The sequence below is a fragment of the Oscillospiraceae bacterium genome (assembly GCA_031265355.1).
In the GTDB taxonomy this organism is placed as follows: Bacteria; Bacillota; Clostridia; order Oscillospirales; family UBA929; genus JAIRTA01.
The window spans coordinates 1-57671 of the sequence record JAISCT010000011.1; the positions used below are offsets into that span (position 1 = coordinate 1).

The 57671-nt window shown below is 58.3% G+C and carries 35 protein-coding genes (1 of these 35 running past the window's edge); 17 read left to right on the top strand and 18 right to left on the bottom strand.

Features of this window, described 5'->3' with window-relative positions; all coding sequences use genetic code 11:
• Positions 1-4781: discoidin domain-containing protein (locus LBK75_01220; GenBank protein ID MDR1156918.1), on the bottom strand; the 4781-nt coding region annotated here is incomplete at its 3' end.
• A gap of 740 nt (positions 4782-5521) precedes the next feature.
• Here LBK75_01220 and LBK75_01225 point away from each other — a divergent pair.
• Together LBK75_01225 and LBK75_01230 are read left to right on the top strand one after the other, a co-directional pair.
• Positions 5522-6187 (top strand): hypothetical protein, encoded by a 666-nt coding sequence (locus LBK75_01225; GenBank protein MDR1156919.1) that lies wholly within the window; start codon positions 5522-5524, stop codon positions 6185-6187.
• A complete protein-coding gene (locus tag LBK75_01230; GenBank protein MDR1156920.1) occupies positions 6177-7613 on the top strand; it encodes a flotillin family protein in 1437 nt (478 codons plus the stop codon). Before LBK75_01225 ends, LBK75_01230 begins: the two co-directional genes overlap by 11 nt.
• A 145-nt stretch (positions 7614-7758) precedes the next feature.
• On the opposite strand, the gene LBK75_01235 is transcribed toward LBK75_01230, so the two are convergent.
• Together LBK75_01235 and LBK75_01240 are read right to left on the bottom strand one after the other, a co-directional pair.
• Positions 7759-12399, bottom strand: coding sequence for an NPCBM/NEW2 domain-containing protein (locus tag LBK75_01235; protein ID MDR1156921.1), 4641 nt, complete (start codon positions 12397-12399; stop codon positions 7759-7761).
• 73 nt (positions 12400-12472) lie between these two features.
• Complete coding sequence (locus LBK75_01240; GenBank protein ID MDR1156922.1) at positions 12473-13333, bottom strand: helix-turn-helix domain-containing protein; 861 nt, start codon at positions 13331-13333, stop codon at positions 12473-12475.
• Between the two features lie 345 nt (positions 13334-13678).
• On the opposite strand from LBK75_01240, the gene LBK75_01245 reads away from it, so the two are divergent.
• The 5 genes from LBK75_01245 to LBK75_01265 all read left to right on the top strand — a co-directional run bounded on the left by LBK75_01245 (position 13679) and on the right by LBK75_01265 (position 20728).
• Entirely contained in the window at positions 13679-15037 is a 1359-nt protein-coding gene (locus LBK75_01245; protein ID MDR1156923.1) for an aminotransferase class III-fold pyridoxal phosphate-dependent enzyme, read from the top strand.
• Between the two features lie 90 nt (positions 15038-15127).
• Complete coding sequence (locus tag LBK75_01250) at positions 15128-15478, top strand: P-II family nitrogen regulator (GenBank protein MDR1156924.1); 351 nt, start codon at positions 15128-15130, stop codon at positions 15476-15478.
• 47 nt (positions 15479-15525) lie between these two features.
• Positions 15526-16983: an APC family permease gene (locus LBK75_01255; protein ID MDR1156925.1), complete on the top strand. Its 1458-nt coding sequence runs from the start codon at positions 15526-15528 to the stop codon at positions 16981-16983.
• A gap of 63 nt (positions 16984-17046) precedes the next feature.
• The gene (locus LBK75_01260; protein ID MDR1156926.1) at positions 17047-18522 is read left to right on the top strand and encodes an aldehyde dehydrogenase family protein; all 1476 of its coding nucleotides are present in this window, start codon (positions 17047-17049) and stop codon (positions 18520-18522) included.
• 424 nt (positions 18523-18946) lie between these two features.
• Complete coding sequence (locus tag LBK75_01265) at positions 18947-20728, top strand: hypothetical protein (protein MDR1156927.1); 1782 nt, start codon at positions 18947-18949, stop codon at positions 20726-20728.
• A gap of 201 nt (positions 20729-20929) precedes the next feature.
• Here the strand turns inward: LBK75_01265 and LBK75_01270 are convergent, their stop codons facing one another.
• Both LBK75_01270 and LBK75_01275 read right to left on the bottom strand, forming a co-directional pair.
• On the bottom strand, positions 20930-22648 hold the full coding sequence (locus LBK75_01270; protein ID MDR1156928.1) for a methyl-accepting chemotaxis protein: 1719 nt from the start codon (positions 22646-22648) through the stop codon (positions 20930-20932).
• 195 nt (positions 22649-22843) lie between these two features.
• A complete protein-coding gene (locus LBK75_01275) occupies positions 22844-23584 on the bottom strand; it encodes an N-acetylmuramoyl-L-alanine amidase (GenBank protein ID MDR1156929.1) in 741 nt (246 codons plus the stop codon).
• A 520-nt stretch (positions 23585-24104) separates the two neighbouring features.
• Between LBK75_01275 and LBK75_01280 the strand changes: the two genes are divergently transcribed.
• On the top strand, positions 24105-30650 hold the full coding sequence (locus LBK75_01280) for an NPCBM/NEW2 domain-containing protein (protein MDR1156930.1): 6546 nt from the start codon (positions 24105-24107) through the stop codon (positions 30648-30650).
• 123 nt (positions 30651-30773) lie between these two features.
• Here LBK75_01280 and LBK75_01285 read toward each other — a convergent pair whose 3' ends face one another.
• From LBK75_01285 to LBK75_01315, 7 genes are all read right to left on the bottom strand, one after another.
• On the bottom strand, positions 30774-32186 hold the full coding sequence (locus tag LBK75_01285) for an ATP-binding protein (GenBank protein MDR1156931.1): 1413 nt from the start codon (positions 32184-32186) through the stop codon (positions 30774-30776).
• Between the two features lie 60 nt (positions 32187-32246).
• Positions 32247-33608, bottom strand: coding sequence for a DNA repair protein RadA (gene radA, locus LBK75_01290; protein ID MDR1156932.1), 1362 nt, complete (start codon positions 33606-33608; stop codon positions 32247-32249).
• A gap of 109 nt (positions 33609-33717) precedes the next feature.
• Complete coding sequence (buk, locus tag LBK75_01295; protein MDR1156933.1) at positions 33718-34806, bottom strand: butyrate kinase; 1089 nt, start codon at positions 34804-34806, stop codon at positions 33718-33720.
• A gap of 402 nt (positions 34807-35208) precedes the next feature.
• On the bottom strand, positions 35209-36342 hold the full coding sequence (locus LBK75_01300; GenBank protein ID MDR1156934.1) for a hypothetical protein: 1134 nt from the start codon (positions 36340-36342) through the stop codon (positions 35209-35211).
• Entirely contained in the window at positions 36339-36902 is a 564-nt protein-coding gene (locus tag LBK75_01305) for a sigma-70 family RNA polymerase sigma factor (GenBank protein MDR1156935.1), read from the bottom strand. Before LBK75_01305 ends, LBK75_01300 begins: the two co-directional genes overlap by 4 nt.
• Positions 36903-37005: 103 nt before the next feature.
• Positions 37006-37662: a TetR/AcrR family transcriptional regulator gene (locus LBK75_01310; protein ID MDR1156936.1), complete on the bottom strand. Its 657-nt coding sequence runs from the start codon at positions 37660-37662 to the stop codon at positions 37006-37008.
• A 94-nt stretch (positions 37663-37756) separates the two neighbouring features.
• Positions 37757-38770, bottom strand: a complete 1014-nt coding sequence (locus LBK75_01315) for a D-2-hydroxyacid dehydrogenase (protein MDR1156937.1) — start codon at positions 38768-38770, stop codon at positions 37757-37759.
• Positions 38771-39155: 385 nt separating this feature from the next.
• Here LBK75_01315 and LBK75_01320 point away from each other — a divergent pair, with 385 nt between their 5' ends.
• The 9 genes from LBK75_01320 to LBK75_01360 all read left to right on the top strand — a co-directional run bounded on the left by LBK75_01320 (position 39156) and on the right by LBK75_01360 (position 50517).
• Entirely contained in the window at positions 39156-40592 is a 1437-nt protein-coding gene (locus LBK75_01320) for an MATE family efflux transporter (GenBank protein MDR1156938.1), read from the top strand.
• Between the two features lie 147 nt (positions 40593-40739).
• Positions 40740-41657: an ABC transporter permease gene (locus tag LBK75_01325; GenBank protein MDR1156939.1), complete on the top strand. Its 918-nt coding sequence runs from the start codon at positions 40740-40742 to the stop codon at positions 41655-41657.
• A gap of 12 nt (positions 41658-41669) precedes the next feature.
• Positions 41670-42581, top strand: coding sequence for an ABC transporter permease (locus LBK75_01330; GenBank protein MDR1156940.1), 912 nt, complete (start codon positions 41670-41672; stop codon positions 42579-42581).
• Positions 42582-42596: 15 nt separating this feature from the next.
• Complete coding sequence (locus LBK75_01335; GenBank protein MDR1156941.1) at positions 42597-43742, top strand: ABC transporter ATP-binding protein; 1146 nt, start codon at positions 42597-42599, stop codon at positions 43740-43742.
• Positions 43696-44745, top strand: coding sequence for an ABC transporter ATP-binding protein (locus tag LBK75_01340; GenBank protein MDR1156942.1), 1050 nt, complete (start codon positions 43696-43698; stop codon positions 44743-44745). The genes LBK75_01335 and LBK75_01340 overlap by 47 nt, the downstream gene beginning before the upstream one ends.
• A gap of 111 nt (positions 44746-44856) precedes the next feature.
• Positions 44857-46488 (top strand): peptide ABC transporter substrate-binding protein, encoded by a 1632-nt coding sequence (locus LBK75_01345; GenBank protein MDR1156943.1) that lies wholly within the window; start codon positions 44857-44859, stop codon positions 46486-46488.
• A gap of 30 nt (positions 46489-46518) precedes the next feature.
• Positions 46519-47628, top strand: coding sequence for an aminotransferase class I/II-fold pyridoxal phosphate-dependent enzyme (locus LBK75_01350; protein MDR1156944.1), 1110 nt, complete (start codon positions 46519-46521; stop codon positions 47626-47628).
• Positions 47629-47673: 45 nt separating this feature from the next.
• A complete protein-coding gene (gene amt / locus LBK75_01355; GenBank protein ID MDR1156945.1) occupies positions 47674-49482 on the top strand; it encodes an ammonium transporter in 1809 nt (602 codons plus the stop codon).
• 135 nt (positions 49483-49617) lie between these two features.
• On the top strand, positions 49618-50517 hold the full coding sequence (locus tag LBK75_01360) for an AraC family transcriptional regulator (protein ID MDR1156946.1): 900 nt from the start codon (positions 49618-49620) through the stop codon (positions 50515-50517).
• A 32-nt stretch (positions 50518-50549) separates the two neighbouring features.
• Here LBK75_01360 and LBK75_01365 read toward each other — a convergent pair whose 3' ends face one another.
• From LBK75_01365 to mglC, 6 genes are all read right to left on the bottom strand, one after another.
• Entirely contained in the window at positions 50550-51083 is a 534-nt protein-coding gene (locus tag LBK75_01365) for a hypothetical protein (GenBank protein MDR1156947.1), read from the bottom strand.
• A gap of 80 nt (positions 51084-51163) precedes the next feature.
• The gene (locus LBK75_01370) at positions 51164-52258 is read right to left on the bottom strand and encodes a galactose ABC transporter substrate-binding protein (GenBank protein MDR1156948.1); all 1095 of its coding nucleotides are present in this window, start codon (positions 52256-52258) and stop codon (positions 51164-51166) included.
• An 85-nt stretch (positions 52259-52343) separates the two neighbouring features.
• Positions 52344-53318 carry a substrate-binding domain-containing protein gene (locus tag LBK75_01375; protein MDR1156949.1) on the bottom strand — a complete coding sequence of 325 codons (975 nt, stop codon included), beginning with the start codon at positions 53316-53318 and terminating at the stop codon, positions 52344-52346.
• 3 nt (positions 53319-53321) lie between these two features.
• Positions 53322-55157: a sensor histidine kinase gene (locus LBK75_01380; GenBank protein MDR1156950.1), complete on the bottom strand. Its 1836-nt coding sequence runs from the start codon at positions 55155-55157 to the stop codon at positions 53322-53324.
• A complete protein-coding gene (locus LBK75_01385) occupies positions 55123-56748 on the bottom strand; it encodes a response regulator (GenBank protein ID MDR1156951.1) in 1626 nt (541 codons plus the stop codon). The genes LBK75_01380 and LBK75_01385 overlap by 35 nt, the downstream gene beginning before the upstream one ends.
• 253 nt (positions 56749-57001) lie before the next feature.
• Positions 57002-57671, bottom strand: partial view of a beta-methylgalactoside transporter permease gene (gene mglC / locus LBK75_01390; protein MDR1156952.1) — the 3' portion only. It continues 608 nt past the right edge of the window; 670 of the gene's 1278 nt are visible here — the last part of the coding sequence; its start codon lies off the right edge, out of view — the gene reads right to left on this strand; its stop codon occupies positions 57002-57004.

Here is a 57671-nt window from a genome sequence, read left to right on the forward strand (position 1 = left end):
GCCAGTTCTCGGTAGGACGGATCCAAATGGGTGAAGTTTGTGATAGCGCTTACGCCGGAAGCTTTCTTTGCATAATCCGTGTAGTCTCTGGTGCTGAGCTGCAGCCAGTCCTTGTCGCCGAGGGCGGTCAGGTCGATACCGCCGCTCGTCGGCACATAATCGCCGCCCATTGCGTAGGGTTCGACCGCCAAATCCACAGGCGGCAATACCACGCTCAGTGTCCTGCTGGCGGCGGCGCCGTTCAGATTGGCGGTGACGACGACGTCCGTGTACAAAGCGCTGTGGGAAAGCGGTCGCGTGACTGCGCCGTCATTTGACAGACCGTATTTGCCGCCGTCGGTGGAACTGGACAGCGTAAAGCGGCTGCCATACAAAATGCCCAGGACAGCTGGGTTTAGGTTCGTGCGTATTTCAATCACACCCTCGCCCCAAATATTTTCACCGAAGATTTGCGGCAAAGTGGCGGCCAAATCCACAGCGGCCCTGTCGGTGTCGGTCATCCCGGCAGGTTCTGGTATCACAGTGACCGCGCTGCTCAGAAGTCCCTCGACTCCGCCTTTGACGCCGGCCATTTGGACCGTATATTTGTTGAGATTTTCGATACCCGGCACGTCAAACGGCAGCGACGGATGCTCGTAACGTACGGGCATCTCGCCGTTCTTACTCACATAAATGGCGTAGCCGTCATTTGTTTCGCCGGGCGCGTCGTCGGCTTTTACGACGATGCTTGCGTCGGAGGCCGTCACATCGGCATTTGTGAGTATGGATGGCAGCCCGTCGATGCTCACAAGGAAAATCCCTTTGAGACTGATGTCCGCATTGGAAGCCGCGTCGTACGGTATGCGATACTCGACATAAACATATTGTCCTTCCGAGGCCGCGCGGAAGGGCACAGTAACGACATAGATCTTCTCTGCCGCGTCCGCTGTGAGCGTTTGTGAAGCACGAACTGCCGAACCGTCAGAGAGCCGCGCCGTCATCTGGGCTGTCGTGTTCTTGACGCCGACAACGATCTTAAGCATCTTATAGGTGTTGTCGGCCTCGGCCATGACCATGAAACCTTCGTCACTGTATTGGATGCTGTTTAGAGGTTTCCTGACCAGTTCATAGGCGTCGGTAAAACCGAGCGCAGCCATTTGCACACTCTCACGCAACGTGTACGTGCGGGTGCCAACAGTGTTCACATTGTAAATTTGATCGCAGCCAGTTTTGTGCGCCTGGTTTTGTGTGCCGTCCGCGATCGCCGCGTTCTTGTCCGCTGTGAATGATACGTAGTCGAGCGTGCCCGCGTCCGCGCCGGCTTTTGTGATCGTGATGTCAGACATGTTGAACAGAGAGACAGTCATATCCAGCGTCGGGGTGTTGGGCAGCGACTTCGGCCCGTTCGCCGTCAGTGTTTGTTCTCCCGCCGGCACATCGAAGGTGGTCTCGACGCCCGCATTGGTCACCGTCAGTGTGAAGGCGCGGTCGCAACGCACCGTGAAGGTGACGTCGTCTGATGCGTTCAACCTGGCTTCAGCGAGGATGTCAACCGTATTGGAAGCGCCGTCTGTCGAATACCAAATGTCTTCCACACCGTTGGCTTCGGTGAGGCGCGGCGTCCAGTAGACTGTGTTCAGTGGGGCGCTGACACGCAGACCCAGCAAGTCTTCCAGCACGATCCCAATGCCGAGACAGCCAGTCCAGCCGACGAAATTCGGACGCGCCATACCACTGTCATTTTTGCTGGTCGCGGGACGCAAATATTCGGGCGAATAGCATTCCCAAACCGTGGAGGCAAACGCACCTTCGCGGCCCTTCTTATATGTGTCGTACAGTGTGTTTACATGACGGATGGCTTCATTAAAAGCGATGTCGCCGTAGTTTGCCGCGGAGAGTCCTTTGATGTATTGATAGGCGGTCGGCGCCCACATAGATCCGTTCCAGTATTTCCCTTTCGCGCTGAACGCCGAACGTCCGCTGCTGTCGCCTGGATAATCATAAGCCAGGGTGGCCAGCCCGTTGGGTCTGAACAATTTCTCGGAATTCAGCGCGTGCGCCTCGACGATCCGCTGTGCGCGCTCCGGCGTCGCCACACGGCCAATTAGCGCCCACAGATTTGTCGGTGTGGATATGTTTGTGTGGGTGTATCCGTCTGTGTCGAGATTGGAATACATCCCAGCATCTTCGTCCCACATCAACTCGTTGATCAGTGCGGAAATCCGCCGGTGTTGGTCTGCAAAGTACTCATAATCTTTCGATTTGCCCAGATCTTTGGCGATGAGAGCCAGATAATATGCCTGCTGGGCCTGCTGAATGCTCAAGTCGTTGTATGTCTGCTCGCCCTTGCCGCCCGTACCCGTCACCCACGGGTAGTCCTGATTCGGTGAGTCGTCAAGACCGTTTGCATCGCCGCTCGTCTTGCCGTACAATCCGTTTTCCACCTTTTTCTCACGTTCAATGAACGCGAAATGCTCGCTCAAACGCTGATAAATTGTCTTTCCGTTAATCACCTTGTTGAAGCGTGCAATGTCGCCGTGAATCTGATATTGCTCCCATTCAGCCCATGCCCACAGCGGGGGATTGAGCCCCAGTACGCTGGTGTAATAATACTCCGAATTGCCGTTTGATTCCGTGCGTTTGCGAGGTATGTACCCGTTGCCGTTGTGTGTTACTTCACCGCTGGCATAACAGTTTTTTACAGTGCAGTTTCCGCCCTGCTCAAGGGCCACGATACCGCCCGCGTAGGCGTCCGCGCCGCACATGAATCCCACGGAGTAACAATTCTCGACGATGCTGTTTGTTTCCAGCAAGCCAACAATGCCGCCGGCTGCCGCATTCTTGACGTGCACATAGGCGTCGCGCGAGAAACAGTTGATGATTTTTGCGCCGTTCTTTGCCTGCCCGGCAATGGCGCCGCAGTTCCCGCCGGGTTCGCTGACGGCGCCGCTCTTGATGCCGGATTCGATCACCGCGCCGATGACGCCGACGTTTTTCACGGTTCCGCCGTCCACATAACCAAACAGGCCCTGTGTGGCTTCGCTTGTGTAGATGTGTATACCTGAGATGGTGTGATAACCGCCGTCGAACGTGCCGGAGAACCGTCGCCCTGCCGCATCCATACCGATGGGCGTGTGATTTTTCTGTCCGGTGAGTGTGATGTCGTCGATGAGCAGATAGAATTTCCCGACAGTGTCCTCCGCGCCGCTGTTGACCCTGACGGCCAGCGTCTCAAGGTCGGCGGCACTCGTGATCTGATAGGGATCTGTTTCGGTGCCGCTGCCCGCGAAGGACGACGGGGCCGTCACGGAGACCGGAGACGCCGCGAACAGAGGGAAACCTTGGTTGACGCCGCCCGTATCCGGCGCCCACGTGCCGGTGCCGCTCGCCGCGTTGAGTGCCGTCACAAAATCCGGAGAACGCAACTGCGTCTGTGTTTTGGCGACCGAAGCGTTTGCGTTGCCGAATACACCGGAGCCGCTCCAAGGCGCCTCGCTGTCGTAAAACAGGTTTGTGTACGTGGCACTCGCGCTGAATCCGCCGGAGATCTCGCCGATGGACTTGCCCGTGTTGTCGGAACCGGAATAGTAGTAGAAATTGTCCAGAGACTGCAGCGTCGGGAACTGATTGACGCCCCACTTGTCAAACATCATCATAAACATGGTGTCCCAGCCGTAAATGGTCGGGCTGAACGCCTCGTCAACAAAGTAAACGTCTTCGGGGTTCATGGCCAACTGCGCCTTTGCGATGTTGCTTTTATGCATCTGCCACACCGCATCATATATTTCTTTCCACTCGGGGTGTTGTGCGAAATAAACCTTGGGGAGTTGCTGCATATCGATCTCATAACCGCCCGCGACGATTTCGGTCGTGGCCGACTTCACGGTGACAGAGCACGCCCGCGTTATGCCGTCCAGCACGGCGGTCACGATAACGCTGCCAGGTTTCAGGCCGGTTATGTGTCCGGTTTGGTCAACGGAGGCGATATTTGGGGCGTTCGAAGACCAAATGACGCCTTGGTCCGGCGCCGAGGTTATTTTCTGTGTATCGCCGACTTTCATATTGACACTTGTTTTGTCGAGTACCAAATCGGCGCGCATGGCGGCTTCCAGCGCGGCATAAGCGGCATTTAACTCCGACAATGTCACGCCGGGGGTGCCTAGCGCGGCCTCGGCGGCGGCGATTGCGTTTTGGAGCGTTTGCCAGGACGAAGGTTTGAACATGTCCGCCGTGAACGTTTGGGCCTGTGCCACCAGGGAAGTCAGATCGCTTCCGTTGATCTCCAACTCCATGAGCTGGACATAGAAAGCGTCCGCCTTGGCGTTTACTTTTGTCGCTGTAAGCCGAACGTATCTTGCGGTGACGTAGTCGAATGTATATACGGCAGTTGGTTCGGCCACCGTTGGGGGCGGGGCGTCGGTTTGACTGACGACGGTAACACTCTGTCCACTTGCCGTCCTTGTTTCTATGGTGAATGTCACCGGGTAACATACGATTGCACCGTCAACGCTGCGTGCGCGTATGGCCACCGTATTGAGGATGACGTCTGCGCCAAGGTCAATCTCAACCCATGCGTTTCCGGTTTGGTTTGCCCCCCAGCTTGCGCTGCTCCAGCCTTTGGTGTAATCTCCATCTGTCAGATTGGCTGCAACCCACCCGGAATTGGCAAAACCGGACGCGGTGACGCTTTTCCCACGCGCCAGATTGTTGTTCTCGGCGGCCAACGTGGCTGGGACCGGACACAGCGGTAGCACCAGAGCTACCGCCAGTACGACGGCCAGCCATTTTCTTCTTCCTCTCATAAAAAACGCTTCCTCTCTTTCTGCCACAAAATTTTTTCGAATGATTTGTTGCGTTTTTGTTTTTTCTACCGAAAAACCGCTCGATGCCGCATCCGGCAGCAGGGGCGGCACTTCGAGGGCAAGGCCGCCTGCACATGCAGCCCCAGCGGCGGCCTTGTCTGCACACAAAGCTGTCGTCTTTTTTTCGGCGGCTACGGCGCCAAACGCCTGAAGTACCAACGGTCCGAAGGCCATGAACCCCGCTGGGATGTTACCTGATAACCTATACCTTTTTAAAGTTCTCTTTTCGGCCATTTGAGAACGTTTGGATTTGTATGAATGCATAAAAACACGAGAGAATGATGTTGACTTCAGGGGCAATATGTGGTAAGATGTGAGCGTGATGCTCTATGATATGCCTTCCCACAAAAAGGTATACTTTTTTGAATCTTCGAAAATTCCGCGTCTTTTTGTATGAAATTTGGCAATTTCGTTTTTACATCAAAGAGAATAACCCGGAATCAACCGCCGCACCCAGGTGACGGTTGATTCCGGGTTTGTTTTGTAAAAAAATCTCTCAATGCCGCAGCCGACAGAAGCTCTCCGGCGTACTTCTTTGCCATGAAAGCCTATATACTAGAAAGTGCTCCTATGGCGGATGAGCGTCGGAGGGCTATTAAGTCGCTTCGCTTGCTTAACAGACTTGAACGTGATATACTGGCTGTGAGATAAGCTGTAAACAAGAGGGGAGGGATTGTTTGATGGTTTGGTTCGTTGATTGGTGGGCTGGGCTTGGTGTGCTTGGGCAGGTGCTTGCCTGCGCCGCGCTGCCGGCTACGGCGGTCATGGTCATCCAGACGGTGCTGCTGCTCGGGGGTGCTTTCTGGGGCGACGGAGACGCGGATGGCGATACGGACGCCGACGCCGATTTTGATATGGCCGATGATGCGGACGGCGATTTTGACGGCGACGCTGCCGAGCATGGCGTCTTGCACGCGGACGACGGGTTGCGCGTGTTCACAGTGCGCGGGATCGTGGCCTTTCTGGCCGTGGGCGGCTGGACGGGCATTGCGCTGTTGAGAACGGGCGAGATGACGGCGCTGCTGGGCGCGATAGCGGCGGGGACGGCGGCGCTGCTGTTCGCGGCGCTTGTCATAAGATGGGTGCTCAAGCTTCAAGGCAACGGAAATATTGTCGTCTCAAATGCGTTGGAGCATATGGCGACGGTGTACATACCCATACCTCCCGCGCGCGTGGCGACCGGCAGGGTGACGATGCTCCTGCAGGGGCGGTTTACCGAGCTCGACGCGGTCACCGACGACGAAACACCGCTGAAGACGGGTGAGAGCGTACGCGTTGTGGGCGTTCTCGGAGAGAACTGCCTGGTAGTAAGTAAAGTTGAGGTGAAACAAGATTATGCCGGTTGAAACTGTTGTATTGCTCGTCGTTGTGACTGTGTTTGTGTTTTCTATGTTTGTCGTCGTGCTCTCGCGTTATCGCAAGTGCCCGTCGGACAAGATCATGGTCATCTACGGCAAGGTCGGCACGAATCCGGACGGGAGTCCGCGGTCGGCCAGATGTATCCACGGAGGGGCCGCCTTCGTCTGGCCGGTGATTCAGGCCTACCAATACCTAGATCTGACGCCGCTGACGATCAGCGTCGACCTGACCAACGCGCTGTCTCACCAAAACATACGCGTGGACGTCCCGTCGCGGTTTACGGTGGGGATCTCGACGGAATACGGCATCATGCAGAACGCGGCGGAGCGTCTGCTGGGGTTGAAGATGCCGGAGGTGCACGAGCTGGCCAAGGACATCATGTTTGGGCAGCTGCGTCTTGTCATCGCTACGATGGATATCGAGGAGATAAACACTGACCGAGACAAGTTTCTGGAGGCCGTGTCTCACAATGTGGAGACGGAACTCAAGAAGATAGGTCTGCGCCTTATAAACGTCAACGTGACCGACATCACCGACGAATCCGGTTACATAGAGGCACTGGGCAAGGAGGCGGCCGCGAAGGCGATAAACGACGCCAAGCAGAGTGTGGCGGAGAAGAACAGAGACGGCGCGACGGGCGTGGCGCGCGCGCACAAGGACGAGCGCATCGCGGTCGCCGAGGCAGATGCGACGGCCGTTGAGGGAGAAAACCGCGCGAAGGTCACGATAGCGCAGTCGGACGCGACAAGGCGCGAGCAGGAGGCCGAGGCGCTGCGCCGTGCGACGGCGGCCGAACAGACGGCGCAGGCGCGCGCCCTCGAAGAGGCGTACGCCGCCCAGCAGCTTGCCGAGCAAGCGAGGGCGGTGCGCGACGAGACGACGGGGCAGGCTGACATCATAGTCAACGCGCGGATCGCCAAGGAGAGGCTGGAGCTCGAAGCCGATGCGGACGCCGAGCAGGCGCGCCGCCGGGCGAGGGGCGATGCGGACGCCATCTTTGCCAGGATGGAGGCGCAGGCGCGCGGCGCTTTGGAGATACTTGGAAAGCAGGCGGAAGGCTTTGGCAAGCTTGTGGCGGCGGCCGGTGGGACGCCGGACGCGGCTGTTCAATTGATGCTCGCCGATAAGATAGAGGAGCTTGTCAAGGTACAGGTCGAGGCTGTCAAGAACCTGCGGATAGACAAGGTCACCGTCTGGGATTCAATGAACGGCGAGGGTGGCTCGCCGACGACGTCAAACTTTCTTGCAGGGCTCATGAAGTCGATTCCGCCGCTGAGCGAGGCCTTTAAAATGGCCGGCATGCGCGTACCGGAATTTTTAGGCACGGAGCGCACGGAACCGCCAGAATATACCGGGACGCGCGAGGAGACACAGCCGCCGGAAACCGAAACCGGTGAGCCAGAGGTCGGATAAAAAGCATTTACCGCGTCGGTCGTCCTACTCGTATGGTAAAATTTGGAATATTTTGTAAATTCAAAAACAATCGTGAAAACCGGCCGGTGCGTACATATCGCACCGGCCGGTTTTCACGATTTTATAGCGGACAAATTCTTCGGTGTCAGCGGGACGCGGGGAGGTCGGCTTTGATAAAGCCGGCGATGCCCCAGTCGGTGTGGGCGTAGTTGATAGTGCCGCCGCTGCCGGTGACGCCGACGTCACCGTGCAGCCGGAGCGTGGCCGCGCCCTCAGGGATGTCGATGTCAAATACGTGGAACGACCCGTACGGCATCCGTTCCGGGCTGACGAACTTCTCGCCCGTGTCGAAGATCACCTCGTAGTTCGTGAAGTAATTGCGGTCGGTGACCTCGGTGTCACAGCCGGCCACGGCGACGAATTTCACGGTGCCTTCCGGGATCGCGACAACGACGTCGGAGACGGCGTGCGCGCCGATGCCCTTTTCGAAGGTGTAGCCACCGATCGAGAGTACATTGTTATCCACCGACCGGTCACGCCGGACCGTACCCCAGCCTGTCGCCGCGCTCACCCACTCGAGGTCTGAGACATAGGCGTCGATCTCGTAGTTCGGAATCACCGGCAACTCCGGCGTGACAAAACCTGCCAGCGCCCAGTCGGCGTGGTCCCAGTTCATGCCGTCTTCCGTCGAATCGACATACAGCCGCATCGCGGCGGCGTCTTCGGGGATTTCGATGTCAAACACGTGGTACTGGTCCATAGTGAGCTGGAGGCTCTGCGCCGCGAGCACGCCGTCGATGTAGACAGAATACTGCGTGTAGGCGGCGCCCGGCCAAGAACTGTCGTTCTTTTCCTCGTCGTCGGGGCCGGCCACAGCAATGAAGCGGGTGGCGCCCTCCGGAATCGCAAACTCGATCTCGGCGGGCGCGTGCGTGCCGATGCCCATCGAGAACGTATGGCCCGCGATGCGGAGCGGATTTCCGTTGATGGAAGTGTTCACCTTTGTCGTGCCCCAGCCGGTGGTATTTCGGGTCCAAGTGAGGACGCCGACCGGGAGATTGGGGGTGACGTCCGGCAGCGGCTGGGCGATGTAAACGTCATAATACGCCTCGTCCTCGGCGTACACGGTGCCATTGTGGAGGGCGTAGACCTTCACTGTGTCGGAGCTCTCCAGCGCGATGCCCTCCGCGGGGTAGGGCAGCGCGTCGCCGATCGTCGAATCCGCGCCGAGGGAATAGAGACGTTCCACGTCATCGTAGAGGCTCACGGAGCTGAAAATGGCCCGGATGGGCAGCGTCGCAAAACGATTGGCCTGTGTGGTTGGCAGCGTCACCGACGGGCGTGCGAACCAGTTGTCGAGTCCGCGCAGGTCGAAAACGTTTCCATACCCCAGGTAGCGCAGCAGCAGCGCGGCCTTCGCGCTCTCGGCCGCCGAAGTGCCATAGACGACAATCTCCCGGCCTTTGTCGTCCGGCAGGTCGCCGGTGTGCATCAGCAGCTCGGCGTAGGGGATACCCACCGCGCCTTCGGCGTGCCGTTCCTCATAGGCCTCCGGAGAGCGGACGTCGAGCAGCAGGGCGCCGCTTTGGACTTTGGCTTTGGCGGTGAGACCGCCGATATAGGCCCGCGGGGCGGAGAGAGGCGTCACATCTGTGTAGGGGAGACCCAGCGCGACGGCGTCGCGAAGCGGCGCCAGGGCGCTGTCCCAGAGGAAGAGGCGCAGTGTACCGGTTTCGGGAACCGGTACGGTATTTTCCACGGTCAGGAGACCGTCTTCCGGCGCGGCCGCGTCGCGTATATCGAGCGCGTGAAGTGTACCGACCGCGCTGTACGAGGCGGCGGTCAGCCGGGCCGCCGGCCCGCTGTACGCGATAAATTCTGTGCGCAGGTGCAGGGCGCCCTCCGCCGGGGTGACGGTCGGGTAGGCGACGACGGCGTCGTCGTCGCTGAGGACCACGGCATCCAGCCGCAGGGCGCTCTCGCCCGGGAATGTGTCGTCCAGCCTGAAACGGAACCGCAGGGGCTCGTCCGACCGGAACCACAGGGAGACGACGGCGCTCTGCCCGCCCGCGAGGTTGTAGAGACCGTAAGTGTAATTCTCATTGCCCACCGATGCGGCGACCGCGGCCACGGCACTCTCCACGCCGAAGTAGACGTCGGCGCGATGCAGGCCCTCGCCGGGGGACAGGACGGAGAACTCAAACCAACTGCCCTCGCCGGAGAGCGCCGCGCCGCCGCCGCCGCTGCCGCCCTGCCAGTGATATGTCACCGGACCGCCGGCGGACGTGAGGACTGCGCCGGCCGGTCTGGCGTAGTTGGTGATGGACTGTACGCCGGCTTTGCGCGCGGCGCCGGCGCCGGCCGAGCCGCCGAAACTCACCCAATCGAGCGCATCCGCGCGGTCCAGCGTCACATCTCCGCCCGCGATTGGCATCCCGGATCCGAAGAGGAAATTCTCGGTGACGGGCAGCGGGTCGACGGCCGTCATCGTGATGGCTTCGCACGAGACGCTGCCGTTGCTATAAGAGACTTCAACGCCCCAGCGGATGCTCAGCGTGGCGGGTTGGTCCGTCGCGTAAGTCACGGTTACGACCCGGTCAACTTTACCAGTTTGGTTCTCAATGGTGTCGCTGAAGATCAGCTGCCCGGCCAGTGTGACGGTGATACGTACCTGTGCCATGTAGCCGCCCACATAGGCTTTGACGGTGCGCGTCCGAGTGTCCGAGGGGGCGTTGAACTGGCCGTAAGACGACCCCGCGCTGCCGCTGCCGCCGCCGTAACCCTGGCCCGAGCGCAGGCCCGAGGCCGACGCCACGGGACTTCCGTCCGTCCAGCTGTAGGCTGCCGCCGCGTTTGTGTAGTTGCCGGTGGCGCTTCCGTTGCTGACAAAGGAAAGCTGTGCGCCGCCGGTCGCTTTTCGGTGGACATTGGCGCCCGAGACGGTGCCGAGCTGCAGCCAGTCCCCCGTGCCCTCTTCGGTAAGGTTGACGGCAGCCGGCTTGTCGGCCAATGAGACGTTCTGGGAAAGAATCTGTATTGGAATCACCAAGCTGGCCGCCTCCAGGCGGAGCGCGGCGTCGTCGCCGAACGTCTCTTCCAATGTGATCCGGACTGTCAGCGAGGCGGCGCCCGGCGCGCTGAAGCGGACCCGATACAGCCCGCTCTCACCCTCGAAAAAGTCTGTGACCTGTTTGACGCCGATCGTCGCGTCGATCCGCAACCGAGCGTTTTCGGCGCCGAGGTAGAGGGAGATAAGCTGTGTGTCCGCCCGAGTGGGCACTGTGAGTTCGACGAAATCCCCCGCCCCCGTGAGGGCCAGACCGGAGGCGCCGCCGCCGGCGGGCGTCTCGCCCGAGGCGTCGCTCCAGGCGTATGACGTGCGGGCGTCGCGGACGCTCGGCACGGCTCCGTCGGAGACAAGGCCGGAGAGAATTCCGCCGCCTTGCTTGCGCACGTTCTCCGCGAAATAGTACCAGTCGAGGCTGCCGGCCGCCGTCAGGTCCACGGTGTCGGGGGCCTCGGAAAAGTCGGCCTGCAGCGTAGCCGACGAACCGGTCGGCTCGCCGGTCACCTTCAGCACCACGATACCGTGAGGCGGAAGGGAGGCGCTGTAGCCCTCATCCACATCGACCTCATCGTGCAGCCACAGGTCACGGGCGGTGACGCGTCCCTCCAGGCCGATGTCCCGCCAGTTGATAGACAGCTCGATCGGCGCGCCGCTCCGGTTGAAGAACGCCACGGCCTTGGTGTTCGAGCCCGCGTAGCCGAGGTCCTTGACCCAGACTTCGCCGTCGCCCGTGCTTTTCGCCACACTGGCCTGAAGGCCGGCGGGGTCTTGATCCAACGCGACCACTTCTTCATTGGTCAGGATGTCGAGAGTGGTTTGCGAGATCTGAGTCAGGTCATTGCCGAGCACCAGCGGCGCGGCCAGCATGCACCACATGCTGAAGTGGGATTTGTTTTGATCCGGCGTCAGGTTGCCGTTTCCGACCTCCAGCATGTCGGGGTCGTTGAAATGACCCGGGCCGGCGTACTTTGTAAGCGGCTTCATGGAGTCGATCTCACTCAAGATAGAACCCCAGCTGGCGTTGATGTCGCCGGAGGTGCGCCAGGAATCGGCCACATCCAACACCCATTCGCCGGGGAACATCCAGCGACAGACATTGAAAACCTTCCAGCTCCCGGTCTCCTCGGAGATCTGCCGGATGATCCGCCCTATCTTGGTGTACTGTTCCTGCTCATTGAGACGCGCGTGGCCCCCGCCGCACCAGTCCACCTTAATGTAATCGTACCCCCACTCCTCGAGATACATCCGAAGGTCCTGCTCCTCATACCGCCACAGACCCACGTCCAGACCATAGGGATTTGTGTTGCCAGAGCCGCAGGTGTTGTCGCCGGCGTCTGAATACATACCTGCCTTCAACCCGAGGCTGTGCGCGTAGTCGGCAATGTATTTCATGCCGTTCGGGAAGAGCGTCTCGTTGTACCGCACCCGGTTTGTCACAGGGTCGCGGCCGTTTTGGTAGCCGTCGTCGATGTTTAAGTAGACATACCCGGCTTTCGCGAGCCCCGTGCTGACGAGGGCATCCGCCTGAGAGAGGATTCTCTCCTCGTTGATACTGAGGCCGAAGCAATTCCACGAGGACCAACCCATCGTGGGCGTGAGCTGCTGCGCCACCGCAGGCGCAGGGATGTTCTCGACGGCCAGCGCGGCCGGGACCGGGCACAGCGACAACACCAGGGCCGCCGTCAGTGCCACAGCCAGCAGAGTTTTCTTGCTTTTCATGAAAAAACATCTTCCTTTCTTCTTCTGTGCATGTATCTGTACGTTCATCGCAAACGGTTCAGGGGCCCAAATCTCAATCGGGAGGCGACGTGATGTTCACGCGCGCCAGATCGATGATTTTGCGGCTGTACACGGGCAAGTTGATGGTCTGTTTGTACTGCTGTGGACTGAGCGAGGTAAAGGCTTTGAAATCCCGCAGCATGTGGGAGTGGTCGTAATAGCCGGCGTCCACCGCGAAATTCACAAGCGTCTGCCCGCCCTGTGTGTTCATGCGATGCAGAAAGGTCTGAAACCGTATGAACTTGCAGTATGCCTTCGGGCTCACGCCCATGTGGCTGTGAAACACTTTGTCGATGTAGCGGGCTGAATAGCCTGTTTCTTCTTCAAGTTCCCGCACTTGGATGTCGCCGCTCCGACTCAGGATGAGCCCGAGCAGCACGCTCAGCAGACGACCGGAGGGGGAATCTGTCCAGTCGCCGACGCCGTTTAGAAAGTGATCGGCAAAGAGGTCGATACGCCGGGTGAACGCGTCTGTCCCCACGATCTGTTCCACAAGCTGCCGGCCGCCGGGCAGGTTCGACAGCAGAAGCCGGTTGTTGACAAGGTCCGCGTCTTTGATGCCGAAACGAAGCGAGAGGACGCCGGGGTGGAAGCGCACGCCGAAATACGTGACGTCCGGTTCGATGGCAACGCGGGTATTCTCCGTGACGGTGCCGCAAACGGCGGCCTCCGGGCGGCGGGGATCGCAGGAAAATAGGATGTCGATACAGCCGTCCGGCACGGCCATGATCTGGCTGTTGCTGTGGCCGGCGGTGAAGGAATAAAAGTGCGCCACGGGGGAGTCGAGCAGTGTCTTTTTGTAATATAGATTCGTGCACTGGACAAAAAAAGGTTGGATAGTATATACCTTGGTGATCACCGACCGGAGATCCATAATTTTCCCCTCCGACGCCCGCGCCGGCGTCGGCGCATCTGCCTGTTGATCTCATTATACAGGAACGTCGGCGGGACTGCCTATGCGCAGATTGTCTATAAATCCCCACTACATCTTGGTTACATTCGCCCCACCCTCCGGCCCCGGCCGCAGAGCCCGTCGGCGGCCCGCGCGGGGGGCAGGGAACAGGCGCAAATTTCGGGCGCCAAGTTCCGGTTTTTCCTAGTTTTGTTCTGAGGAGATGTGCTAAAGTGCAAAGCGTAAGCGTATGAGTCACAAGGGCGTGCCTCTCTGGGTGGGTGCGTCTTTGTGACATTTTATTTTAAGAAACGGGAGGAATACAACATGGCCAGCGTAAAAGAAAAAGTCAAGGGTTTTTACACGGTGGACGACGCGATTACCATGGACTACGAGACAACGCGTGACCTTCAACTGACACACCTGAACCGTGAGCGCACACTCAGCGGCGGCTGCAAGTACTTTGTCAAGGCCGACGGCACCAAATTTACCGACCACGAGGGCCGGGAGCATCTGGACATGATCGGCGCCGTCGGCGTGGCCAGCGTGGGCAACAACAATGACTTCATCTGGAGTGAGCTTGAAAAAGCGTTCCAGAGCAAACAGTACCTGATGGGCGCTATCGCGTACCACAGCATCGCAGCCGCGTTTGCCCACAACATGGCGCTGGTTTCTCCGGGCGGGCGGCTGACCAAGATGGGTACGGCGACCGGCGGCGCGGAGGCCATCGAGAGCGTCATCAAACTGGTGAAACTCGCCACCCGCGGCAAACCTGAGCGGACGCGCATTCTCTCCTGCGAGGGCGCCTTCCACGGCAAGACCACCGGCGCAGTCTCCGTCGGCGGCAAAGAAAAGTGGCGGATGTATCAGCATCCGCTGATGGAGTCGGTGGATTGGGTGCCCTATGGCGACGCCGACGCTCTCGAAGCGGCGCTGGCCCGCGGCGTCTACAGTGCGTTCTTCCTTGAGCCGATTCAGGGCGAGGGCGGCATCATTGTCCCGCCGGAAGGTTATCTGACCAAAGTCCGCGCGCTCTGCACGCAGTACGATACGCTCATGGTGGCGGATGAGATCCAGGCTGGCTGCGCGCGCACCGGAAAGATGTGGGCCGTGGACCACGAGGGCGTCGTGCCCGATTGTCTCGTGTTTGCCAAGGGGTTCTCCGGCGGCCTTATCCCGTTCGGCGGGTTCATCTGCACCGAGGCACTCTACGAGGCGGCCTACGGCAGTGTAGAGACCTGCTGGCACCACACCGCGACATACCAGGAAAACGGCCTCAGCGCCACGGCGGGCATCGCTTCGCTGGAGTTCATCTTCGAAAATGACCTGATCGAAGCCGCGGCCGAGAAGGGTGCGTACTTCATCGGCCGGCTGAAGGCCCTGCAGGAGAAATATCCGACCATCATCAGGGAGGTCCGCGGCAGGGGCCTGATGATCGGGCTGGAGACCTATGAGATCCCCGACGCGTACAAAGAGGGCTATGGGGACTATTTCGCGGACCCCATCAACAACGATCTGGTGGAGGTCTACCGTATTCAGGTGAATCACACGCTGAACAACCCGGCAGTGTTCCGTTTTCTGCCGCCGCTCACCGTCACCGTGGAAGAGATCAACTACACGCTGGAAAGCTTCGAGAAGTGCATCCAGTCCGCCCTGGCCCACACCGGACAGAGTGCCGGCGTGTGACGCGCAGCGCCCCGATTTCAAAAACGCAAACGTAAAAAAGGTGAAATGTAAAGAGCATTTGAAATAGAAATAGAAAAGGGAGGGACCTTTGTGAAACTCTCGCGCATTGAGATCATCACCAGCCTCTCCAAGTTCAATGAACTGAAGGCGGCTCTAAGCAAAGTCGGCGTGATGGGCATGACCGTGATGCAAGTCCTGGGTTGCGGCGTGCAGAAGGGGGCGCCGGAGCACGCACGAGAGGAGTATGAGGAGATGGAGCTGCGCCCAAAGCAGCTCATCACGATCATCACCACGGAGGACTTGACGAAGAAGATCATCGAGATCGTCAAGCAGGAGCTGTACACGGGCCACATTGGCGACGGTAAGATCTTTGTCTCGGAGATCAGCAATGTCATCCGTGTCCGGACCGGCGAGGAGGGCTTGGAAGCCCTGCGGCGCTGACCCCGACAGACGACGGATCAACGACCATATGATAGGGGGTATTGTCCATGCGAAATCAAGCGAAACTGGGGCTCGGCAGCGCCGTATCCACCGGCGTCGGCCTGATTGTGGCCACAAGCTGTCTCATGACGCTGGGGCAGGGGTCCGGAGCGCTGGGCGTGGCGTTCATTATCCCCATGGTCATTGCTTGCGCTTTGAACATGATGACGGCCGCTTCGCTGTGTGAGCTCAGCGCGCTGATGCCCAAGCTGACGGGCGGGCTGGCACAGTACACGCTTGCGGGGCTCGGCCCCTTCCCGACAATCGTCTCTATGGTAGGCGGGTATCTCTTTTGCAACAGCATGCCCGCCAGCGTGGAGGCCGCCATGCTCGGGCTCGCTGTCGTCGAGATCACCGGCCTTCCGATCTCACCCACGCTGGTGGGCATCGCCGTGACCGTCGCGCTCATCATCGCGAGTTTAAACGGCATCGACATGTTCGCCAAGATCCAAAACACCGTCGCCGGGCTCTTGATCGGCTCTATGGCCGTGATGGGACTGATCGGCGCCCTCGGGTTGGGTACGGGCGTCAAGGTGGAGCAGCCGCTCTCCGTCACCGGGGACATGGGGGCGATCCTGCCCCTGACCGCCATGGCGTTCTGGCTCTTCATCGGAGTGGAATTCATCATCCCCATCGCGACCGACATGAAAAATCCTCACAAACATGTCCCCATCAGCATGTTCCTGAGTCTTGCCATCATCTGTGTGCTGCAGATTGTCATGGTGCTGGGCTTTCACAACTACACCCAGTGGGGTGATCTCGCCGCTTCCAACGCGCCGCATATCCTTTACGGCGTGAACATGTTGGGTGGAGTTGGAAGAATATGGATGGGTATTGTCGCGGTGCTGGCGACAGTGAGTACGCTGAATTCGGTGCTGAACAGCTTGGCCAAGATCTGTTACGGCATGGCAAAAATCAATGTTTTACCAGGCTTCTTTCAAAAGACCAACAAAAAAGGAGCGCCCGTGTGGGGTGTGCTGCTCTTTGGCGGTGCGATCTGCGTGATTCAGGCCACGGGGCTGACCACAGCCGACGAGATCATGTTTCTGATCCTCACGGGTTCCATCTTCTGGATGGTCTCCTATGTGTTTATGCACATCAATGTGCTGGTGCTCAGGCGCCGGCTGCCCAAGGCGCCGCGCAGCTTCCGGGTGCCGACCATCTTCACCGTCCTCGGGATCGGCGGCGCGATCTACATGCTGCTCAACATCGCGCCGGACATCGAGACCAGCCGGCGGATCTGGACCCTGGCGGGCGTCGCCTTCGCGGCGCTGAGCGCATACGCGATCGCCTGGATCAAGTTCCGTATGAAAGTCCCGGTGTTCAAGAGCATGAGCCTGGAGAAGGTGATGGCGACGGAGAACGAATTTTACTACATCACGCATGTTAAACGGCCGCGGGAGCGCAGACGGCAGGCCCAGGTAGAGGCGCGGCGCCTGCGCAAAAAAAACCGCACCCAAGACTAAACAGCGCGAAGACTGTTGCCCGTAAAATAGACCCGCGCGGGCGGGGGGAGGAAGAATTGAGATATGAAACCAACATTTAAAGAGCGTTACCAGCTTTTTATCAACGGCCAATGGAAGGACGCCTCAGACGGCGCGACATTCGACGTCTACAGCCCGGCCACCGGCGAGAAGCTGACGGCCTGCGCGCAGGCGACGAGCGCCGATGTGGACGAGGCCGTTAGGGTGGCGTGGGCGGCGTTCCCCGCGTGGAAGAAGACGGCGCCCGCGGAACGCATGGCCATTTTGAACAAGATTGCCGCGATCATTGACGAGAACAGGGATCTGCTCGCGTCGGTGGAGACGGCGGACAACGGCAAGCCGATCCGCGAGACCATGAACATCGACGTGCCGGTTTCGGCGGACCACTTCCGCTATTTCGCGGGGGCGATCCGTGTGGAGGACGGCCGGGCCAAGATGCTGGATGAGAACACGTTGAGCATCGTTTTACAGGAGCCCATCGGGGTCGTCGGTCAGATAGTCCCCTGGAATTTCCCGCTGCTCATCGGTTCCTGGAAGCTGGCGCCGGTGCTGGCCAGCGGCTGTTGCACAGTGTTCAAACCTTCGAGCCACACCTCGCTCAGTCTGCTTGTGCTGGCGGAACTCATCCGCGACGTACTGCCGCCCGGCGTGTTCAACGTGGTCACTGGGTCCGGTTCCCGTTCCGGGAACAGTATGTTGGCGCACGAGGGGTTTTCGAAATTTGCCTTCACGGGCTCCACCGAAGTCGGAGGCACCGTGGCATCCGCGGCGGCGGACAAACTGATCCCGGCCACGCTGGAATTGGGCGGGAAGTCGGCGAACATCTTCTTCGACGACTGCAACATGGACATTGCGCTGGACGGCTTGCAGATGGGCATCTTGTTCAACCAAGGGCAGGTGTGCGCCGCCGGGTCGCGCGTGTTTGTACAGGAGGGCATCTACGACGAGTTCGTAGCCAAGGCGGCCGCGGCGTTCGACAAGATCAACGTGGGCGATCCGTTCGATCCGCGGACGCAGATGGGGTCGCTGATCTACGAGTCCCATATGCATGACGTACTGAACTACATCGAGCTCGGCAAGCAAGAGGGCGCCCGCGTCGCGGCGGGCGGATTCAGAGTCACGGACGGCGAGCTCGGCAAGGGTTTCTTTGTCCGGCCCACGCTGCTTGTGGACGCCACGAATGACATGCGGGTGGCGCAGGAGGAGATCTTTGGCCCGGTGGCCGTGGTTATCAAGTTCAAGGACGAGGACGAAGTCGTCAGGCTGGCCAACGAATCAGTCTATGGCTTGGCCGGCGGCGTCTGGACACAGGACGTCAACCGCGCGATCCGCGTGGCCCGATCGGTGGAAACGGGGCGCATGTGGGTGAACATGTACAATGCGGTTCCGGCCGGCGCGCCGTTTGGCGGCTACAAGAAATCCGGCATCGGGCGCGAGACCGATAAAGTGATCCTAGAACACTACACCCAGATGAAGAACATCATGATCAATCTCAGCCAGAGTCCCTCCGGTTTCTATTGAGTGGCCTGTCCGTCCGCTCCGGACGGACAGGTGCACTGCCGCCGGAACACCCCTCGTCAGGGCATATTCCGGCGGCGGTTTTGTTGCTGGGGGTAACTACGACTCTGTGAGGGATATCCGGCATTGACGCCGGTTCCTGCTCAATTGTACTTCCGTACTCATTCCGATTTCTTCTTCCCGCGATTCTTTCCCTATTTTGGAAGAGAAAATTCACTGCACACTGCGAACCACTACATGTTGTGGATATCCACAACATGTAGTGGTTTTATCATATGGACGTCAAAGGCGAACCAATAAATAGATAAAAAACATATTTTCTTTGCTATAAAATACTTGACAATTATTCTTTTTTTACATATAATCAAAAAATAGTGATAGAATTTTTGGCACGGCAATATACAGTGATGTGAGGAGGGAGACAGTCATGAAGGCAACGAGAATCGGTAAAAAGTTGATCGTCATGTTGGTCGTTCTGGCGATGGTCTTCAGCGCGGTGTTCGCTTCGGCGGTGAGCGAGGTGCTGCAAGAAGAGACAGACGTGACACAGCCGGAGAGGGAGCTCCGCGTCTTGCGGTTCAGAGTCGAAAAAGAGGTGGGAGAGGCCGAACTCGTGATTCGGCGGGACGGTCTCCGGTGGGAATTGCGGTTTCCCGTGCCGGAGGACAGACGGGACGGTTCTTTCATGCGTACGTGGGTAGACGGCGGGCTGGAATGGCATCCGTTCGAAGGGGCTGACAATGACGAATGGACGCTCAGCAGGCCGTTCCCTTTGGAAGCGCTCGATATTCACTTGCAGCCTGGGTGGATATTGGAGGGCGTCCATGCTTCTGAGAGTCCCGGCGAAGTATTCGTCGAAGAACATCCGGGAGAGGGGAGTGGTGATACGGGCCGTATCCGCCTTGGTCTGGAACCCGGTGTCTATGAATTTGACGTGATTTTTTGGGAGGGTTCCGCGGAACCGAAAGAAGTCGCCGTGGTTGTATTGGATGAGACGGGAGAATCCGTGGATGGCGGTTATGTAATCCATTGGTACAGAGATGAAGAGAAAGAGCCTTTTTATACGGGGAATCCGGCCATACTGCCGCCGGATTATGAATACACAGTTTATTATTTTATGATCGAACTGGACGATGCCCTCAAAGAGATTTATATGATACCGGGGCGGCATGGCTTTGACGCGCAACAGACAGATCAAAAGACGGTCACGTTGTTTCAGAAAAGCGTTGCGAGTTATGTGCTGACAGTTCGCGCCAACATTGACATGTACAGCGAACTGAAATTCGGGAATGGTAAAATTTGGTGGCATCACAAAACAGGCGCCGCGCCGGGGCGCCATTACGGCATGGACGAGCCGACGATCATAAACGGGTTTTCCTGGATGCCTTGGCAAGGCATCCCCGGCGAGCTGTATGAGGACATCGAGAGCGCGGCCTTGCTCCTCAAACCCTCCATAGGCCTTGATCTTGACGGCGCCTGGGAACTTGTGGGCATCAATGTGTCCGAGGCACGGGGCAGCGTCACGGTTTCCCAGTACCCCTCCGCGGAGAACGAATACACCGGCGCCGTCACGTTTGACGATATCAGACAATTTTCAGACGCATGGTACGAGGTGCAGCTGCTTTTGCGCTTCAGTGTACCACCTGCGCCATCGCAGTACACGATATCCGTAAGCGCCGGGGCGGGCGGAACGGCGACAGGGGGCGGCACATACGCGGAGGAAACCACTGTGAAGGTGACCGCGGCGCCGGATGAGGGCTATACCTTTGACGGCTGGTATGAGAACGACGCCAAGATCGGCGGCGACGCGGAATATGTCTTTACGGTCGATCAAAACAGATCTCTCGAAGCCCGCTTCACCGAGGCTGCCGTGCCTACAATTGATATTTCGATTGACAGCAGGCTCATCATTGAACCTTATCTGATACCGGACGAAAACAGCGAATCTTTCAATCCCAAGTTTTTGTTATCGGCAAATCAGCCGATAGCAGTCGCTCTTTATGTCGCTTCATATGACACAAAAAGCAGGCTCGTCGTTTTCAGTGCGGTATCTGTGGATTTAACCGTCGATATAGTTTCTGAGTTGCAGGCAGCGATTCCATACACGAGCGGGGCTGTCAATCGATTCTTTATATGGGATTCAAACTATAAAGTCCTCACAGACATAACCTCAATGGCAGATTTGGCTGTCGTATCTTCAGCGGCGTAAAGGTTGTCAGAACGCGAAACAGTTGAATGTTATTTGAGTGACCGTCCGTCCGCTTCGGACGGACAGACGCACCGCTGCCGGAACCGTCCCCGTCAGGGGGAGCGGTTCCGGCAGCGATGTTTTGTGTTGCTGGCACGTTGTCATTTGCCGAACGCAAGACTTTTTGGAGGCGGCAGGGGAGCACTGCTCCCCTGCGGAACTTTAATTGCTGAAATCCTTTAATGTATCCTGTGTAGCGTTGTAAATATCAGATATTTCAGAATGCGCTTGCGCGATAGCCTCGGATATATTTGTTACTTTCGTGTTGATCGCCGCAATGGATTCAGCCGCCGTACTTGAAATTTTGTCCGTTTGAGAAACAGTTTTCTGGGATTTGTTGGCAAGCATCTTCACTTCCTGCGCTACTACCGCGAAAGGCTTTCCGTGTATGCCTGCTCTGGCCGCTTCGATAGACGCATTCAATGAGAGAATATTGACTTGCTGAGAAATAGACGTGATGTCTTTTGACATTTTACCAAATTGACTTATCGCCTCGTTGACGCTTCCGATAGAATTGACAATTTCATCCGACAAACCGCTTATACATGAAATATCATTCAAAATTTTATCTATATTATCGAGGTTTACATTTGACAGATTTATAATCTTCTTGTGATCCGATTCAATCACATCTTTTTCATTTTGGACACAATTGCTTGGTATATCAAAGCCGAGCGCGATTCTCCGCGCCATATCATAACAAGATTCAGATCCGCACGCCCCGCAGTCGAATATTTTTTTCTCGTCTGTTAACTTGCCCAGAGCAACAAACGCTTTTTCTATTTGAGCGTCAGTTACGCTGTTTTGCACGGTATTTTTGGGTGTGTAGCGACGCAAAAAGTCGTTGAGCCGAAACATATTGTCAAACCTTCGATAAAGCGCGTCGTATTGTTCTCTGTCATAGCTGGTCAACACACTTCTGCGGTTTTTATCCATAACGACGCCGACTTCAAATCTGCTAAAATTATGGAAACAGCCTGTCCCGATATTGCACCCTTCGAGGCAGTTTAAAACATCGAATAGAGCGGGAAGATCACTCTCACGCTGTTTTGCGAACAATTTAAGTGCGTCATAGACAATCCTCGGACCTTCCGCCTGGTCTATACGCAGCTGCTTGCCCAAATAAAACTCAATATTTTCCTTCAGTCCACCTGGCATCGAAAAAAGACGCCCCAACGCCGCTTCTTCATGGTCGAAATCCGTCGACTCTGGCGGCAATTGAATGTTGTGACTTGTTATATATTCATATAGTTTCTTCAATGTTACGTTGTAGTTTATATAACCAGTATCTTCAAATTCATGTGATTTTGCTATGCAAGGTGAAAGTGCCGCTATCCCGTCTGTGACGTTACGATATTTTTTCATGTAAACAGCGGTGCAAAGCATGGGACTTTGCACCGGCGACAAGTATTTTATCAGGTCATGCTCATATAACAATATGTAGTTTACAATGGCGGGGCAAGGCTGTGTAATGAGCGACTTTGGATTCTCCTTTTGAATAAACCGTATGTGTGCCCATATGCAAATATCGGCCCCCAGAGACACGTCATGTATTTTTTTAACGCCCATTTTCCGCAGCCATGTAAGTACTCTGCCGCCGTCAAGCCCGCCAACGCGCATGGCCGGCGCGGCAAACATTGAAATGGGCGCCCCGTTTTTAAGATCACGCAAAAAACGCTCGGTGTCGTCCGTATAATCCCGCGCGCGATGTTTGCACGCGCGGATACACGCACCGCAGGCGATACATCTTTCCCCGTTTACCTTGACTTTTATTTGATTGTTGTTCGTGTATGTGACGCTTGCGCCTTCCATTGGACATACGCGCACACATTTGTTGCAACCGACACATGCGGACTCGTCGCTTATAACCAATTTTCGCATAAATTCCTACTTTTCCCGAGATTATATTTTGTTTATACCGTCGAAGTATTTGGTTTTTCGCAGGAAACGCAGTTGCACTCTCTGGAATTCAGAATAAAAATATACCATATTATTACATATAATATACCATGCTGAAATTCTTATGTCAATATATTTTCCAAATTTTGTAGGCGCGTCGACCGAAATCGCATCGACTCAGTCGCCGCCGGCCGTGTCTTCAGCCTCCCAGCGCAGGAAGGAGGATGTGAGGAGGGCCGCCAGTTTGATTTGATAGCTGTCGCTCTGCAGTTTCTCCGCCTCGCCCGGGTGAGAGAGAAAGCCGCACTCCACCAACACGGCCGGGCAGTGCACGTTGGCCATGAGATAGATATCCGCGTTTACGGGTGCCGACTGGCGGGTGTTGGCCGTGTCTAGGCGCTGTGTCGCGGCTTCCTGGATGATTTCGGCCAGCGCGCGGCTGCCGTGCGCTTTTCCGTAAAAGGCCTGCAGGCCAAAATACTGCGATTCGGTGAAGTAATTCTGATGAATCGAAAAGAGCAGCGCGTCCGGCACCGCCTCCGTACGCCCCACCCGGTTGATGAGATCCGACCGTTTGATTTCCCGGATGCTCCCGGTGTCCGACGCATTGTTGAGAGAGATGTCTTTTTGCCGCAGCATAACGGTGGGCACGCCCATGAAACGCATGAGAAGGTTTGTTTTGACGGCGACCTGCAGATTGAGATCCGCCTCGCGCACGCCGCTCTCCATGATGCTCCCGCCGTCCATACCGCCGTGTCCCGCGTCGATGACGGGGCGATAGCGCAACGCAGGCCGAAATGAGGGCGCGGGCCCCGTGGTGGGTACGGCCAACCGCCAAAACAGCACAAGCAGGAGTATTATGGCCGCCGGCAGCACCAACCAGGGCCACCGGACGCGCCGTCTTCTTCGTCTATGCAAACGCTCACCCCCCAATGTGGTTTTGATCCCCGACCCTTTATCATCCTATTCATTCCATAGTCCCCACTATGATTCCGATTGCGCCCGGGCGGCGTCAACCGAGGAAGAACTGCCGGGCCTCACAGTCCGCGGCGCCGTGAATTCGCTGTGTCTTTGTTACATCTGACGAAAAAATCGACCAGGATTGTACACGCAAATGAAATTGTCAAATTTCGTTGTAAAAAGAGGGAAACTTCTGAAGGATTGAAAAAGTATGCCTTTTTATGGAAGGCTATATCGCAGATCATAGCGTTCATATTTTACCACACATTGCCCTTAAAGTCAATCTCGCATTCTTGCGTTTTTATGCACTTATACGAATTCAAATCTCCTCAAATGGCCGAAAAGCGCACTTTGAAAAGGTATAGGTTATCAAGCCGCGGTCTTAAGGGTATCGTTGCCTCTAAACCATTGGTATTTCAGGCGTTTTGGTGTCGTTGGCAAAAAGAAATCAATCATTGAGAAAGAAAGGCGGATCATCATGTTCTGTAAACGCAAAAAGCAAATCAAAAGCTCCATCTCCGCAATTTCCCTGGCAGTTGTCGTGATCTTCAGCGTTGTGTTTCACGGAGCGCCCTTTGGTTTGGCTGCTGACGACGTAATTTTCGCGGGCGACGAGTGGAACGGGAAACCAGTTGCCTTTCAGATCAATCGTCAGAGTGCTCACGCGGCTTTTGTACCGTATGACACCGCGACCAAGGCACTCGACGGCGTGAAGGAAGCTTCGAACTATTACCAGACGCTAAACGGCGATTGGCGTTTCGAGTTGGCGGACAAGCCGGCCAACCGAAACACGCATTTTTTTGAGGAAGGCTATGACGTGAGCGGATGGGACACAATCAAGGTGCCGGGCAACTGGCAAACCCAAGGCTATGATCAGATCATTTACAGCAACACACGTTACCCCTGGACAGGTGTGGAAAGCCCCGGCGCGCCGGGCGCGCCCGTGACGTTTAACCCGGTGGGCTCCTACCGCAGGACGTTTGTCGTCAAACCGGAACTCCTCGCGGACGGCCGACAGATCTTTGTGTCGTTTCAGGGCGTGGAGTCCGCGTTTTATCTGTGGATCAACGGGCGCGCTGTCGGCTACAGCGAGGACAGTTACACCCCGGCGGAGTTCGACATCACGCCGTTTCTAGAGGTGGGTGAAAATTCCATATCTGTTCAGGTCTTCCGCTGGTCGGACGGCAGCTGGCTGGAAGATCAGGACATGATCCGCCTGAGCGGCATCTTTCGCGACGTATATCTGTATTCCAAGTCCGATGTGGAGATTTTCGATTACGTGGTCATGACGGATCTGGATGAGAACTACGATAACGCGGATTTCGGCCTGCGCCTCACCATGCGCGGGCTGAACGCGGATGCGGGATTGGGCTGGGTTGTCAGTGCCCGGCTGCTTGATGATGAAAGAAAGCCGATTTACAGCGAGTCCTTTGACGTGTCTTTCGGCGCGGACAAAGACGGATGGGGTCACGCGCTGTCCAATATGACGTCTGCCGCGGTCATTGCCGCGCCCAAACTTTGGTCTGCTGAACATCCAAACCTATATACGCTGCTGCTGGAGCTGAAGGATCCTCAGGGAAAGAGCGTGGAATTTGCCAGCGTACGGATTGGTTTTCGTGAGGTCGAACTTCGCGACTGGACAGGGCTGTTTGTCAACGGCAAAAATGTGATCCTCAAGGGCGTGAACCGCCACGAGACGGATCCGATCGAGGGCAGGTACATGACCGAAGAGCGGATGATCCAGGATATCGAGCTGATGAAACAGGCCAACATCAACACGGTGCGCACATCGCATTACCCCGACGATGTCAGATGGTATGAACTGTGTGACGAATATGGCATGTATGTGGTGGACGAGGCCAACATAGAATCGCACGGTGTGATGGGTGCCGTGCCGGGCAACAACAAAACGCAGTGGAGCGCCAACTGCGTCGATCGGGTGACGAGTCTTGTGCAGAGAGACAAAAATCATCCCTCTGTCATCATGTGGTCGCTGGGCAACGAAGCTGGCGCGGGCAGCGTGTTTCAAGATCTGTATGACGCCGTCAAGGCGCAGGATCCGACGCGGCCCGTTCACTATTTCAATAGCAGTGGAGACGGTTCGGCGGCGTATTCTGACGACAGGTCCTCCACATATCCGTCGGCCGACGGCAAATTCTCCGGACGTTTGAGTTTGCCCGCGATCGCCGCCGACAACAATCCCAAACCCTATTTTGCGCATGAGTATGCCCATTCTATGGGGAACAGCACCGGTAATATGCAGGAGTATGTCGATATGTTTGAATACAGCGACAAATTGATCGGCGGCTGTATATGGGACTGGGCGGATCAGACGGTCTATACAAAAATACCTGGACAGGACACGGTGGTGCGCTCCCTGGTGGACGACGGACCCGGTAAGCTCAAGACGGAGACGTTCACAGGCAATCTTACACCCAGCAAACCGGGAACAGGCAATGCCGCGCTACGCGGGACAGCGCTGCTGCCGGCCGATGCGAATCTCAACGCCGGGAGGAGTAGCATCACTCTGGAAGCACGGGTGTATCCTGAGCGTACGAGTCAGCAGTATGTCACCATCGCGGCCAAAGGAAACGAGCAGATTACGCTGCAATATTTGAGCTCCGGTAAAATTGAATTCTGCTACAAATCGGGAAGCAGCACCTGGATTTCCGTTGCGCCCAATGCGCCGTCGAACTGGTTTGACAATTGGCACCATGTGGCGGGTGTATTCGACGCCTCAAGCCGGTCTATGACGGTGTACATCGACGGCAATGCGGCGGGCAGCCTGACAAACATAGCGCCTGAATTTTTGGTCCGCAATGTCAACACACAGCAGTATGCCATCGGGACAAACACTGAGCGGTCAGGCCGAAACTTTGTCGGTTTGATAGACGACGTGCATGTCTATGACAGGGCACTCTCTCCCGACGAGCTCAGGGACGCTGACCGAGGACCGGACGGGGCCGATGTGGCATTCTGGGTCGATTTCGACGCCTTTGTGGCAGGTAAAGTGAAGGATCTTGGCTTGAAAGGTTATGAATTTGTATACAATGGGTCTCTTGAGGTGTTCGGCGCAGCGGATGGCAATGGCAGCGCTCTGAACGGTACGGCTGTCTTGGAATCGGATGAGAGATTGAATATCACGGGCAGCCTCACGCTGGAGGCCCTTGTGTTTCCAAAGACAGTCACAGGAAACAATGTGAACGGGGCAATCATCACAAAAGGCAATTCACAGTACGCGATGAAGTACATTGGGACAAACAGTAAAAAAGTCATTGAGTTTTTCATCTATGATGCGAATCAGACGGGAGGATCGAGTTCGAAATGGCTGTCGGTGGAAGCCGACGTGCCGGATGACTGGTTTGAAAACTGGCACACCGTAGCGGCCACCTTCGATGCCGATGTAAAACAAATCAGCATCTACATAGACGGCGCCTTGTCAGTGAGTCAGAGTGTGCTTGGCAGCGCATTCAGCGCCGCCGATTATCCTGTGGCCATCGGCATGGATACCGAACGATCCGGCAGGGTGTTCTCCGGCTATATCGACAATGTGCACATCTACAGACGTGCGCTGACACAGGATGAGTTGAACCGCACCAACCGGACGCCGGACGATCCGGATGTCGCCCTCTGGATGAGGTTTGACGAGATCGCGGAAGAGGTGACGAAGGTGCCCGACGGGGATGCCCTCTACTATTCCGCCTACGGCGGCGACTGGGGAGACAACCCCAACGACGGGAACTTCTCTGGCGACGGCATCGTGGCCGCCGACAGGACGCCGCACCCGGGGTACTACGAGGTAAAGAAGGCCTATCAGGGCTTTCGAATTACAAAGGCGGATTTGCACAGTGGCGTGGTAAAAATCGACAACTTGCTGGAATTTAGCAATCTAAACGAATATGAAGTTTGCTGGGAAACTTTGGAAAATGATAAAGTCATATGCGCAGGCGTCTTGACGGACGATGAGGCGGATGTGCCGCCTGCGTCGTCCAGACTGGTGACGCTGGGCCGGGTCGCGCCCGAGACCGTCGTAGACGGGAAGGATTATATACTGATGGTGTCCATCCGGCTGAAAAAAGCCGAACGCTGGGCAAAGGCCGAGTTTGAGACGGCGTTTGAGCAATTTGAGAATCCCTTTGTGCCAAACGAATCCGGGGTACTGGCCGACATCGGTGCCTTCGACGCGGATGCCGTCGCGCAGTCGGTCAACGTGCTGTCCGTCAGTGGAGCGGGGTTCAGCCTGTCTCTCAACACACAGAGCGGCGCGCTCACCTCGTACAGAGTGAACGGAAAAGAGACGCTGGCGGATCCTCTCATTCCCAATTACTGGAGGCCGCGTATAGACAACAGCGCGATAAACGGCAAATACAACGATCCGGCCGCGACGGTGAGCGCGGTGACCGTAGACAGCACGGACAAAAAAATCACAGTGGACGTCACGCTGACATACGCGTCGCTCAACAATTCCGTCAACAACATCCGTTATGTCATCTATCCAACGGGCGCAGTGGCTGTCACGGCCCATTTCCAGCCAAAGTCCAGCGAGAATCTGGGGCGTATTGGCATGAAATTTCAGATGCCGGCCGGCTTCGACCGTGTGACCTATTACGGCAGAGGCCCGGAGGAGAACCACATCGACCGAAACACCGGATCGAAAATCGGCGTTTACGACACGACGCCGGATGACATGTTTGTGCCGTATCTGCGCCCTCAAAACACGGGCAACCGCACCGGCGTCCGCTGGGCGGCCCTGTCTGACCAGGACGGCGACGGCCTGCTCATCTCGACGGCGGACGGTATGGAATTTAGTACGCTGCACTACGCGGCGTCCGAGCTCAACACCAAAGCGCATCCGTATCAATTGAAAAAATCGCCGCAGACGCACGTCACGCTGGATTTGATCCAAGAGGGCGTCGGCAACGGGAGCTGTGGCCCGACCGTGCTGGAACAGTACATGGTGAAAACCAACCGCGATTACACATTCAACTTCCGGATTCAGCCGGTAAAGCGCGTTGTGGACGACGTGCAGATGCTGATGGACGAGGCGCAGACACTGATCCTCAGCGAGACGATCACCGGCATCAAAGTGGACGGCAGGCTTCAGCCGGATTTCAGTTTGGACAAAAGGGAGTATGTCATCCCGTATCTGTCCGGACGCGGAGACCTGCCTGTTGTGGAGGCCGTGACAGCGCACAAATCGATCGCCGCCGAGGTTGTCCAAGCGCAGAGTTGGGACGGCGTCGCCACAATATGCGTAAACGACATCGACGGCAGCCCGATGGAATTCACTGTCCGCTTCACGCAAAGCGAAGAGATCCCGATTGCGGACGTCGCCTGGGTATCGGCGACAACCGGCTGGGGCAGTATCGCAAAAAACACGAATTTGAACGGCGGCCCCATACGGCTTACGGTGGACGGACAGAAACAATCCTTTGATACAGGTCTCACGGTGCACGCGACCGCTCGCCTCACATACGATCTGACCGGACTGCAATATGAGATCTTCGACGCGTGGTACGGCTTGGAATGGGAAGGCGGGACAGACAGCAGCGGGAACCCGTCGTTGGGCCTCGCGACATTTGAAATCTGGTTGGACGGCGAACGAGTGGCGTATGCCCCCAATGTCACCCAGGAAACAGAGGCCAGCCATGTCCGGCTCAATGTCGCCGGCGCCAAAGAGCTGGTGTTGTATGTGGACCAGGGCGTGTCCAACGGACACGACCACGCCTCGTGGGCGGATGCGAAATTTGTCTCCCGCGCAGAGCAGGATCTTGCAGATATCCGGGTCACCGAGGCGCCGGATATGATCCGACTGGCGAAGGGCAATGTTTACGATGTCGGAGTGAAGACGGAACCCGCCGACGTTTCGGTGTACTGCGCGGTCACGCCGGCCGGCAAAATCGCTGACATACGGGGCAGTCGGATAACCGCAAGGGAGACGGGCGCCGCCGAATGTGTGATCTACCTCACGAAAGAAGGTTACCGGCCCAAGACAATTTCAGTTCCGATCCGTGTGTACGAGGGCGGCTATCCAGAGATCGTGGCCTTGCAAGATGTGTCGGTTGTGACGCTGACCGGGTTGGAACCGGCTTTGCCGGCGCAGGTGAGAGCGGGGTACGCCGACGGGCTGACCGCACTGACGGGTGTGCGGTGGAGCAGCGTGGATCCGTCACAATATGCCGCGCCCGGCCGTTTTGTTCTGACAGGTACGGTCGAGGACACAAACCTACAGCCCCTGTGCACCGTCACTGTGAGCGCAACCAACACCATTTCTCAGATCCGCCCTGTGAAGATCTATGTCGAAGAAGGCGATATCCCAGCCCTGCCGGCATTTGTGACGGCGTTCATGGCAGACGGGACTGCGACGGATGTGAAAGTGATGTGGGGTGTCGCGTCCGGATTTGTACCTGGCGTCTACGAAGTGTGGGGCGACGTCGAGGGGACTGCCGTGAAAGCCGTTTGCGAACTGCATGTGTACAGCGCCGTCAGGATGGTGACGGCGCTGGCGGCCTCCGCTGTGCAGACCAACGCGTGGATTGCGCCGATTCTTCCGCAGACAGCGATTGCCACCTACGCGGACGGCGGTACGGAGGTGTTTTTGATTGACCACTGGGAATCGGTTGCGCCGGAACAATACAATCACGCAGGCGTGTTCGAGGTGAGAGGGTACGTCACGGGGTACGGCGCACCGGCGGTCTGCACCGTGACGGTGGTATCAAACAACATCTCCGTTGACGACCGGGCAGTCATTGAGCCGATCTTCCTCCCGGACAGCGATAGCGCGTTTTACAACCCGGCGTTCACCGTCAGTGCTCACGCCGACGTCACGGTCTATCTGTTGGCCGCAGCCTATGACGGCGTCGGCAGACTGGTCCGCGCGGTTTCTTCCATAGCGGTACTGGCCCTCGGTGAGAGCGCATCGCTGCAGGCCGCACTGGTCCGCCCGTCCGAGGCGATTTCATATCAATTTTTCCTGTGGGACGCCGATATGAAACCTCTCGCCAAAATCACCGCGTTGTCATAACGCGCCGCAGACAACCAGATATCGCCATATGTTGTGATTTTCCACAACATATGGCGATATCTCCCAAAAGGGGAAATCGGAAGTGACAACTGTAATCCCATATGAAGTAGCCAGATGCGCAGTTCACCGCACCATCCAGAGGGAGACCAGCGCAATGTTGTCGCGTATGTCCAGCGTGTCCTTCGTGATCACCGCGCCGGCACCGCCGCCGAAGTTTTTGAGAAATGCCCGGATGCCGGATAGGTCCTCGTCCGATATCTTACCGCGGAACTTGACCTCGACAGGCAGGACGGAGATTTTTTTGTCGAGAACGATGTCAACCTCTTTGTGACCGCCGGAGGCGCTCCAATAGTTTACGGCATAAAGGTTTTCCTGCGCGCAGGCGAGCGCGGCAGTCACGGCACAGCCCTCCGCGATGTGGCCGGTCGCGCCGTCCTCCAGCATGGACGCTCGCAGCAGCGCGTTTCGCAGACCGCAGTCGGTGATATATAGCTTCTTGTTCTTGCGGATGACTTTTCCAATGTTGGTGGAATAATTGTCCAATATGCCGACCATGAACGCGCTTTTCAGATAACTGAGGTAGTTGGACACCGTTTGAAAGTCGACGCCCAGGGTTTGCGCCAGCGTTGTATAGGCATGCGGTTGTCCGCTGTTTGCGGCGACAAAGTACAGAAGTTTTTCAAGAAGTTCCGGGTTTTTGACCGTATAGATGCCAACGATGTCCCTAAATAAGCCGCGAGCGATGATGTCCTCTGTGAGTTGTTTTTGCCAAAGCAAGATGCTGTCTGACGCAAAAAATTCCGGATATCCGCCAACGAGTAGGTATTCATTCAATACGCGACCGGCCGGTATTCTGCATTCCTCAATCTCTGATTGTCGCTCCATGAGAATCCGCGCATATGCAAGGGGATCGTCAAAAAATGAAAACTCGGGAAGCAGCGCCTGCAAACCGAGTACTCCGCCGTCTCCCCTATAGACGTCGCGAAAAGCGGCAAACTGATCAAAGCAGAGCGGTAATATGTTCACGGTGTCCATACGCCCCAACAGAGATTCCCGCGCGCCATGGAACAGATGGGTTGACGAGGAACCGCTGACGATAAATTTGACTCGATATTTCCTGTCATAATACGATTTGAGCCACTGCTGCCAATTGGAGATGAAGTGGATTTCGTCTATAATGACATAGATAGTCTCCGCCAAATCCTCCAAATTTTGTTGCAGGATGTCCGTTTCGTAAGCGGTCAAGATGTCGCCTATCGTGTTGGTCTCTGTAAAGAGGGCCGGCTCATCGCCGCTGAAGAACAGAACGTGGATGGGTTTTGTGCCCGCTTTGAGCAGATGGTCAATCGTTTGAAAGAGAAGTGTGGACTTCCCAACGCGCCGCGGACCCACCACGGCTAGGATCCGCCGTTTTTTCAGTTGTTTCGCGACGGTGTGAAACTCGCTTCTTACGGTGCTGTAGATAAAATCCCGGTCCACAGCGCCGGACCGCCACCAGCGGTTGAGCCGCTGCAGCACCGAGGTCAGAGCATACATATACATCACTCCGTATTTCAGTATATGATATTTGTCGGTCTGAGTCAATAAAACCCCCGCTCACAGCGCCGCCTGCAGGGCTTCTTGGATGTGGCGTGCGCGGATGACCTCCAGGCCCTCTGGGGCCTGGAGTTTTTGCGTCCCTTGGCGGGGGATCAAACAGGTGGAAAAACCCAGCCGGGCCACTTCGGCCAACCGTTGGGTCAGCCCGGATACCGCGCGAAGCTCCCCGGCCAGCCCCACTTCGCCGATGGCGCAGAGCCGGCCGTGTACAGGCTTGTCCCGCGTGCTGGAGGCACAGGCCAGCAGGGTGGGAAGATCGGCGGCCGGTTCCCCACAGCTCAGACCCCCGACGACATTGATGTAGGCGTCGCAGTTGCCTGTGAAGAGGCCGGCCCGCTTTTCCAGCACAGCCAGCAGTAGCATGGCTCGATTGTAATCGATACCGCTCACCATGCGCCGGGGTACGCCGAAGCTGGTGGGTGTCACCAGCGCCTGCACCTCGGCCAGCACCGGACGCGTCCCTTCCAGCACGCAGGCCACACAGGAGCCGGAGACGCCGAGGGGCCGTCCCGCCAGCAGGAACTCGGAGGGGTTCGGCACCTCCTCCAGCCCCTCGCGGCCCATCTCGAAGAGACCGATCTCGTTTGTGGATCCGAAACGGTTCTTGGCGGCCCGCAGCACCCGATAGGTCAGCGAACGCTCCCCCTCAAAGTAGAGTACGCAATCTACCATGTGTTCCAGCACCCGAGGGCCCGCAATGGCGCCTTCTTTATTGAGATGCCCAATCACAAACACAGTGATCCCCCGGCCTTTGGCCAGTTCCATGAAGGCCAGCGTGCAGGTCTTGACCTGGCCCACATTGCCGGGCGCCGCGGAAAGATCTCCCGTGTGCATCGTCTGAATGGAATCCACGATCAAGATGTCGGGCGCCAGCGCATCCACCGCGCCGAGCAGCGCGTCCAGCTCCGTCTCGGCCAACACAAAAAGACGTCCGTTGTCACAGACGCCCAGACGGTCGGCCCGGAGCTTGATCTGGCTCGCCGACTCCTCCCCCGAGACATAGAGTACTTTGAAACTGCGCGACAGACAGTCACAGATCTGTAGCAGCAGCGTCGACTTTCCGACGCCCGGCTCGCCGCCCACCAGAACCAACGATCCCGCCACGGCGCCACCGCCGAGGACACGGTCGAGTTCCCCCAGCCCGGTGGAAAAACGCGCCTCCCCAACGAGTGACAACGCACCCAGCGGGTACGCGGCCGGCACACGTGTCGGCGTGCCGGCGCGCGCCGCTGTCGGCCGCGCCACTTCCTTCGGCTGTTCCGTCAGCGTGTTCCAGGCCCCGCAGGCGGGGCATTGTCCATTCCATTTAGAAAACTCATTGCCGCAGTCGGTGCAAAAAAATGCCGTCTTCGCCTTCATCCGCCCCGCCGTCTCCTCTAATTTTCCTATATTTACCAATAATGATATCTATTCACTCCATAGTCTCTCCATAGTCTCCGCTATGGTTTCCGGTTGCGTCTGGGCGGCGTCAATCGAGGAAGAACTGCCGGGCCTCATAGTCCACGGCGGCCTCCTGCCCACGCAGCACACGCAATACGCCGCTGGACAACGCCAGGGTCTCGTCCTCGCCGGGGAAGACATAGACGGGCGCCAGCTTGTCCACGCGTTGTTTGATGGCACCGGTGAAGCGATTGGAGTGCGCCAGCCCGCCGGTGAGGATGACAGCATCCACCACGGCCTCCAGTGCCATGGCCATGGCGCCGATCTCTTTGGAGACCTGGTAGGCCATCGAATCCATCACAAGCGCCGCGAATTCGTCGCCGTCATTGATCATTTTTTGGACTTTTTGTAGGTCATTTGTCCCGAGATAAGCGCGCATGCCACTATTTTTGATGACTTTGTCGACCATCTCCGTCTCTGTATACTCGCCGGAATAGCACAGACGGATCAGCGGCACGGCGGGGATATGTCCCGCCCGTTCAGGTGTGAAAGGTCCCTCGCCGGAGATGGCGTCGTTGACGTCGATCACGCGCCCATACCGGTGCGCGCCCACCGTGATGCCGCCCCCGAGGTGCGCCACCACGAAACGGCAATTTTCGTAAGGTTTTCCGAGCTGGCTCGCCAGCCGCCGGGCGATGGCTTTTTGGTTCAGCGCGTGAAAGATGCTGGCGCGCTCGATGCCCGGCATGCCGGTGAGCTTCGCATGGCGGTCCATCTCGTCCACAACAATGGGATCGACGACGTAGGCGGGGCGCCCGAGCGTCTCGGCGATCTCGCCGGCAATGACCGCGCCGAGGGCCGAGGCGTGCACGGCCGCCGCCGCGTACTGTAGGTCGCGCAGCATGGCCGCACCAATCCGATAGACGCCGCTCTCGATGGGTTTCAGCAACCCGCCACGGCCCGCGACCGCGTCCACCGTGTGCAGGCCGACGCCGGCCTCCCGGAGTGCCCGCGTGACGCAGTCCTTCCGCAGGTCCTTCTGGTCGAGGATGGAACCGCACCGAGCCAACGCATCCCGATCGTGCCGGACAGTATGGATCAAGATGGGCGACTCGTCGTCATAGACGGCAAACTTTGTTGAAGTGGAGCCGGGGTTGACAGTGAGGATGCGAAACACGCCTTCCGGCTTGTCGGGCACGGCCGCAACGGGGACAACCTCCTCCGCCTCGTCGGCGGACGCCTTGATCTCCCGTCTGCGAACCACTTTGCGGCCGCCCAGCGTCATGCTCGCACTGAGGACGCAGTCCAAATTCAGCAGGTGCTCCATGACCTGCGCAAGTTTCGTGTGAGTGCCCTCGATCGAGATCTCCATGTGCGAGATATTCAGCTGTTCCGTCTCGTCCACGAACAGACGCTTGATGTTCCAGCCCTCATGGCGGATATGCCCCGCCACCCGGTCCAAAACACCGGGCACGTTGAGCACCGACAGCTCCACCTCTTCGATCTCACGCCGCATCCTATGCACCTCCCGTATATTCGGGCGTTTGTGTATCCAGTATAGTATCCCGAAACGGGAAAGTCAAGGCGAGGGAGGCTGTGAATCCGCCTCGAATGCGTCAACGCCATACTGGTGCTTACCTTCAAAAGCATACTCCTTGATTTCGCGGATGGCTGCGTTCATCTCATCCAGAGTCATACCAGCAACTGGTGCGAACACGTTGTGCTCTCCGTCAGCAGGCGTGATTTTGCCGTCTGCGCCGACTTTCGCCGTGAAGTTTGGAGCGTCTTCCTCATACCAAGAGCCGTTTGGCTCTATAAACGCAATTGTCGCGCCCGCCGTGTCAATATAGTACCCCTGCAAAATATACTCAGCGAAGCGGGATACCAATATCGGGTGTTTGTAGAGGTAGGTGACGTCCTTGTACAGATACGCCGTTTCAATGCCGTCATACTTGTTCAGCGCCGGGGACAGGGAGTGAGAGTGAAGCAGTCCCTTGTCGTCAACCTCAAAGAGACAGTCCAAGTCGCCGTAGACGTTCCAGTTTTCGGCACTCTCAAACTTAACGAGCGGAAGAACGTACACGCCGCCCACACGGAGCAGGTTGGTTTGTTCATCGTTGGTACAACCGCCGTAAAGTTGCTGCTCAATCGTAAAGGTTTCGCTTGGACTGTCGCCAAACATAAACTCGACAGATGGCAGAGAGCAAGTCGCGATTTGCCCGTCTTTTGTTGCCTTTACGCTGTCCGCACGGACAACCGCGAACGCCGCCATTGTGTCTTGCGAATCATTGTGAAAGAAGGCCCGCATTAGATAGCGCAATTCGTTTGTCACAAGGCGATCTGCCGCTACGCCGCCGCCTTCGTCCCAAGTGTAATCGCCTGTGGGCAGCCCCTTAATGCTGTCGATGGTAACGTAATTGGGGGCGCCCTCCAACGCGCCGCCGATAATCTCGCCGCTGTCTGCGCCGCCTGTATTCGTGCCGCCAGCGACATACCCAGGCGTGCCGCTCTCGCCGCTATTTTGCGGAAACACCACGCCGCGCAAAGCGAACGCGCTCACGGCAAGTGCCAGACACGCCGCCGCGGGCATAGCCCATTTTGGCCACGGCGCGAATGTCATGACGCGCGCCGATTGTCCTTTGGCGGCGTCAGCGTCCTCAATGTATTTGTCGTCAATGCCGCCGATGGCGTTATATAAGTCTCCGCTGTTCATACGATAATGCCCTCGCTTTCCAGGTGAATTTTCAGGTTCTTCCGCATCCGAAAGAGTATTGATTTGGCTTTGCTTACAGACGTTCCAAAGTCGGCGGCGATTTCCGCCAGGCTGTCTGTATGCCAGTAACGGCGCACAAACAGCCGTCTGTTCACGTCAGACTGCGCAGCAAGAAAGCGATTGAGAACCTCGGTCATGCTTTCCACTTCAATCTGCCGCTCCACGCTCGAACCGTCGTCAGACAGCACTTCTTCCAGTTCCGACAGCACAACGTCAAACTGGCCGCCGCCGCGCTTCTCCGCTTGACGCTTTTCCCAAACGTGCAGAGCCAGATTACGCGTTATCTTGCCAAGAAATGCCGACAGCTTATTGGGGCGTTCGGGAGGGATGGCATTCCAAGCGCGGGCGTAGGTATCGTTGACGCACTCGTCCGCGTCCTCGTTGTTCGCGAGGATGTTCATCGCAATTTTGTGGCAGTACCTGCCGTAGACCGCCGCCGTTTCGCCAATCGCCGTCTCCGACCGCTCCCAATACAGAGCTATGATCTGCTCATCGCTCACGCTGCTCATCCTTCCCGCCCGCCATTGAAAGACCTTTCACCCATATAGACCGAAAAATTCACCGCAGGTTGCGCGGGTGTTGAAAATAATTTTATAAATGCGATTACGACGTCTTCACCATCACGGGGGTGAAGTTGTCCGCGACGGCGATGTAATAGCGTTTCAGCAGATCGACAAAGAAGGCGGAGCGGGCGATGTCTTCACCGAGAAAGTGGAGCTGCTGCTGCAAATAGTAGTGCAGACACGCCTCTGTGGGGATCGCCTGCTCGGGGGGGCAGCCGGTCACGTAGCCGACGATTGCCGGTTTGATGGCCGCGATGGAGGTGCAGGCCAAGATCACGTAGGCGTCTGGGGACGTCCCTTTGGCCAGTGCGTACTTCATCAGGACCTCGGCGATGATGCCCTCGATGCGCGTGCGGACCGCCGACTCTCCGGAGATCTCGCAATAAAAGCGGCCGTAGGGCCTGCTCTTTAGGCAGAGATAGAGCTCCAGCGCGCTGGAAAACAGAAACATGTCCGCCGTGTCCGGCCGCAGGTCGGAGACGTCGATGAGGCTGTCGAAACCGTCGCGCACTTTGCGGTAGACGATCTGTGCCATCTCGGCCTTGCTGTTGAAATAGTATTTCATGAGACCCAGGTTGGTGTTGGCCCGTTCGAAGATTTGGCGGACCGTCGTCGCCTGATAGCCGACCTCATAGAAGAGCTCGGTGGCGGCGCAGATGATGCTGCCTCGGGTCTCGACGCCCTTGCTGTATCGCACCGGATCACTCCTTGTTGAAGCGTGCGCGGCGCCTTCGCGCGCACTGTGTGAAAGATTGCACTTGCCGCCGCGCGGGCAGGCGGGCGGTGGGTCGTCAAAACGTCCCGTCCACGACGCTGACAGGCCGGTCCGCGAGATAGGCCTTGAAGTTGTCGATCGCCAGTGAGACCTGACGCATCCGCGAGGTCTTTGGCAGCCAGGCAATGTGCCCGGTGACGAGGACATTGGGGAAGGTCAGCAGCTCGTTTGGCCCGGCGGGCGGTTCCTCGCAGAGCACATCCAGCCCCGCGCCCCCCACCTTGCCGCTCTTCAGGGCCTCAATGAGATCCGGCTCGCAGATCAGTTGTCCGCGGGCGGTGTTCAACAGCAGTACGCCGTCGCGCATTGCGGCAAAGGCCGCCCGGTTCAACATACCGCGGGTCTGCGCTGTCAGCGGGACGTGGACGGAGAGAACGTCCACCCGCGCGTACAGTTCCGCGAGCGACACTTGCTCGATATCCTGAAACACGGATCCCTCCTGTACGTAGAGGGAGTGGGAAATTACTCTCATGCCGAAGCCCTGCGCAATGCGCGCGGCGCATAGGCCGATCTTGCCCAGACCGAGGATGCCGAAGGTCTTGCCGTGCAGTTCGATCCGCGGGGTCAGCGAGTACATGTATTTCGGCGCGTCCGGTTCCCACCAGCGTGTGTTTTTCACATAGTCGCTGTGCAGTTCCACACGGTGACAGAGAGCAAGCAGCAGCGCAAAGGCATATTCGGCGATTGTTGTGTCGCCGTAGGCGGTGTTTGTGATCGTGACGCCGCGCCGGCGCGCCATCTCAAAGTCGATCTCGCCGTACCCATGCGCCAGCGTGGCGACGTAGCGGAGCTTCGGATGGCGCGCGAAAAAGTCTTCGTTCAAATACTCCGCTTGGATCCACACGCCGAAGAGCGCCTCCGTGTCCGCCGGAACACGCTCGCTCATCTCCCGCCCGGTGGGACGGCGGTCGTAGGGGAGAAACGAAAATTCCACGCCGTCAATCGCAGAGAGTTTTTGCCACTCAACTGTTAGTTCCTCCGGTGTGATGTCGACGCTGGTAGATTTTGACAACAAAATCACAGCTTTCACACGCCTCACTCCTTTTTCTATTTTCTATGTTCTCTATTTTTTCATCATATTCATCATAGACTTCCAGAGGAAATTTGTCAATAAAATTATACATGTATAAAAATAAATGTGCTCCTAAGGAAGAAAAAATGAAATATAAAATTGAAAATCATGCATAAATTATCATATAAGTTGAAAAAATCGGAAATAAATGCCCTTAAAATGAAATTTTCTGTGTGAGTAATTTTATTTTTAAAAAATATCTTGACAAATAAAATTATATGTGTTTAACTTATAAGTGTTTTCAAAGACGAGGACCGGCCTGGGAAGAGGCCCTGTGCCCCCGTGGAAACGTGGACCCGGTGTCTCCCGCATCGAGGGGCCGGCCGCGGGGAGGGGGAGGTCCATGACATCGGAAGAGAGAACACGGCGGTTGGGCAGCGCACGCCTCATTCCCCTGATCCTGGCGATGTCCGCGCCGGCCATCTGCGGCAACCTAAGCAACGCGCTCTACAGCATCATCTCCCGCGCGTTTTTGGGAAAATTTGTAAGCCGTGCCGCATTGGGGGCCATCGGGCTGATCTTTCCGCTCAACAATCTGATAGCGGCGCTCTCCGTCATGGTCACGATCGGCGGCGCCGCGCTGATCTCCCTCTCGCTGGGGGCGGGGGACCGCAAGCGGGCCGACGCCGCCTTTACCAATATTTTGACCTTCTCCGCCGCCGCCTCGGCCGCAATTTCGCTCATATATTTTCTGTTTGCCGAGCAGCTTGTGCATCTCTGCGGGGCGGACGAGACCAGCGCCCTGTTCGTGCCGGCGGTGCAGTACCTTCGGATCTCCGCGTTCGGACATATCTTTCAAGTGGTGAACCAGACCGCGGCCTCCGCCATCCGGGCGGAGGGGAATACGCTCTACTCCATGGTCGTCTCCGTGCTGGGGAACTTTGTCAATGTGGGGCTCGGTGCGCTGTTCATTGTCCTTTTCGGGTGGGGTGTGCGGGGTGCGGCCCTCGCGACGCTGTTCTCACAGTGTATCGGCGCCGTGTGCAGCCTCTCCTATTTTGTCCGCAAAAAGAGCGTCGTGCGCTGGTGCGGCCTGCAGGCGCTGGCGTGGCGGCCAGTTGGGCGGGTGCTCTCGATGGGGCTTGCGCCAGCCATCTTCCAGGGGCTCAGCTTCTTCACAAACCTGCTCATCAACAACGCGCTGATGCGTCACGCCCCGGCGGTGCTGGGCGCTGGAGGCGGCGATTTGGCCATTGCCGCGGTGTCCGTCATCGCCACGGCGGAAAACGTCGCGCTGATGATCATCATGGGGATGAACAACGGTATCTCCTCCATCATCGGTTATAACTACGGGGCGAAAAATTATCCCAGGGTGCGCAGGACATCCCTTGTGGGTCAGGCGCTGGCCAGCGCGGCCGCGGCGGCGGTTTGGGCGCTGATGATGTTCGCGCCCTCGCTGCTGTTTTCTCTGTTTAGCAGCAGCGGCGACGTCGCCATTTTGGCTTACGGCGCGATGGCTGTTCGCAAGAGTAAGCTGTTTATGCTGTTTGTAGGATTTCAAACCCTTTCCTCCATGTACTATTCGGCCATTGGAAAGCCCCGTGTCGCCACTTTCATCTCCATCTGCCGCAACGGGCTGTTTCTCATCCCCGCGCTGTTGGTGCTCCCCCAGTTCTTTGGGCTGGACGGCGTCCTCTACAGCACGGCGGTGTCGGACGTGTGCTCTGTGGCGGTGGTGGGTGTCATCTACCTGGCGGGCATGCGGGACCTGCGCCGAAAGGCGCGCGGGCTGCCGGAGGATTCGCAGGCGCCCGCCGCCGCCAAGCAGATGGGCATGTGAGGCCCTGCGGCGCAAAACCGAGGAAAGACCACGGCGCGCGGCGCCAGGCATATCGAGAATATTGACGTCAGCAATGGAGCTGAAGCGCTTGCGCTTCGGCTTTTTTTGTTAGAGACGCCCTTTTGAGGCAGGAACGGGGGGACGGCGATGGTCAGGTATATTATAAAGAGGTGTTTTATCGGGGTGGTGACGCTGTTTGTGCTCATCACGGTGACGTTCTTCCTGACGCGGTTGATGCCCGGCAATCCCTTTGAGGGAGACAACGTCAGTACGGCGACGCTGGAGAAGTTCGCAGAGGAGTACGGACTGAATCTCCCGATCCATCGGCAGTACGTCCGCTATGTCGGCAAACTCCTACAGGGAGACCTCGGGACCTCGTTCAAAAAGCCCGGCGTCTCCATCGTTTCACTCATCGCCAAGGGGGCGCCCGCCACGATGTCGCTCGGGCTGACCGCCTATGTGTCGGCGATGTTTCTCGGGATCATCATCGGCGTCTGGGAGGCGGTCAGCAAGCAGGAGATGGTCAGGAGCGTGCTGATGTCGCTCTCGACGCTCGGCATCAGCGTGCCGAATTTCATCTTCGCCATCCTCATGATGCTGGTCTTCGGCGTGTGGCTACGGTGGTTTCCCACGCTGGGGCTCGACACGCCGAGACATTATGTGATGCCGGTGGTGACATTGGCGGTGTACCCCGTCGCCCAAATCTCCCGCCTGGTACACGCGAGCTTTACCGAGGCCATGCGCATGGACTACGTGACCATGGCGAAAGCAAAGGGGCTGCGACAGTCCACCGTCCTCTTCAAGCACATCTTGAAAAACGCGCTGATTCCGGTGGTCACGAACTCAGGCCCGTTGATCGCCTTCCTGATGACGGGCAGCTTTGTGGTGGAGAGCATCTTCACGATCCCCGGCATTGGGCAGGAGTTTGTCAATTCTGTCTCCAACCGGGACTACACGGTGATCATGGGTCTGACGATCTTCGTCGGCGCGCTGATCATCCTTTGCAATCTCGTGTGCGACGTGATCTGTCCGCTAATGGATCCGCGCATCAAGATCACCCGATAGGGGGCGGCTGATGTGGATCTGAAAACACTGTTTCTGCCGCTGGATGTGTCGCGGAAGAACGACGAATTCATTGCCATGGAGAGCAAGTCCTTCGCGAAGGACGTCTGGCAGCGTTTCTGCCGCAACCGGCGCGCCCTGTTCGGGTTTGTGCTGCTGAGCTGTATCGTGCTCCTCGCCGTCTTCGGCGCCATGGCAAGTCCCTACACCTACGACGGACAGGACACCGCCATCCGCAACCTCCCGCCGCACGTACAGCACTGGTTCGGAACGGACAAATTCGGCCGGGACATCTTTACCCGGGTACTCTACGGTGTGCGGATGAGCCTGCTCATCGGGTTTGTCTCCACTGCCGTCAACTTTCTGGTCGGGCTGGTGTACGGCGGCGTCGCCGGCTACTGCGGCGGATACGCGGATATGCTGATGATGCGTGTGTGCGACATCCTCCACGCCATTCCGGCCATGCTCTACATCATCCTCATCATGCTGATCTTCGGGTCCCATGTCGGGAGCATCTTGATAGGCATCTGTCTCTCGGGGTGGGTGGGCGTCGCGCGGATCGTCCGCGCCCAGGTGCTGTCGCTGAAGGAGCGAGAGTATGCGCTGGCCGCCTATGTCCTCGGGAGCAGCCGGCGGCGGATTTTTTTCAAGCACCTGTTGGCCAATTCGATGGGCGCTCTCCTCGTCACCGTCACGCTGATGATCCCCCAGGCGATCTTTATGGAGGCGTTTTTGAGCTTTATCGGCATCGGTATCTCGGCCCCAATGGCCAGCCTCGGCACGCTCGCGCAGGATGCGAAGACGTATTTTCAAGTGTACCCCACGCAGATCCTCTTTCCGATCGGAATGATCTGCCTGATCATCTTTTCGCTGAGTTTCATCAGCAAGGGCCTGGAGGAGGCGTTCGACCCCAGAAACAGGCGATAGTAGGGAGGAACTCGATTGAAACTGCTTGAAGTCCGGCATATGACGGTTGCGTTTAAGACGCAGCAGGGTGTCGTGCGGGCGGTCCGCGGCATCGACTTCTCGGTGGAGCGTGGCGAGATCCTCGGAATCGTGGGGGAGTCCGGCTCCGGCAAGAGCGTAACCATGCTCTCGCTCATGGGCCTGCTGGCCGACAACGGCCGCCTGCTCTCGGGAGAGATCATCTTCGATGGGGAGGACATCTCCCCGCCGCCCCGGGCGATCGGACAGGCGGGCCTCTCCCTATGGGACAGGGTGCGCGGCGCGCTTGTGCACCGACGGGCGTGGCGCATACACCGCGAACGGATGCGCACGCTCCGCGGACGCGAAGCGGCCATGATCTTTCAGGACCCGATGACGTACTTAAACCCCGTGTTGAGGATCGGCACACAGATGACCGAGGGCCTCCGGCTCCATAAAAAATGCAGCCGGCGCAAGGCGTACGAGACGGCGCTGTCTCTGCTGCGGCAGGTGGGGATCAACAGCCCGGAACAGCGCATGCGGCAGTATCCGTTTGAACTCTCGGGCGGTATGCGGCAGCGGATCATCGTGGCCATTGCACTCTCGTGTGGGCCGAAGCTCCTCATCGCCGACGAGCCGACGACCGCGCTGGACGTTACCGTCCAGGCCCAACTGCTGGATCTGATCCGGACCATGACCCGGGAGAGCCGCACCTCCGTCGTCATGATCACCCACGACCTCGGCATCGTCGCCACGATGTGCGACCGGATCGCGATCATGTATGCCGGCGAGATCGTGGAGGAGGGGCGTACGGACGAGATCTTTTACGCGCCGATGCACCCCTACACCGTGGGACTGCTCGGCAGCATCGCGAACACGGAGCGCAGCGTCCGGCAGGCGCTGGCGCCGATCCCGGGTACACCGCCCGACTTGCTGCATCTCACCGGCGGGTGTGCCTTCGCGCCGCGCTGTGCGGACGCGATGAACATCTGTCTGGCCTACCGACCGGAACCTGCGGAGCGGAGCCGGACCCAGTGCTGCCGGTGCTGGAAATACTGCAAGGGCGCCGCACAGGAGATCATTGGGCGGCAGACGCGGCAGAGGGGAGGTGGGGCGGATGACGACGCCGATTTTGGAGGTGGCGCATCTCTGCAAGTACTTTAACGCGGGGCATGCCGCGTCCGGGGAGACAAAAAAACTGAAAGCGGTGGAAGACGTCTCCTTTGCCATCGCGCCGGGCGAGACGATGGGGCTGGTCGGCGAGAGCGGGTGCGGGAAGAGTACGCTGGGCCGGACGATCGTCCGCATCCACGACCCGACCGCGGGCCGCATTCTCTACAAGGGAGAGGACATCACCCAGCGAAAGAACAAACACCTGCTGCCGGTGCGCCGGAGCATGCAGATGATCTTTCAGGACCCGTACGCCAGTCTGGACCCCCGCTGTACGGTGGGCGACATTTTGGCGGAACCGATGGAGATCCACCGCCTGTACACAAAGCGGGAGCGGGCGGCGCGGGTGCAGGCGTTGCTGGAGACGGTCGGGCTGAAACCGGATCACATCCGCCGGTACCCGCATGAATTTTCCGGCGGCCAGCGGCAGCGGATCAGCATCGCGCGGACATTGGCCCTCGACCCGGAGTTCATCGTGTGCGACGAGCCGATCTCCGCGCTGGACGTGTCGATCCAGGCCCAGATCATCAACCTGTTGGAGCGCATCCAGGACAAACGGGGTCTCTCGTATCTCTTCATTGCCCATGACCTCGGCATGGTCCGGCACATCAGCCACAAGATCGGCGTGATGTACCTGGGACACATGATGGAGTACGGACAGACAGCCGACGTGTACGACAACCCATACCACCCTTACACGAAGGCGCTGCTCTCCGCCGTGCCTGTGCCGGACCCAAAGACGGCGCGCGCCAAACAGCGTATCGTGCTCAAAGGCGAGGTGTTCACGCCGATCGACCCGCCGGCCTGCTGCCTGTTTGCGACCCGATGTCCGCACGTCATGGCGCGCTGCCGGCGCATCGACCCGCCGGTGTGCCATGTGGCGGGCCGGCGCGTGGCCTGCCACCTTTACACGCCGGATTTTCTGGCGCTGCGCCGCAACGGAGAGAATCCGATCTTCACGGACCCGCTGGGCTGGCGGGCGGATATCCCGGTCTGACCCGGCTGTCGGCGGCGCTTTGCGCCGCGAAACATAAAAAGCGTGAAAAGTGTAGAAGGCCGCCGTGCGGGTTCGTCCGCCCGGCGTGCCCAGGGGAAAGGATGGTAACACATGAAAACGATGAAAACGATGGGTCTGCTGCTGATGAGCGCCGCACTGGTTCTGACCGCGGCCGCCTGCGGGGCCGGAGCCGGTCCGGAGGGCGCGGAGACGCGAAGCGGTGTTCTGAAAAAGAGCATCACGATGAAGGGCGGCGCGATGGAGGGTTCCCTTGACCCGGCCGGCGTCGCGATCTCCTCCTATGTCGAGTACGCGAAACTTTGTATCGACCCGCTCGTCTCCTTCGACAGCCAGGGCACGCTGATCTACGAGGCCACCGAAAGCCACACGGTGAACGAGGACCAGACGATCTGGACCTTCCGGCTGCGCGCGGACGGCAAGTGGAGCGACGGTTCTCCGGTGGTGGCGGCCGATTTTCTCAACACGATCCGGCGCTGTCTCGCGCCGGACGGCCAGTCCATCTATGCGGACCAGCTCTATGTGATCCGGGGCGCGCAGGAGGCGCATGAGGACCCGGCCCTTCTCGACAGTATCGGCGTGTCCGTGCCAGATGAATACACACTGGAGTTCACGCTGAAACAGCCCTGCGCGTACTTTCTCAAACTCCTGACGCTGCCGGTGTTCGCGCCGTCGAAGGAGGGGCTCGCGATGAACAGCGATCCCGCCTGGTACACAAACCCGGCCACCAGTCTCGGAAATGGCGCGTTTTACATGACGGAGTATGTACAGGACGAGCGGTATGTACTCGCGAAGAACCCGCATTACCACAGCGCCGATCGGGTGAAGATTGACGAGGTCGTCGTGCGTACGATCACCGACAGCACGGCGGCGGTCGCCGCCTACAAGTCCGGTGAGGTGGACGTAGCCTCCGGCTTGCCGGCGTATATTCTGGACGAGTACAAAGAAAAGGAGGATCTGTACATCTGGAACATGCAGACGACGAAGTTCATTTTGCCGAACCTAAACGTAGCGCCGCTGGACGACGTCCGTGTGCGGCAAGCCATCGCGCTCGGGATCGACCGGGCCTCGGTCTGTGCGGCGGTGGGCAGCGACTATATCCCCACCACTTCGTTTGTGGCCAAGTCGATGATCTCAAACGCCTCCGACAAGCCGTTCAGCGAGGAGAAGGCGCCACTGTTTACCGAGGACGTCGCACTGGCCCGGCAGCTACTTGCCGAGGCCGGTTATCCGGGTGGAGAGGGCTTCCCGACGCTCACTTACAGCTATCCGAACACCGAGACGGACTCCGACCTTGCCCAGGCGATCCAAGCCCAGCTCAAGGACAACCTCGGCGTCAATCTTGAATTGAACGGCATGGAGATGCAAGTCTTTTCCTCCGAGCGCCGCGCGGGGAATTTCACGCTCAGCCGCCACAGCTGGACGGCGGACTACACCGACCCAATCAACTACCTGTCTCTGTATACCTCCTACTCGGGCAACAACGACAACGGCGTGAACGACGCCGAGTTTGACCGCCTGGTCGAGGCGTCCAACCTCGCGATGGAGCCTGCCGCACGAAATGAACTGCTGCACGAGGCCGAGGCGCGGCTGGTGGCGAACCAGTTCTATGTGATCCCCGTCAACACACAGATCTACGTCGGCCTCCGCAACCCGAAGATCACGGGCGTCACCGTGAACGACCGGGGCGAGGGGATGTACCGTTTTGCGGATCTTCTGCCCTGAGCGGATGGATTGTGGAAAGGAGTGTGCGCGATGATTGAGCGGTTGATCAAACCGGGCATCCGGCAGATTCCGCCCTACATCCCGGGGGACACCGATGAGAGCGCCCGCCGGTACCAGGTACAGGAGATTTTCAAACTGGCCTCCAACGAAAACCAGCTCGGCGCTTCGCCGAAGGCGCTGGAGGCGATACGTGCGGCGATCCCATCCGCCCACATCTATCCGGATCCCTTCTGTGCGGGGCTGCGTGCGAAAATCGGCCAGGCCTTCGGCTTCGCAGACCCGGCCGACCATGTGACGATCTCCGTCGGTGCCAGCGGGGCCATTGCGCTGCTGGGAGAGATCTTCATCGGCGCGGGCGACGAAGTCGTCTACTGCGAACCCACATTCGGCGCATACGCCGGGGCAGTTCGGCGCAATTTCGGCACGCCGGCGGTCCGGCCGCTCACAGCCGGCGGAGCCTTTGACCTGGCCGCCATGCGGGCGGCGGTCACGGACAGGACAAAGATGATCTTTCTCTGCAACCCCAACAACCCGACGGGAGGCGCGGTGGACCCGGCCGCGCTCCGGGCGTTTATCCACAGTCTGCCCGACCATGTGGTGCTGGTGGTGGACGAGGCGTACATCGAGTTTGCCGACGACCCGGCGGCCAGCGTGGTGTCCGAGATCGCGGAGGACATCAACCTCGTGGTTCTGCGCACGTTTTCGAAACTGTACGGCCTGGCGGGGATGCGGATCGGTTACACGCTCACAAACCGGGAGATCCACGGCGTGCTGCAGCGGAGCACCAGTGTCTTCGTCGCCGGCCGGCTGGCCTTGGCGGCGGCCGACGCGGCGCTCTCCGACACGGATTTTACGGCGGAGAGCGTCCGGGTCGTCCAGGCGGGGCGGCGCTTTCTGACGGAGGCGCTGACGGCGATGGGCTGCCGGGTGTACCCGTCCCAGGCCAATTTCCTGTATGTGGACACGGGATACAACCCCGCGGCGCTGGCGGCGGCCTGTAAGGAGCGCGGCCTTATCATTCGGGGCAACTTTGCCTGTACCCGCATCACCGTGGGCACGCCGTACCAAAACGGACGCGTGGTGGAGATTCTGCGGGATGTCATGGCGTCCGGCGCGGCGGGCGAGGCTTTTGACACTTGAACCATGGATGATTCAAGATCATGTGTGACGTGGGAGGGGAGACGTATGACGCAATCGATTACGGAGAGTCTGGCGAGCACGGCGCAGGGGATCAACATCCTCTGGACGCTGGTCGCGGCCGCGCTGGTGTTTTTTATGCAGGCGGGGTTTGCGATGGTGGAGACCGGATTTACGCGCGCCAAAAACGCCGGCAACATCATCATGAAGAACCTGATGGATTTTGCCTGCGGGACGCCCGTGTTTTGGTGCGTGGGGTTTGGGCTCATGTTTGGCGGCGGCGGCGCGCTCGTCGGCGGGCTGGATCTGTTCACTGGCGCGGCGGCGGCGGCGGACCAGTATGACTACACGACACTGATATTTCAGACCGTCTTCTGCGCGACGGCGGCGACCATTGTCTCAGGCGCCATGGCGGAGCGGACGCGGTTTCGCGCCTATCTGCTCTATTCCGTTGCCATCAGTGCGCTGGTCTATCCGGTTTCCGGACACTGGATCTGGGGTGGCGGCTGGCTCTCCGGGCTGGGATTCCACGATTTCGCGGGCTCCACGGCGGTCCACATGGTGGGCGGCGTCGCCTCTCTGGTCGGCGCAAAGATGCTCGGCGCGCGCATCGGAAAGTACGGCCGGGACGGAAAGTCCCGCGCGATCCCGGGTCACAGCCTGACGCTCGGCGCGCTGGGGGTGTTCATCCTCTGGTTCTGTTGGTTCGGGTTTAACGGCGGTTCGACGACCGCCATGCTCACGGACGCGGGCGGCGGTGTCCTCGGCCATGCCGCCGCGCTGCTGGCCTCGAAGGTCTTTGTCACGACCAACCTGGCCGCAGCCGTCGCGGCCGTCGCCGCGATGGCGGTCACATGGATCAAGTACAAGCGGCCCGACGTTTCGATGACATTGAACGGCGCACTGGCCGGGCTTGTCGCCATCACCGCCGGCTGCGACGTCGTGAATCCGTGGGCGGCAGCGGTCATCGGTCTTACGGCGGGCGCGTTCATTGTGCCGTCGATCGAGTGGATCGACAAAGTGCTGAAGACGGACGACCCGGTGGGCGCCATCGGTGTACACGGCGTTTGCGGCGCCCTGGGCACGATGCTGACCGGTTTGCTGATCTCCGACGCCGATCTCGCCGCGCTGAACGCCGGCCGTCTGCGCGAGGGCGCGGCCGCGCTGTCGCGCGCGGGTTTTCTCGGCGTACAGGTGCTGGGTGTGGCGGCGGTGGCTCTCTGGGTGGGCGCAGCGATGACGGTGATCTTCTTTTTGATCAAAAAGACCGTCGGTCTCCGGGTTACCACCGAGGCGGAGGTGTTGGGCCTTGACATGGCCGAGCACGGGCTGGCCAGCAGCTACGCTGACTTCCTGGCCTCGCCGGAGGCCCTGGAACCCACCCCCCGCGCGCCCGGCGCCATGGACGAGGGGACGGCGCCACCGGCGCCGGCATCGTCCGTGCCGGTGGCGCAGGCGATACCGGTGGTGCACCGGAAGCACCCGATGCCCCACACGGAGATCAAATTTACCAAAGTTGACATCGTGACGAAACCGCAACAGTTGGAGCCGCTGAAGGTGGCGATGAACGAGGTGGGTATCACCGGCATGACGGTCACGAACGTGATGGGCTTCGGGATGCAAAAGGGCAACCAGGCGTATTACCGCGGCGTGGAGATGGATGTGAATTTCCTACCCAAGATCAAACTGGAAATCGTGGTCTGCAAAGTGCCGGTCCAAACCGTGATCGAGACTGCCAAGACGGTCCTCTACACCGGCCGAATCGGAGACGGGAAGATCTTTGTATACGACGTGGAGAACGTGGTCAAAGTCCGCACCGGCGAAGAGGGCTACGACGCACTCCAGGATGTGGAGTGAGAGCGGTATACAGGCAGACGCGCCGTTCACCGCTTGACATCTGCTATAAATGCGAGTATAATGCTTTTTGAGAAGATATAATATAAAATTATTACACAATTTTATAACAATCTTGCATACTTGGGAGTGTGTGGGATGGAGAAGATCATTTTCACAGATAAGAATCAGATGGAGATCAAAGCGTCGCATGGCACGCTGGCGTTTCCCTTCCATGTTCATCCTGAAAAGATCTTGAATTACAAAGGGCAGCAGTTCGATTGTCACTGGCACAAGGAGATGGAATTGACGCTGATTTGTGACGGAGGCATGGGGTACAAGGCCAACGACAGAGAATATTTTCTCACGGCGGGAGATTGCCTGTTTATCAATTCCAATGTCCTTCACATGGGTTGGTCCGTCGAGCGGCAGAACTGTTCTTACTATGCGGTCACGGTCAATCCGACGATGTTTGGCAGAGACGACAGCGCCGTCATGCAAAAGTACGTGACGCCTGTTTTGAACAGCAATATGCTGTCATCCTATTTATTCCGAAAAGAGATCGATTGGCAAAAAAATATCATTGACGCAGTCAAAAAGATGGAGATGATCTATCGACAAAAAGCCATCTGCTATGAGATTGTGATTGTCGGACTGTTGATGGAGATATGGGGGCTGTTTTGCCAGAATATTGAAAGTGTTCTGCAAACAAATGATATGACCCCCAAGAGTGTGGGTCATATCAAAAATGTTTTGTCCTATATATTTGCCAATTACGACACCAAAATCACCCTGGCCGACATGGCGGCGGCGGCCAACATCTCTAAAAGCGAGTGCAGCCATGCCTTCAAACGCTTTATGAGGGAGACGCCCTTTGAATACCTGCTGCGGTACAGGGTGGAAAAAAGCCTCCCTGCCCTGATGGACCCGACGCAGTCCATCACAACCGCGGCCCTGTCCGTCGGTTTTTCCAGCGCGAGTTATTACGCGGAAATCTTCAAACGGTGCATGGGCATGACGCCGAGAGAGTACCGCAAACAAGAGGCGCTTGATGGATGATGCGTCTGTGAGTGTACCCTATGCCTTTGGTGTCATTTGGCTTTGGCCGGTTGTTTCGTTTCTAAGTAGGAACCGCAAAATTCACATTCGCCGACTGTACCTTCTATGAGTTTGCTCTTGGCGCCGCAGCCCTCGCATTCGACGAGTACGTATTTTGTGCCGGACGGCGGCGGTGCGGCTGTTCGGGCAGGGGCGGTTTGAAGGGTGGGCGGTGGACGTTTGGGCGTCTGTGTCTGCGTGGAGGCCACCGAGGCGACGAGAGAGGTGGCGAGGCCCAGGGCCGTCATACCGGAGCTGCGCTTAGCCCGGCGCATCCGTTTGCCGGTCGAGCTGCCCCAAATCACCAACACGAGGCCAATGACCGCCAGAATCGTGGGCAGCGAAGGAAGAACGATGGGTTCGCTGCCACGCAGGAGCAGAGCACCGAGGAGCACGGGGACGGAGTAGAAAAGAAAGATCACGCCGAAGATAACCTGCGCAAAGGCAATCACAACCCGCGTGAGAGAATACTCCCTCCCACTTCGGTGTGTGCGCGTGCTCGTACGCCGGCGAGTATATCTGCCCATGTAAAACCGCTCCCATCTCGACAAATTGGAATATTTTTATAAAATCTTTGCCCACTTGGACGCTTTCGTGGGCGTCCGCTTTAGCTTGCCTCTATGTACTTTGCCACATTGGCGGGGGTGATGGTCTCGTAGGGGAGCCGGATGTATTTTCCGTCCTCCAGGTCGTCGGGCAGGGGAGAGCCGGTGGCGACGGCGCAGGCCAAGTCCAGCATCCCTTGGGCTTGGCCCAGGGCGTTGTTTAAGACCGTGCCGGTCATCTCGCCCTTTTGCAGCGCCTGCAGAGCCGCGGGCGTGCCGTCGATACCGAGGACGACGGGCCAGTCCTCCGGCGCCACGCCGGCGCGGTGCAGCGCGTCGATAGTGCCCAGCGCCATTTCGTCGTTGTTTGAAAACACCACCTCAATGGCGTTCGCATGCGCCTCCAAAAACTGCGTCATCTTGTTGTCCGCTTGCGCCCGGTTCCAGTTGGCGATCTCGTCACCGAGGCGCTCCAGCCGATAGCCGGCCGCCTCCACCGTGCTTACGCTGTACTGAGTACGCATGATCGCATCCTGATGACCGGCCTCGCCCTCCAGCATCACGTACTGCAGGAGACCATCGCCGTTGCGGTCCACCTTTTTGAAGTCGGACCGGCAGAGATCTATCAAAATCCGTCCCTGCAGCCGGCCGCTCTGGAGCGCCATGGCGCCAACATAATACAGTTTGCTCCAACGTTCAAGATCCTCCTCCACCAGCTCGCGGTTGAAGAAAATTACCGGGATCTCCGCGGTCTCAGCGAGGTCGATGATCACCGAGGCGTCGGTGCGATCCACAATGTTGATGCAGATGACGTCGCATCCGCTCTGGATAAAGTCCTCCACCTGGGCGTTTTGGTCCATCTGACTGCCGGCGGCGCTCTCCTGCAAGATCGTGATTGTCGTGTCCAGTGCCTCCTCCTTCTCGCGTGCCAGGCGGAGAAACCGGTCGGTCAAGAGGCCGATGAACGTATCGTATTGGTCGTAAATGCTCACGCCTATCTTGATGTTCCGCGTCTCTCCGTCGGGGGCGGCCTGTCCGCACCCGGCGGCGGCAGCCAACACCGCGGCGGCGCAAAGCAGCCTAAGGGACTGCCAAACAACAGCTTGCAAATGCTTGCTTGTCTTTTTGACGCAATACTTTGTCGTCTTCTCTCGCAAGGCGCAAAGCCCTCCTATCTGTCTCACTGCCGATGTCCCTTCTCTCGGACCGTCGGTTTTATCAAACATCCTGACACTTGAACCATCACTGGATGATCGGGAAGATCAGCCGCTGGATGTCGGGGTCGTACATGTTGGCACGGTTGATGTAACGAAATTCCACCCATGTGGGGTCCGCTTGGGAGACGGCGCCCATCTCGCCGGCGAGCTGCATGAGCGCGAGGTAACCGATCTTGTACTCGTTTTGGCAGCAGAGGCCGTCGATGAGACCCTGGTCGAGCGAAGCGATGATCTTGTCGCTGTGGCCGATGCCGTAGAGCGCCGGCGGCAGAGAGATGTCCTGCAGCGCATCGATGGCGCACTCCAGCGCCTCGGTGCTGAAGGCCACGAGACTACGGGCCGGCTGGCTCTGCAAGGACTCGGCGATGGCCTGGGCCAGTTCGGCGTCGGCCGCAGAAAAACGCCACTGTGTCAGGGCGATCCCCAGCGCCTGCGCTTGCCGCACAAAGGCGTCGTAGCGCAGGCGCACGCTGTCCCGGTAGAGGTGGCTCTGCAGCAGCGTCGCCTCCGTGATGCCTCCGGCGGCCATCTGGACGGCCAGTTCCTCGCCCATGCGTTCGTCGTCGGCGCGGATGGCCGGCCGGTCCGTGCCCGCGCCGGTCTCCACCGTGACCACGGGGATGCGCGGAGCGACCTGTTCGGCCAGGAAGGCGGCGATGGCCTCGCTGTCCGCCGCCGCGACGATAAGGCCTTGCGCGCCGCCGGTGATCTCGCGCTGCAAAAGCCGAATCTGCTCCTCGGGGCCGGTCGGCGGCGCGAGCACCACCGCCGGGTTGCTCCAGCCGAGTTCGTCACAGGCCTGACGCAGCCCCTGGTTCAGGGGCACCCAGCGGTCGGCCCGGTCCCCATACAACATGACGCTAAACGGGTTGGGCGGCGGCTTCTGGACAGGCAGATCGCCGTCCAGCACCACCGACAGCAGCAACACAAAACAGAACCCAATGAGTACAAAAAGCGCGGGAATTCGAATCTTCCAGAACCATTTTGTCCACGTTCTCATCGCTTACGCCTCGCTTTCCGGTGCGCGGCCGCCCATGTCCACCGGCAGATGGATGTACACCGTGGTGCCCACATCCACCTCGCTCTCGATCTCCAGCCCATAGGCCTCGCCATAGTACAGTCGGATGCGCTGGTGCACGTTGCGCAGCCCGATGCCGCTGCCGCGCTTGCTGCCGGCGGATTTGCCGGCCTTGTCCGTGAGCAGGGCCGGCAGTTTGTCCTGCGGAATGCCGAGGCCGTTGTCCCGCACCTCGATGTAGACGTCGTCTCCGCGGCGGCGGCCGCTGAGCGTGATCACCCCGTCGCCGTCCATCAGTTCCATGGCATGGTAAATGGCGTTTTCGAGCAGTGGCTGGATGATCAGTTTGATGGTCTGGAAATCCTCGATCTCCGGGTCGACGTCCATCTTCACCGTGAATTTGTTCTTGTAACGGATGTTTTGGATGTACAGATAATGCCTCGCGTGCTGCAACTCGTTGCGGATGGGGATGAGTGCGCTGCCCTGAGACAGCGAGATGCGAAACAGGTTTGCCAGCGCCGTGACCATCGAGATGGCCTCCTTGTACCGGCCGCTCTCGATCATCCAGACGATGGAGCCCAATGTGTTGTACAGGAAATGCGGATTGATCTGCGCCTGCAGGGCGTCGAATTCGCTTCGGCGTTTGTCCTCCTGTTCCCGCACAATCTCCCGCATCAGGCCGCGCATCTGTTCCACCATCGAGCGGATCGTACTGCCCAGATGCTCGATTTCGTAGGGGCCGCCCACATAGATATCGAGGTCCAGGGAGCCGTGTTCGAGGTCTTTGACGGACTGTTCAAGTTTCTTGATCGGGTTGGCCACGCGGGAAGAGACAAAGCTGTTGACAATGATGAGCAGGATGATGGCAAAACCTACCACCGCGATGACAAACAGGCGCACCTGGTTGAAACTGAAGGCAAATTCGCTGTTGGGGATAACGCTGACGACACGCCAGCCCGTATACCCCACGGTCTTGACCACCACCTGCCGTGTGGCGCTTTGGAAAGTCTCCTCGTGGAGACCGTCGGAGTAACCGGCGGCGACGAGATTGTTCTCCTGGTAAAGATTCGAGTAAATCAGCCGCTGCTTGGGGTGGTAGATAATCTCGCCGTTCGGGTCGATGAGGTACACATAACCGGCCGTATCGGTGCCGATGCGCGAGAAGATCTGTTCGATGCCGCTGTAGTTCATGTCCACCAGCAACACGCCGCGGCTGGTCTGGCCGCGGCGTGTGAGCTCTACCACACGGCTGAGCGACACCACCCAATAGTAACGGTAGTTGTTGGCAATGAAAAGATTTTGCACATGCGGGGCGGAGAAGTGCAGATTTTCCATCGTCGTCGTGGCACGGGTAAACCACTCCTGCTGCGTGACATGGACCGGTTTCATGACAGAAACCGGCGAGGAGGCCACCCACGCCCCGTCCTCGGTGAAGCAGGCGATGCTGATGAGGGAGTTCCGGTTGGCCTCGTAGAGGAGATCCATCTCCTTTTCGAGCGCCTGCGGTTCTGAGATGTCAGCCTTTTTGATGGCACTGTAATACATCGAGTCCGAGATGCGCATCATGTTGCGCGTGTAATTTGTCACATTGAGGGTGACTTGATTTACAAGCTGCTGGTTTTCCTGCAGCATCGTGTTTTTGAGGGAAGAAGTAAATTGGGTATACAAAAGAAACCCGACCCCCACCATGCAGCCGATGGCCACAAGAGTGAAGGAGGTAGAGATCATGAACTGAATGCTCTTGCCCCGCAGATAACGGCGCGCCCGCTCAAACGCCGGACCGCCGCTAGCTTCCGACACCGTCCGCTTGTCCCGTCTCATGGGTTGTCATCCTGTCGGTTCTATATTTGGAAGGGGACACGCCGTAGTGCTTTTTGAAGACGTAGCTGAAGTAGTTCGCGTCTGCGTACCCCACTTTTTCGGCAATCTGATATGTCTTGAGGTTGGTGGCGTCGAGGTGTTCGAGCGCCTTTTCCATGCGCAGTTTTGTGAGGAAAGCGACGAAATTAAGCCCGGTTTCCCGTTTGAAGATCGTAGAAAAGTACGCCGGGCGGAGATTCAGCACCGTACACACCTCGTCGGCGGAGAGGTCGCTCTCCGGGTAGTGTTCGAGAAGATAGACGCGCGCTTTGTCGACAATGAGACGTGTCGTGTCTTTGCGCGTGCGCCGAATGAGGCGGCGCAGATTTTCACAGTATTCAAGCAGACGCCGGCCCATCTCGTCCAGGTTTCTAAACTGAAAAGCGGATTTTTCGGTGAGCATCGTCTCCAAACCGGCCTCCCGGGCGTCCAGCTTGTAGGCGCGGATGAGCCCCAAAAAACCGGTGGAGATCTCAAGCAGGAGGATATGGTGCTGCTGAAGGCTCAAGTGCATGCTTTTGAGATAGTGAAGCAGTCGTTTGACGGCCGCCTCCAGGTCCTCCCGACCGCCGACTTTGATCTGGCGCAAAACGTCGTCTGTGTAGCTGCTGTCCATGTGCGCGAAGCCGTCTGAGTCCGGCTCGATGTCGCCCAAGTATACGCATTGGTCGGCGTCCACGAGGATCTGATATTCGAGCGCCTCTCGCGCCTCACGGTAACTGCGGGCGATGTCGGGCAGAGCCTCGCATGGGTGCCCCACGCCGATCGAGAGCGCCAGCCCCAGGATCTTGCGGGCGGGCAGAAAGAGACGGTTCAGCGCGGTGATAAGCGCCTTCATGTCCATCTCCACGGGCAGCATGAGCAGCAGCACGATGGCCTCCGGCGTGTGCAGCGGACGGCAGGGGAGCGGCAGCATCTCCGAGATCGTCTGTTGCAGGGAGTACATCAGCAGCGTGATGTCCTTGGCGGGGGCCGGTTCCATCGGTCGTACGACGGCCACACAGTAGCGGTCCGCGTCGAGGTTCAGGTGGAACTCTTCCAGGCGGTGCGCCAGTGTGGCGGTGTCGGCGCGCCCCTCCAGAAGGTTCATCAGCAGCTGCTGCTGCATGAGCGGCAAGCTCTCCTCGTAGTAGCGGCGCAGACTCTGCAAGTCCTGTTTTTTGGCGATCTCCTCATCCAGAGAGGCCCGCAGGCGGCGAAAAACGCCGGCAAGCTCCTTGGCGTCAATGGGCTTTAAGATGTATTCCTGCACCTCCAGCTTGATGGCCTCTTTGGCATATTCGAACTCGTCGAACCCCGAAAACACCGCCACCCGCACGCTGGGCAGGACTGCCTTGACCCGCTTGCAGAAGGTGAGACCGTCCATAAAAGGCATCTTGATGTCGGTGAGGATAACATCCGGCTGCAGCTGCTCCGAGAGTTCGAGCGCCTCCTCGCCGTTGCCCGCCTCGCCGGAGAGATGGAACCCGAGGGATTCCCAGTCCAGCGTCCGGGCAATGGCTTGGCGCACCTCCACTTCGTCGTCCACAAGCAGCACTTTATAGTATTGCATTTGATTCCTCCCACTTATGTCGCCGACCAATGCGATTTTCTTTCGCATTTCTGCAAAAGTGCAAGATTGTTGTGAAATTTTGCAATAATCTTCTATAATACTTTTTTAAAAAGCATTATACTTGCATTGGAACGAGGGTATGCGCACATGGTTCAGGTGTCGAACGTGCGTTTGACACCTGAACTGTACATATGGCAACCCGGGCGTCCGGGGACGCCCGGGTTGCCATACCGTGACGGTAGTCCGCCAGCACTTATTTTTTGTTGTACTTGGTCATGTCGATGGCCACCGCAATCGCGATGATGGCGCCCTTGATGATCTGCTGCCACATCGGGGAGAGGCTGATGAACTGGAGGCCGTACTGAATGACGGAGAAGATGAGCACACCGGAGACAATCCCGCCCACTTTACCGATTCCGCCGTTCAGGCTCACGCCGCCCACCACGCAGGCGGCGATGGCGTCCAGTTCATAACCGTTTCCGTAGTTGTTCGTGGCGCCGGCCGTACGCGCGGCCTCCAGAACGCCGCCGATGCCGTACATGGCCGCGCCGATGACGAAGATAAACAAAATGGTGACGTACACATTGACGCCCGAGACGACAGCCGCTTCGCGATTGCCGCCGATGGCGTAGACATTCTTGCCAAACACGGTTTTGTTGAGGACAAACCAGATGAGTACGCAGAAAAACAAGGCAATCGGCACGAGGATCGAGATCCCTTTGAAGGACTTGTCCAGCCCGAAGAGCCCCTCAAAGATACGGGCCTGTCCGATGCTGGAGAAATCCGTGCGGATGCCGCCGATGGGCTGTGAATTGTTGGGGGACATGTCGAAATAGAGGCTGGCCGCGCCGTACACCATGACCTGCACGGCCAGCGTGGCGATGAAGGGATGCATCTTAAACTGGGCCACCAGGAAACCGCTG

Coding starts and splice junctions, on each gene's coding strand:
- LBK75_01225 (MDR1156919.1), top strand. CDS start 5,522: ATGGTTTGGTTCGTTGATTGGTGGGCTGGGCTTGGTGTGCTTGGGCAG.
- LBK75_01230 (MDR1156920.1), top strand. CDS start 6,177: ATGCCGGTTGAAACTGTTGTATTGCTCGTCGTTGTGACTGTGTTTGTG.
- LBK75_01235 (MDR1156921.1), bottom strand. CDS start 12,399: ATGAAAAGCAAGAAAACTCTGCTGGCTGTGGCACTGACGGCGGCCCTG.
- LBK75_01240 (MDR1156922.1), bottom strand. CDS start 13,333: ATGGATCTCCGGTCGGTGATCACCAAGGTATATACTATCCAACCTTTT.
- LBK75_01245 (MDR1156923.1), top strand. CDS start 13,679: ATGGCCAGCGTAAAAGAAAAAGTCAAGGGTTTTTACACGGTGGACGAC.
- LBK75_01255 (MDR1156925.1), top strand. CDS start 15,526: ATGCGAAATCAAGCGAAACTGGGGCTCGGCAGCGCCGTATCCACCGGC.
- LBK75_01260 (MDR1156926.1), top strand. CDS start 17,047: ATGAAACCAACATTTAAAGAGCGTTACCAGCTTTTTATCAACGGCCAA.
- LBK75_01265 (MDR1156927.1), top strand. CDS start 18,947: ATGAAGGCAACGAGAATCGGTAAAAAGTTGATCGTCATGTTGGTCGTT.
- LBK75_01270 (MDR1156928.1), bottom strand. CDS start 22,648: ATGCGAAAATTGGTTATAAGCGACGAGTCCGCATGTGTCGGTTGCAAC.
- LBK75_01280 (MDR1156930.1), top strand. CDS start 24,105: ATGTTCTGTAAACGCAAAAAGCAAATCAAAAGCTCCATCTCCGCAATT.
- LBK75_01285 (MDR1156931.1), bottom strand. CDS start 32,186: ATGTATGCTCTGACCTCGGTGCTGCAGCGGCTCAACCGCTGGTGGCGG.
- radA (MDR1156932.1), bottom strand. CDS start 33,608: ATGAAGGCGAAGACGGCATTTTTTTGCACCGACTGCGGCAATGAGTTT.
- LBK75_01300 (MDR1156934.1), bottom strand. CDS start 36,342: ATGAACAGCGGAGACTTATATAACGCCATCGGCGGCATTGACGACAAA.
- LBK75_01320 (MDR1156938.1), top strand. CDS start 39,156: ATGACATCGGAAGAGAGAACACGGCGGTTGGGCAGCGCACGCCTCATT.
- LBK75_01325 (MDR1156939.1), top strand. CDS start 40,740: ATGGTCAGGTATATTATAAAGAGGTGTTTTATCGGGGTGGTGACGCTG.
- LBK75_01340 (MDR1156942.1), top strand. CDS start 43,696: ATGACGACGCCGATTTTGGAGGTGGCGCATCTCTGCAAGTACTTTAAC.
- LBK75_01345 (MDR1156943.1), top strand. CDS start 44,857: ATGAAAACGATGAAAACGATGGGTCTGCTGCTGATGAGCGCCGCACTG.
- LBK75_01350 (MDR1156944.1), top strand. CDS start 46,519: ATGATTGAGCGGTTGATCAAACCGGGCATCCGGCAGATTCCGCCCTAC.
- amt (MDR1156945.1), top strand. CDS start 47,674: ATGACGCAATCGATTACGGAGAGTCTGGCGAGCACGGCGCAGGGGATC.
- LBK75_01360 (MDR1156946.1), top strand. CDS start 49,618: ATGGAGAAGATCATTTTCACAGATAAGAATCAGATGGAGATCAAAGCG.
- LBK75_01365 (MDR1156947.1), bottom strand. CDS start 51,083: ATGGGCAGATATACTCGCCGGCGTACGAGCACGCGCACACACCGAAGT.
- LBK75_01375 (MDR1156949.1), bottom strand. CDS start 53,318: ATGAGAACGTGGACAAAATGGTTCTGGAAGATTCGAATTCCCGCGCTT.
- LBK75_01380 (MDR1156950.1), bottom strand. CDS start 55,157: ATGAGACGGGACAAGCGGACGGTGTCGGAAGCTAGCGGCGGTCCGGCG.
- LBK75_01385 (MDR1156951.1), bottom strand. CDS start 56,748: ATGCAATACTATAAAGTGCTGCTTGTGGACGACGAAGTGGAGGTGCGC.